Here is a 42,864-nt window from a genome sequence, read left to right as displayed (position 1 = left end):
GGACTGGGGACTGGGGGTTGGGTAAGGGAATAAAGTTACCTTTACCCAATTCGTATGAACATTTTTTACTACAAATAAGGGGATTGAGGTGGGGATAACTATTAGTGTTGGGTTGTTGTTAGTGGCTTATTTGTTGGGTTCTTTTCCCACTGGTTTTTTAGCTGCTAAATTGTTGAAAGGCATTGATATTCGGGAGCAAGGTTCCGGTTCAATTGGCGCGACAAATGTGCTGCGAACTTTGGGAAAAGGGCCTGCAATTGTTGTATTGTTAGTTGATGCGTTGAAGGGTGCTTTGGCGATCGCTCTCGCCAACTGGATTTATCCTTTTACTAATAACGAAATACCTTTACCTTGGTTAGTTATTTTAGCAGGATTATTCGCTATTATCGGGCACAGTTTACCCGTTTGGTTGAATTTTAAAGGTGGAAAATCAGTGGCTACAAGTTTAGGCATTCTGTTAGCAATGTCCTGGCAAGTAGGGTTAGCAACTTTGGGTGTTTTTGCCGTTGTGGTGGCAATTACCAGGATAGTTTCGATTAGTTCGATCGCGGGTGCGATCGCAGTTTCTCTATTCATGATTTTGTTTAAACAACCACTGCCATATTTAATATTTGCTATTGCCGCAGGTGTTTATGTAATTTGGCGACACCGCAGCAATATTCAACGGATAATTGCAGGTACAGAACCGAAAGTTGGGCAAAAATTAGCAACTGAAACTGAGCAAAGTTTAGAGGGTAGTTAAATTTAGGCGGGAATTTTTAATTAATTTTAGAACGCAGATGAATGCAGATGAACCGACCTTTTGAAAAGATATTTATTCTCTCCCTCTGCACCTCTGCGCCTCTGCTTAACCGCCTAATTCTTTCGATCTGCGATAAGCTGCTTTGACTGCTTCAATGATTGCCGATCGCAAACCTGCTTTTTCTAACTCAGCTATTCCCGCAATTGTTGTACCACCCGGACTTGTTACTCTGTCTTTTAACTCAGCTGGGTGCATTCCTGATTCTTTTAAAAGTTGGGCTGTACCAAGTACTGTTTGTAATGCTAACTGAGATGCGATCGCTCTTGGTAAACCCGCCGCTACCCCACCATCACTTAAAGCTTCAATTAATATTGCCACATAACCGGGGCCTGAACCCGAAAGTCCAGTCACCGCATCCAACATACTTTCGGGAACTTCCACCACTTCGCCCACAGCTTGAAAGATGCGTTTTGCTTGTTCGAGGTGTTCCGGTTTTACTAGCTTACCAGATGCGATCGCACTGATCCCCGCCCCCACCGTCGCTGGAGTATTCGGCATCGTGCGAATTACAGCTTGCTGAGGAAACGCCTTTTCCAACTTACTTAAAGGCACTCCAGCTAAAATCGAAATGATTAACGAAGATGCTGGAACTTCGGATAATTCGATCGCCACCGCCTCAAATACCTGCGGTTTAATTGCCAAAAATAACACCTCAGATGCGATCGCAACTTCCCGATTTTCTCCTGTTACCCCAACGCCATATTTTTGAGCCAAAAAACTGCGTCGTGAAGGTAAAGGATCGCTAACTAAAACATCCGATCCTTGATAAATTCCCAGATTAATTAAGCGGGATAAGAGAGCTTCTCCCATTACCCCGCCACCAATCACACCAAACTTAATTGTCATTTCTTATTTGTCAATAATCATGTGAAATTAAGTAGTAAGTAGTGGGTTTAAGTTTTAATTTTTCAATTAATTGAGATCTTGCACCAAGAGGCGGAGCCTCTGTTTCTCGTTCCCAGGTTCAACCTGGGAACGAGGTGAAAGGAGGTTCTACCTCCATTGCTGCAAGATCTGAGTTAAAAAACTCAAAAAAACAAATTTTCCCACTACCCACTACCTACTACCTACTACCTACTTTAAAGAGACTGAATGAAACGTTGTTCAGCGGGGTTTGTCCAATTTGGTGCTGGAGTTGTCCGAGTAGGACGGACTGGTTGGTTTTGAGGTACTTCGTGAATTACACCAGACTGGGTGCTAACTTGTACGCAGCTAGGAGTAAACAAGAAAATGCTTTCGCCAATTCTTTCTTGATGACCATCGATCGCGTAAGTACCACCTGCAATAAAGTCTACTGCCCTTTGTGCTTGGTCGGGGTCCATCATTGTCAGGTTTAATACTACTGACTTCCGTTCCCGCAAAGCTTGAATTGCTTGGGGCATTTCTTCAAAAGTGCGAGGTTCCATCACCAGTACTTCCGAAAAGCCGTTGGTAACTCCAGGCATTCCAATCACGTTGTTCATTGTTGAGCTAATATTTGTAGTTGTGGTTGCGGTTGTGGTTTCTGGTACTACACTCATACGTTCGCGTATCCGACGACGCTGGCGATTGTCTTCTTCTGTTGTAGTTGGTTGGGTATTCTGTTCTTGGTAGGTGTTTTGGTACTTACCTCTTTCGTCTACCTCATCGTATTCATCGTACTCGTAAGCCGCTGGTTCATTAAGACCAACGAAGTCCTTGAGTTTGCTAAAGATATTCACGGTTTTTACACTCCATTGAAACTAGAGTTCAGTGATGTGCCAGACTTGAAATGTGAAACAGTTTAAGACTGGCGGCTCTGCGGAAGATTTGTCTTCGAGAGCAAGAGTTTTATAGTGAAGCCTACACCCAACCCTACTAGTATAAGTATCCCTGCATTAATCAAGGCTACCCGACAATTTAGCTGAGATTCGCTTCGACGATTTAAACTAAGGTACTGAACCGAAAAAGCACCCTATTTTATTTATCACGTCTTGACGCTGGAAATATATTAGCGAATGCTTGGTTTAATTCTACAGGTGAATAAGAAGAATCAATGCTGAATTTCCAGAAATAAATTTTTCCTTTAGTTTACAGCTTTCTTAGTCTCTAACACCATTCGATATCAAGACCGCGCTCCAAATAGTGTGCGTCCTAAGCGTACCATTGTCGTACCTCCTTGGACTGCTAAATGATAATCGCCTGACATTCCCATTGACAAGTGTTGCATTTGAATATTAGACCAATTTTGCTCCTGAATTTTTGCTGCTAGGGAGCGTGTATTTTGAAACAACGTCAAAATTTCCTCTTCGTTTAAATTCAGGGGAGCAATAGTCATTAAGCCTTTTATTTGTAAGTTTTGGCACTCATTAAGTGCGGGTAACTCTGTGAAAAGTTCCTCCTCTGTCCAACCATACTTATTGGGATCGGGTAGTAGTTTTACTTGGAGCAAAACTTGAGGATTTATTGACAAAGATTTTGCCAAATGATCCAATGATTGAGCTAACTTTAAACTGTCAAGAGAATGAATCCACTGAAAATGTTCCAAGGCTTTTTTCGCCTTGTTAGTTTGTAAATGCCCAATTAAGTGCCAAGTGATATCGGGTAAATCTTGCAGTTGAGATTGTTTGGCTGCGGCTTCTTGGACACGACTTTCACCAAAGTCGCGAATGCCTGCTGTGTATGCTTCCCGCATTGCCTCTACTGATACTTGTTTGCTAACAGCAATTAAGCGAACGGTTTCTGGTAGCTGTTGGCGAACGGTGGCAATGCGATCGGTAATAGTGGTAAACAATTGAGAGGAACTCATTGAAAGGTGCGCTGGTGAATTTTCATCAGCTTATCGTATTCTTCAGTTTGACCTGCACGCCTTAACATTCTAAGACGATTTTCTACCAATAGGCGCGAGTCAGAACGGCTAATAGGTTCGCAAGTTAGTCCAGCAACGGAGGTGGTTACTAAAAAAAACAGACGCTGGGCATAGAGTGTGGTATACAACTCTTTATGTTCTTCCAACACGCAAACTCGATAAAGCAGGCCAAATGTAGGATGATTTAGGTAAGTCTCGTTACTCATTAATTCGTCAAATTGGGATAATTAATAACGGTTTCGGCTATAAAAATTGACATGGCAGGACAGTATGGATGAGTGCATCTGTTGGAGAAAATAGCAAACGCTTTGTTCTAAAGGAGTATAAACTTTTTGCTTGCATCTTTCACCAAACAAAGCACTTGTATCTTTACCCTCGCTATCCAAAGTAGTTAATTTCTATTACTCATTAATTACTCTATAGCAACTAGGGTCATTTGATGACAATAACAGATTGCTATTTTACAACGAATGATGAGCGATGATTTATGGTGTAATTTGCTACTAATGCAAGTTGCTAGTTATTAATTCTTTCCTATTCCCCCCTTGAGTAAGGGGGGTAGTGGGGGGATCTAAGGCTATGATTACTAGGTTTTGATCCCCCCAACCCCCCTTAACAAGGGGGGCTAAGAAAGAGTCAGACTTGTAAATAGCAACTTATGGTACTAAACGTTATCACATCTCTCCATTACCCCAAATTACGCGCATTCCCCAAAATATGGCTAATCCTGCCATTGCTAACCAATCGATTCTGAGAAATCGCAATTGGTGCCATTTTACTTGATGTTGATTTGGGCTAGTAAAACCCCGTACTTTCATGGCGCTAGAGATTTGTTCGGCGCGTAATAACAGGTTTTGTAGCAACCTTTCGGCAACCATTAACCAAACTTTGATACTTCTGCGAATACCTAATTTTTTCCAGTTAATTGCCCTTGTCCAGATCGATCGCACTAAGTTCTGGATCTCTTCTAATACTAAAGGAATAAACCGCAAAGATAAAGTTAATGTTAGCGCAATTTCAGTGACAGGCCAATTAAATTTTTGCAAAGGCTGCATTAAACTTTCAATTCCGGTGGTAATTTCTTCGGGTGCGGTTGTTAATAAGAACAGGTTGGTACTATAAATTAAGGTGAATAGTAAAGTACTAACGCGAATTGCTAACTCTAAAGACCTGCGAGTAACGGTAAATGGCCCACTTTTGAATAAGGTATAATTATATTCTGAAAAATCCCAAGCTTTTGACTGTGACTTTTGTGGTTGACTAATTTGCGGAGTTTGCTTGTTTGCTGTTTGAAGAGTTGTGGGAGTAACAGGAATTACGCCATTTTCGGGGAGTCTTGGTTGATAACTTACTGCTAGTCCGTCTGGTGCGATCGCGCTTAAAATAAAAACCAGAACACTTAAAATTAGCAACCAACCCATTTGTTGTTTCCAGACTCGCAAAGGAATTCTGGCTGTTAATGTAAGTAAAATTAATAATAACACTAACCCTATTCGCAAAAAAGAATTTGCTAAAATTGGCGCAAATAAAAAACTCATTAACCAGGCAAGTTTCACTCTGGGATCGAGTTTATGTAACCAAGTAATTGGTTGTTCTAAGTAAAGTCCTAATGGTAAGGTTTTTAATAAGTCCATGTTTGTCCTTCGTCATTGATAATTAGAGTTCTTGCAAAAGCCGAAATTTTTATTTTTTACCACAGATGAATACAGATGAACACAGATAAACACAGATGCTATATGGAGGTTATCTGTTTTTGTACGAGTTTTTTTTGTACTGAGATTCAAGCAGATTAACGCAGATGGTTTATAGATGTTATCTGTTTTTGCTTATGTTCTGTTTACAGATGATATTGATGGTGTATCGGCTTTTGCAAGATGTTTAGTAAGTAGTAGGTAATGATTTTATCTAGTTTACTTTACTTACTACTTTTTACCAAGAGCTATGAACAATGTTAAACACGAGTTGCGCGGTTTTTACTTCCACTTTCTACTTCTCGTGATTTTTTGCCGCGCCAAAGTAACCGTAATGGTGTACCTTTGAAGCCTAATTGTTTGCGGAATTGGCTTTGAATATAGCGGCGGTAGTTATCATTAAAACGTTCGGACTCGTTGACGAAAAGGACAATTGTTGGTGGTTCGCTGGCGACTTGTGTTCCGTAATAAAGTTTGCCTTGTTTACCCTGACGGCTAACAGGTGGACTATGCCATCTTAAGGCTTCTTCTATTACTTCATTAATTACCGCAGTGGATACTCGACGTTTATGTTCGGCGGCGGCTATTTCCACCAAATCAAGGATTTTTTCTACTCTTTGTCCGGTTTGGGCACTCACAAAAATTCCTTCAGCCCAATCCATAAAATTCAAGCGCGATTTTAGGTCTTCTTGATGATCGTAAATGGTGTAAGAATCTTTTTCTACTGCATCCCATTTATTAACAACAATTACACAGGCGCGACCTTCTTCTTCAATGCGTCCGGCTAATTTTTGGTCTTGTTCGGTAACGCCATCTAAGGCATCAATTACTAATAAGACAACATCGGCGCGACGGATGGCTTTGAAAGCGCGGTTAATGCCGAAGAATTCTGGGCCGTATTCGACGTTTTTCTTTTTGCGAATTCCGGCGGTGTCAATTAAACGAAACTGCTTGTCGTTGTGTTGAATAACGGTGTCGATCGCATCTCTAGTAGTTCCCGAAATTGGGCTAACAATTGCTCGATTTTCACCAACAAAAGCGTTTAATAAACTTGATTTACCGACATTCGGACGACCGACAATTGCTACTTTAATTTCTTCGGTGTCGTCTACTTCTTCAATTGGTGGCAAATAGGTAATTAATTGATCGAGTAATTCCCCTGTGCCGTTACCATGAATACCGGAAACAGGGTAAGGTTCGCCTAATCCTAATTCCCAAAATTGGGCAGCTTGTGTTAAACCTTGATCGGGAGATTCACATTTATTAACTGCTAAAAGAAGAGGTACAGTTTGAGCGCGTAACCATTCTGCGATTTCTTCATCTCCTGCTGTTGGCCCTGCTTGTCCATCTACTACAAATATAGCTGCACTTGCTTCAGCTAATGCTGCCATTGCCTGTTCGCGGATCAAAGGTAAAAATTCGGTGTCGTCATCAAAAACTAAACCACCAGTATCAACAACAGTAAATTCACGATCGCACCAGTAAGCACGACGATAAGTGCGATCGCGTGTTACTCCAGGTTCATCATGAACAATAGCATCTTTTCCCCCTGCCAAACGGTTGACAATGGTAGATTTGCCCACATTAGGGCGACCGATAATAGCGACTACAGGCAATGGCATGATTAAAAAACAAAAAGGCAGTAATGGTGTTGAAGGTTCAACCTTACTATTCTAGCTACTAGTTCACAGTATGTAGTTGCGCTTTTGCGCCAAAAACCCCAAAAAACAAAAAATATCTGTATTTTTGTCTTTGTATTCTACAGGAAAGCTATATCTACATCTGAACTTTTAATTTATCATAATTAGTATACGATAAATTAATTGTTCCTATCAATATGAAATTGCGACAAAACATAAATGCTTTTATCCGTCCGGGCGAACAGAAAGGCTATGTAGCTGAGTGCCTAGAAATTTCTGTAGTAACGCAGGGAGAAACATTAGATGAAGTGGCAAAAAATCTGGTTGAAGCTGTTATTCTCCATTTGGAAGATGAAGATCCTGTTGAATTTGGATTAGTTGCTAAACCGACAATTATATTAACTTTTGAATTACAGCCAGAATATGCCTAGACTTAAAAGATTATCGGGTGCAGAAGTAGTTGCTATTTTAGTTAATTTTGGCTTTCAGGTATATAGCCAAAAGGGTAGTCACATCAAACTGCGTCGCCAAGGAATTGCGGGAAAATAAACTCTCACAGTCCCTAATCATGCAGAGTTAGATACAGGAACTTGTAAAGCAATTTTTAGACAGGCAAGCAAATATATTCCTGAGTCAGAGTTATATCCTTATTTTTATAGTTTGTAATTTTCCGTAATATTGCATAATTTTAATGTTTTATTAGTTAATACTTTAAATAAAATTCTTTAATTAAAGCCACGAAATCGGCGCTGTAAGTATGTCTCGTTGTTTCTATTACTAGCGTACTTTCTTGATATTCCAATTTAGTTTTACCAAATTCTAGCAATATGCGTTTAATTGGACTTTGCAAGGTTGATTTAACGTAGAGTTTGCGCTGACAATAAAACCCAAAAGTTTCAGCTTTTTCTTGAAAGGTTTCGGCTTGTTCGGTTGGATAAATTATGGCTAATCTGCCATCTTCACAAAGTAGCTTTTCGGCAATTTGTAATAGATCAAATTGGTCAAGTGAATCAGTATGTCTGGCTAGGTTTCTGGCTTCGATCGCAGCTTTGGAAGCGTTAGTAAAAAATGGAGGATTAGAAATTAACAGATTGTAGCGTTTTGCACAATTAATTGCGTAATGTTGGATAGAATTATGATATAGTTGAATGCGATTTGACCAAGGGGAATTATTGATATTTTCTTTGGCTTGATTACAGGCATCTAAATCAATTTCTACAGCATCAATTTGAGCGGGCGAACGTTGGGCTAACATTAAGGCAATTAAACCTGTTCCGGTGCCAATATCGAGAATTTCTTGGGTGTTGGTTATGTTTGTCCAAGCACCTAATAAAACGCCATCTGTGCCGACTTTCATGGCACAACGATCGTGAAATACCGTAAACTGTTTAAAGCGAAAGTAAGGATTGGGCATGAGAAAATTATCACCAAGTACTATCGATAAAGAAACGATTACGCCCGTGTGATTTTGCTTGGTAGAGGGCGCGATCGGCTGCTTCAACTAAAGCTAAAGGAACTGTTTTGGCAGTGGGAATTATTGTAGCAATCCCAACACTGATTGTGACAAATTTTGAGACAGCAGAAGCAACATGAGGAAGATATAATTCATGGATAGCTTTATGAATTTTTTGGGCAACTTTTCCCGCACCTTTACTATCAGTATGTGGTAAAATAATGGCAAATTCCTCGCCACCATAACGGGCTACTAAATCGATCGGACGTTGCACCCCTTTTCTCAGGGCTTGGGCGACAAGTTGTAAACAAATATCGCCTGCGGTGTGACCGTAGTTATCATTGTATTGTTTAAAATAATCAATGTCACAAAGAAGTAATGATAAAGGACGTTGTTCCCGAATTAAGCGAGTCCATTCTTGAGAGAGTGCGCGATCGAAACAACGGCGATTAGCAACTTGAGTTAATTGATCGATTAATGCTAAATTTTCTAGTTGTTTGTTCGCCATTTGTAATTGTTGATGCAGTTCTGATTGTTGAATTGCGATCGCTACTTGTGTCGCCAATTGTTGCAGCAATTCGCTTTCCCAAGGATACCAATGACGGGGCGAACTACAATGATGGGCTACTAACAAACCCCAAAGATTATCGCCTTGTAAGATTGGTACAATTAACTTAGCTCTTACTTGCAATTTTTCCAAAAATTCTATATGACAATCAGCAAATCCTGCCTGATAAATATCTGAAGTTGCTCGGATTGTATTGTACTGATATGACTGTCCTTTTTTCTCAACAAAATAAGTATCTGTGATTTCCATATTCAGAATTTTTCGCCAACCTTCGGCGACTGATTCTTCAACTACTATGCCACTCCAATCGGGATTAAAACGATAGATAATTACTCGATCGGTTTGCAGAAAATGTCGCACTTCATCAACTGTGGTATTTAAAATTTGCTCTATTTCTAAGGATTGACGAATGCGTTGGGCGATCGCATAAATCATCCTTTCCCTTTGGGCTTGTTGTGTTAAAGCTTCTTCTGCTTGTTTGCGAATTGTGATATCAGCAAATGATGTCACTACAGCATAAGGTTGAGTTTGATTAGGGTGAAATAGCGGCTGGGAATTAATCGAAATCCAGCTGAGATTACCATCGGGTTTATGAACTCCCATGATAATATTAAATAGCGGTTCTCCAGTGCGTAAAGTTACCATTGCGGGATGAGTTTCTCCCGGAAAAGCTGAACTATCTTCGTGAATTGCTTGCCATCGGGGATCGATCGAACTTCGCCCCATCATTTGATCGGCAGTTAACCCTAAAATTTTTTCTGCACTGTCATTACAAGCAGTAATTGTTCCATCAGCTTGCTGTAAGACAATACCTTCTGCCATTGTTGCAATTAAAGAACGATAGCGTTGTTCACTTTCGCGCAAAGCTTCTTCCATAACTTTGCGTTCAGTGATATCAGTATTCGTCCCAATCATTCGCAAAGGTTGATTATTTTCTGTGCGCTCAATTACTTTACCACGAGCTAAAATCCATTTATAAGTTCCGTCTTTACATTGCAGTCGGTATTCCTTAATGAACTGTTCAGTTTCTTTGCGAAATTGTTTTTCAATTTCCTGATAAACTTCCTCTATATCATCAGGATGAACCAACTTTTTCCAATCATTTAAATTCTTGCCCATTTCAGATTCGGCAAATCCTAGCATTTTTTTCCAGCGCCAGGAAAGGAAAAGTTCATTTGTCTGAATATTCCAATCCCAAACACCATCTCCGTTTCCTTCTAAGGCATATTGCCAGCGGGTTTCACTTTCATTTATTGCGACTAGCATTTGGATGTGTTCGCTAATATTTTCCGCAAAGGCTAAACTATATTCTTCATCATTAAACTTGACATAGTTAGCACTAATTTCCACAGGGAAAACCTGACCATCTTTTCTTTGATGTCGTCCAATAAACGTGATATGTTGATATTGTTTGAGTGCTTGCCAAGCTTTTGACCATAACTCCTGAGAAAAATCTGGATCGAAGTCATAAACTTGCATTGACTCTAACTCGGTACGAGAATAACCGAGTGCTTGGCAAGCAGCTTGATTGACGTGCAAAACTTTGCCATTTTTGTCAAACCAAGTAGCAGCAAGAGAGACAGATTCAAAGGAAATATCGGTTAAGCGGAGAGATTTTTCTAATTGTTTGCGATCGCTAATATCTTCAAATATATATAACCTGCCAAAATAGCGATCGTAAATATCCCGAACTTGGCTAGAAAAGCGGCGAATTGTCCGCCCATCGACAAATAGAATTTCATCTTCAATTGTGCTACGGTTTTCTTCACTTTGCAACGGTTTACAACTTTCAGCAAAAGCAGGAACATCTGCAATTAATCTTACACAATCGGGAATAATATCATTATTTTTTACCTTGCCTCGCCCGATTTTTTCTGCTAAATGTTCAATACCCCAAATTTCGCAAAAGCGGTGATTAAAATATAAAATTTCATCGTTGCGGTTATTTACAACATAAAACCCCAACTGAGAACTATCAGTCATAGAACGCAAAAGAGCTTCCTGACCCCGCAGTTCTTCTTCAATGCCCTGATGTGCTTGTGAAATAACTTGTTCTGTTTCGATAAACTTGTTCTTTTGTTGTAATTGATGCTGCATTTCTAATTGTTGCAAGGCAATTCCGACTTGTGCTGCAATCAATTGTAGAAATTTAATTTCCAAAGAGTTCCATTGGCGCGGACTGCTGCACTGATGAATAATTAGTAACCCCCAAATATCAGGAGAACTAGTAGCATTACCTTGAGGTGCTTGGCGCGTCACCAGAATTGGTACAACCAATTTCGCTCGGATTTGTAAAGTAATTAATAACTGTTTGTAACAAAGTTCTAGAGGTTGAGCATCAATGTCTTCTAAAATGCCGATTCTTCCTTGCTGATACTGCGCTATCCATTTGGCATTGAAGCAAGGATCATAAATCAGTTGTCCCATAATTGGTTGCCATTCGGGACTTACTGACTCTTCTGCTACTACTCCATCTCCATCGGGTAGGAAACGATAGATGATGGCTCGATCGCTCCCCAAAACTTCGCGAACTTCCTGCACCGTGATGCTCAAAATCTCACTCAAGTCAAGGAACTGGTGAATTTGCAGGGTGAATTCTCTAACGCGATCGAATATTTGCTCTAAAGCTGTATCAGCACCAGACAGATAACGTCGGAACATCGTAAAAAAAGTACTAACTACTGTACTATTTACTACAATTATTTGCGATCAATATGTGTGATCCAAGTTTTCACAAAAAAATACTTAAAACTTACTTAGTATTGCTTGGTTTTTAGGTAATAGCTTTCACGTATCGTAATCCTACAAAGGTAAAAAATCCTGAACCGAGCAGTATTGAGAACTTACCTCAATCTCACAAGCGATCGCACGACCTATGCGATGTAAACTAATTGCTACACAATTAAGCTACAACTTGAAAAACCACGATGAATCAAAACAACCAACGTGCCTATTGGCGGGCAAATACAGCATTGATTCGCAACTTACTGATCGTTTGGGCTGTGGTTTCCTTTGGATTGAGCATATTATTGGTACAACCTCTCAACAATTTCAGAATCGGTAGTGTTCCTTTAGGTTTTTGGATCGCACAACAAGGTTCAATTTATGTGTTTGTGGGATTGATTTTTTACTACGCTTACCGAATGGAAAAACTCGATCGCAAGTATTTGAGAAAAAACGGTGATTCTCAGGGGGAATAGGGACTGGGGACAAGGGGACAAGGGGACAAGGGGACAAGGGAAGGAAGTGATAACTCAAAACACAACCAGGATTTATGGATTTACATGATGAACTGGATTGATGATTTGATTTATTGGAAGACCCTGAATTAATCTTGTTAATCCTTTCATCCTTCAATCCTGGTCAATCTTTCCCCCTAACTCAAAACGTGCTACGCACCGCTACGCTAACAAAACTCAAAACTCAAAACTCTCCCAGTTCCCAGTCTCTAGTCCCCAATACCCAACTACTAACTACCACAATCTTTGAGGTTTAATAATGTCAGCAGAAGCTTGGACGGTTGTATTAGTCATCCTTTCATTCATTGTTTACATATATATAGGATGGCACTCGCGAGTTAAGGATACGAAAGGCTTTTTTGTTGCGGATCAAGGTGTGCCGTCTTTGGCGAATGGGGCGGCGACTGCTGCTGATTGGATGTCAGCGGCTTCGTTTATTTCAATGGCAGGGATTATTTCCTTTTTAGGTTACGATGGTTCGATTTTTTTGATGGGTTGGACTGGGGGTTATGTGTTGCTGGCGCTGTTGTTGGCACCTTATCTCCGCAAGTTTGGGAAATATACTGTGCCGGATTTTGTTGGCGATCGCTATTACTCTAACGTAGCTCGTTTAGTAGCAGTAATTGCGGCAATTTTCGTGTCTTTAACTTATGTTGCTGGACAAATGCGGGGAGTTGGCATTGTTTTTAGCCGCTTTCTGCAAGTAGATATTAATACCGGAGTAATTATTGGCATGGTAATAGTTGCCTTTTTCGCCATTTTAGGTGGCATGAAAGGCATTACTTGGACTCAGGTTGCCCAGTATATTGTGTTAATTGTGGCTTATCTGATTCCCGCGATCGCAATTTCCATGTTGCTTACAGGTAATCCGATTCCGCAACTTAGTTTCACCTTCAGCGATATCATTGAAAGACTCAACACGATCCAAACTGATTTAGGTTTTCCCGCTTACACCCAACCGTTTGCTAACAAACCAATGATTGATGTGTTGTTCTTCACTATTGCTTTAATGGTGGGAACAGCTGGTTTACCGCACATCATCGTCCGATTTTACACAGTTCCTGATGTGAAAGCGGCTCGTTGGTCTGCTGGTTGGGCGTTGTTGTTCATTGCTATTCTTTATACTACCGCCCCAGCTTTGGCATCTTTTGCCCGTTACAACTTAATTGAAAGCTTGAATAACAAAACAGTTGCCGAAGTACAACAACTCGACTGGGTGAGAAAGTGGGAAAATACCGGATTATTGAAGTTTGAGGACAAAAACGGCGATGGGCGCTTTCAATTAACACCGAAAAAAGAAACCAGTGAGATTATTATCGATCGCGATATCGTGGTACTCTCAACTCCAGAAGTTGCCAAACTCGCCCCTTGGGTAATTGCCCTTGTCGCCGCAGGTGGATTAGCAGCAGCTTTATCAACAGCTTCCGGGTTATTGTTGGTAATTTCCAGTTCGATCGCTCATGATGTTTATTATCGAATGATCGATCCTGGTGCTTCGGAATCGAAACGGCTATTTGTTGGTAGAGTGATGGTGGGAATTGCGATCGTTGTTGCTGGTTATTTTGGCATCAACCCGCCCGGATTTGTTGCTGAAGTAGTCGCCCTCGCCTTCGGGTTAGCAGCAGCTAGCTTTTTCCCGATCATTGTCTTGGGTGTCTTTGACAAAAGGACTAATCGGGAAGGTGCAATTTCCGGGATGATTACAGGTTTAGTTATCACCAGTTTCTACATTTTTAGCGTCAAATTTGGCGGAATGCAACCTTGGTTCGGCATTTCCGCAGAAGGATTCGGCACTGTGGGCATGATTCTCAATTTCATCGTCACTTTGGCTGTTTCCCGCTTCACTCCCCCTCCCCCCGCAGAAGTACAAGCATTAGTAGAAGAGTTGCGAACCCCAGAACATGAACCCCCGGCATTGTCTGACATTGGCGAAGACGAATTAGATTAGAATTTGGGCACTAGGGATTGGGATTTCTGATGTAGAGACGTTATATATAACGTCTCTAGAAAGTTTTGGGTTAAGGATAATCTGGCTAATTACTAAAGTGTAAGGTTAACCTTACATCTGTGTTAATCTGTGTTCATCTGTGGATATCTGTGGTTAAGAAAAATCCTCAGTACGTAGTTGCGCTTTAGCGCTAAAAATTATGAGCATAGAACAGTTAGTAATCCAAAAGTTGCAAACCCTTTCCCCAGAAAAACAGCAAGAAGTCTTAGATTTTGTAGAATTTTTACAGTCTAAGACTTTGCCAGATGAATCTTCTAATCAACAGTTAAGCGAATCTGCTTCTTTTTTAACTCTTGCCCAAAAATGGGTGGGGTGTGTTGATGCACCAAGCGATCTTTCGACTAACAAAAAGTATCTGGATGGCTATGGCAACGAATGAGGCAGCGTGTACTTTTAGATACTGGCCCTTTGGTGGCTTCTCTCAATCGTCGAGATAATTTTCATCAATGGGTAACGGCAGAGTTAACAACAATTGAACCGCCTTTATTGACTTGTGAGGCAGTACTTTCAGAAGCTTGTTTTCTGTTGCGAAAATTTTACCCAGGACAGCAGGCGGCGATCGCTTTAGTTAACAGCGGACTCATTCAAATACCCTTCTGTTTGCAAGAAGAAGCTGAGATTATTGATGAACTAATGAGTCGTTACCAGTCTGTACCAATGTCTCTGGCTGATGCCTGTTTAGTGCGGATGGCTGAACAGTATTCTGGAAGTACTATTTTAACTTTCGATCGCGATTTTTTAATTTATCGCAAGAATAGAAATGAAGCGATTCCTTTGATTATACCAGAAAATACTTAATTACTGATGCTGCTTTAGCGCCAGATATAGCGCTAAAGCGCAACTACGTACTTTTTTTAACCCGCTTTCACTACAACAGAATTACCTTCAATTTTTGCTTGGTAAGTTGCCAAAGGTTTCTTAGCAGGGCCTTTTAAAACTTTCCCATCTGGGGCAAATTCTGAATCATGGCAAGGACAATCAAAAAGCTTTTCGTCTTTCTTCCATTTAACTGTACAGTTGTTATGAGTACAAGTAGGATTAACAGCAATTAAACCGTTAGGATCGTTGGGATTCTTAATTACCAAAACTGGGCCTACTGGAGATTTTTTATTGAGAATTTGCCCATCTTTATCTAGTGCTGCTGCTGTACCAACAGATTGAAAACCGCTAGATTGGGCGATAGTAACTGATGTATTTGTTGTGGGGGTTTCCGCGTTAGCTGAGTTGTTGGAGTTGGGTAGGCAACTGGCGATCGCCACTGGCAAAGAACTAGCGACTGCACTGACACTCACCCAACCGAAAAATTCACGACGATTCATAAGTAATGTTAGTTAATGTTGGTAAAAGCTATGCACCATTACCTATTACGGCACAACAGCCCCGGAATAAATCTAGGGAAGTTATGACTTTTCTGGTGCAAGTTCTGAGGAAAAATCAAGCATTAATGTCAATGTAATATATTGTACTATATCTTCGACAATTAATGCTTCGTTACGACTTAGACTATTTTCAGGAACAAATTCTGGGGTTCTCCGCATTCAGGACAGTTAGCAATTTGACGAATATTGAGAGAAGGTTTCATGATTTAATATCCTTAACTTAACCAAGTAGAAAAACTACTAAAAGCACAGAAAGATAAAGTAACTCTTCAGAGTTAAAAAGGCACTCTTTTAACTCTCAAAATGTAATCAGTAAATCAGTCAACCTACCACTTAAGATTCAAGATTAGTTGCTTGAATTTTCGGAAGAACGGCGTTTATTGAACAAAGTAGTCATACTCAAACCAGTTACTAGCAAGGCTATTAACGCTACACCATTTAAAATGGGGAAAAACTTGTCTAAATGGATGATTTCTAGAGTATGAAGTTTCAGCAAAAATGTGGATATTTCTTCTTGTTCAAACCATTCATCAAAAATGGTGTAGCCTACCCCTGAAATCACGGTTAAAATTAAAGGCAAGGCAGCAACGATCGCAATTTGCCGATGATACTTCCGAAAAGCACGATTCATAAATTACCTCAAAAATCAACTGTAAGACTGAATACTGATTTTATATTACTGTACTGTGCTAACGTTGCCCTTAAAGATTAGAACTAAAAGGTAAAGAAGTAGAGTAGATGGAAAAAGTTCCCTAATTGCTAATTTTTCACAATTGCCACAATTACAAAGCGATCGAAACGCTTCATAAAAAGAGTAACTGTTCCCCCTTTTGGAGTATATTGCAGTGCATTTTCGATTAAATTAGCAAATAAACGAGTGAACTTAGTTGCATCTCCTTTGACAAAAACATCTGTTAGCAAATATGACTTGAGAGTAATTCCCTTTTCTTCTGCTTGCAGTTCTAAAAAATCAACCAAAATTATCATAATATTTGGTCATTTATTATTGGTAATTAAAAAGCATTTATTTATTCATACTTTATTCTGCTACCAAGTAACGATTACTTAAAATTTGCGTTGGCGTAGCCTGCCGTTGGCATATCGCCTAATTCCCACCCTAATTTTGCTGACAGAATGCAAGTAATTCAATTTATGAAAAACTTGGCAATTTTGGGAGGATTATTAATGGTGTATTATTATGGTTCCGGGCGAGTTAGCTTGGATGAAAAAATCTGATTTAAGTACATTTACAAGCGAATCAATTTCCGTTAAACTTACAACTTCCCCGCAAATAATCAAAAATATGTAAGCAATACTTTTGCGAAAGTTCCTCACAAACTTTTACCCCCCGCACGCTGTTTCCTCGTTCGTCCAAAAGTGGAGAAAACACTGCTATTCCCATTTTATTTGGTACTACTACAATTAATCCGCCAGAAACTCCACTTTTTGCTGGAAGACCAACTTTATAAGCCCATTCACCTGCAAAGTTGTACATTCCACAAGTATACATCACGCTTAAAATATCGCGCACATAATCACTTTTTACTGCCTGTTCTCCCGTCACTGGATTAACACCATTATTCGCTAAAGTCGCTGCCATTACTGCCAAATCTTGACAGTTAACCATTAACGAACACTGTTGAAAATATAAATCTAAAACCTCTTCGATTTTTTGATCGATCATGCCAAAATTTAGCATTAAATGAGCCATTGCCCGGTTACGATGTCCGGTAGTTCTTTCTGACATGAACACAGAAATATCAATAAAAATATCATGACCAATATATCGGCGGAACATATCCAACATTCGGTTTAATCTTTCTGTAGGCCCTGAACCTTTAATTAAACTAGTAGTTGCGATCGCACCAGCATTTACCATTGGATTATATGGTCGTTTAGACATTTCATCTAACACAATGGAATTAAAAGCATCTCCGGTTGGTTCTACACCAACTTTTGTTAAAACATATTCTCGCCCATGTTCTTCTAGCGCCATTCCATAAACAAAAACTTTAGAAATTGACTGAATTGTAAATAAATGTTGGTAATCGCCCACTGCAAAAATTTGACCATCTATAGTCATGATGCAGATACTAAACAAATCTGGGTTGACTTTTGCCAATTCTGGAATATAGTTGGCTAATTTCCCTTCTTGTAATTGCTGATACTTAAGATGCAAATCCTGTAAGACAGACAGCAATGGCGATCGAATAACCTCAGATTCGTTAATCATAGTTTGGACAACTTACCCGCAAAATAACCTCAGCTATAACAATAACTCTAAATTTCTCTAAAATAGAAGAGAAAAACAACAACATAAATCTCGAAATCACAATATAAGGAAATGTCAATGAAAAAATGGTGGTTAGCGACTGTCGGATTTACGATTTGCTTAGTAATAATTTTAGGATCTTTCAACCCTCTTTCAGCAGAAATTTTTCCGCAAATTTATGTCTTTGGTGATAGTCTTTCCGATGTAGGTAATGTTTACCAAGCTACTAATGGTGATAATCCCCCAAATCCACCTTATTTTAAAGGACGTTATTCTAATGGCCCTGTTTGGGTAGAATATCTCGCTTCTCGCTTAAAATTAACTGTTAATGTGGAGAATGACTTTGCTTATGGAGGCGCTAAAACAGGCGATTCACAACAGTTACCTCCCGGAGTTTTAGCCCAAATTCAAAGATTTAAAGCTAAAAATTCCACCGCCAATACTAAAGCACTTTATATTATTTGGGCAGGTGCGAATGATTACCTTGGGGGCGCAACTGATACTACTGTACCTATTAATAATTTAGCTACGGCGGTCAAGCGTTTGGCAGAAATAGGGGCAAAAAATATTGTTTTGGTTAACTTGCCAGATTTAGGTAAACTTCCAGGTACACGCACAACTGAACGCGCCAAGATTCTCAGCAGTTTAACGCAAAATCATAACTTAGGATTAGCTACATCTGTGAAAAGTTTACGTCAGCAATTTGGCGATATTAATATTCGATATCTTGACGTTAATGCTTTATTTAATCAAGTTTATAATTACCCAGGTAAATACGGGTTGAATAATGTAACTCAACCTTGCTATCGGGGGGGAATTGTGTGCGATCGGCCCAATGAGTTTTTGTTTTGGGATGGTATTCATCCTTCAACTGCGGGACATAAATTATTAGTACAATTAGCCTCTCCTCAATTAAAAGCTACTTCCAAATCTGCGGCTAACTCATCAAATAAATTAGTGCTACCTTTAAGTATTCTGATATTTACTGTTTTGGCGATCGGTTTAATTATGTGGAACCAAAGAAACCGGATCGGAAATAGTTATTAAACACTAAAATAGAAGAGAAAACCGCTAAAACCCAGTATCAACATTGACTAACTTATCACTTGAAATTAGTATCGTTTTATTTATTGTTTCGGCTGCGGTAATTGTCGTCAGTGGTACTTTCATAGCTGGAATTGCCGATCGCCTAGCCCAAAAAACCAAACTCGGACAAGCATTAATGGGCGCTTTATTCTTAGGATTTAGTACCTCTTTACCGGGAATTGTTACCTCAGTCACCGCTGCTTTAGGCAACTATCCGGTATTAGCTTTGAGTAACGCGCTTGGCGATATTGCTGTGCAAACAGCCTTTTTAGGAATTGCCGATCTCACTTATTTAGAAGCGAATTTAGAATACGCTGCTGCTTCTGCTGCAACTTTAACTCAAGGAACTTTACTAATTGTTTTACTCACCATCCCGTTATTAGCAACTGCATATCCGCTGATTAATCTTTGGGGAATTCATCCCGCATCTTTTGGATTAGTTATTACTTATATTTTGGGCTTGCGTTTAGTATCAGTTGCTTACAGTTCGCCGATGTGGAAAACGCATGATACAGAAAATATTGAAGTATTAATCGAAGAGAAAGATGATTCGTCAACAATTAAGTTATGGGTATATTTCATATTACTTGCTGCTGTTCTAGCTGTTGCTGGGTATGTTGTCGAACAAGCTGGTGTTACTATTGCTAATTCCACAAATCTTTCCGAAAATGCTGTAGGTAGTTTGTTCACTGCAATTTCTACATCTTTGCCCGAATTAGTAACTACAATAGCAGCTGTACAACGTCGGGCATTTACTTTAGCAGTAAGTGGCGTTCTCGGTGGTAATAGCTTTGATGTATTAGTTTTAGCTTTGTGCGATCTCGCTTATCGCCAAGGTTCAATTTATCAAGCTTTAACAGAACACCAAGTATTTCTTTTAGCTTTAACTATTTTAATGACTGGGATTCTACTCTTGGGCTTGTTGCGGCGCGAAAAACATGGCATTGGCAACATTGGCTTTGAGAGTTTTCTGTTATTACTGTTGTATCTGGGCGGGTTTTTGTTAGTGTTTTTTTCCGGTTAAGAAATCTGGTAAAACCAAAATTGATTCTACCAGATTTACATCTGTATTAACCTTGTTAAAACTAGTAACTATCTTGACCAGGAACTTTCTCTGTATCTTTGTTAGACGAAGCTAAATTCAAAGCTGCGTCACGGATCGCTTGCCACTGGCAAAGGAGATCGTTATCGCTTAAGTCTTTGGATTTGTATTGTTTGATCGCTTCTTCGAGTTCTTGAATATTGTGAAGAACTGGTACTTCACAGGTAAGTTCTGACATAATTCCACCTCCATTGGCAGTGATGAGGCTGCGATGAACACCTTTATAGTTTTCTATTCTAATCAGATTCGGAAAATAAACTGTATGTGTAATAACAATCTGTAACTCTAGTTAATCTAATTGTGATTACTAATTACAATCTGTAATTAATTTTAACTTAAGTGAGTTAAATCACTCCTGAAACTGTTACAAGTCACTTAATAGGTAGAATGGCGATCGCAAATTTTCCTCTTATTTATCACAACAAATTGCTTTGTCAAGTCACCGGAAAAACTTGCTGTAGGGATGAAGATAAAAATATAAATTAATCAGGAAAGATTATGACTGTTATTACTAGCCACTATCACAAATCACCCAGTATTGTAGATTACATTTTACATCCAATTCGCCAATTTTTAGATGATATTGATGTGAGCGATCGCGAATTTGCTCAGTTAGTTTGCCGTTTAATTCCCTCACAATGTCCCTTTGCTAGAGATATTAAAGTGTTTGGGAAAACAATTTTACACATTCCCCCACTTTGTAAAATTAATCCCCTCTACGATCAACTGATGAGTTTACGCTTTCGGGCTTTATCTTACTTAGCCGATCGATGTGGAGAAGATATCACCATTTATTGCATTTAATTAGTCATTTGGTAAGTAAAAATGACTAATTAACTGCTTTTATTAACTTCTGGAAAAAGCCGTTAACTGTTTCTTTAAATTGGTAGCGACGATACCACTGCTGAAAAGCTCTTTCGTATTCTTCACCATCGGATTGAAACGTATTCCAGGCATTTAGTCCCAAACCTAAACCCCACAATAACAGAAGATAAAGCGACCAAGTTAAATGTCCAACTGCTACAAAGTTGAACAACATTAAAAATGAGTTTGTAATTGCATATTTACCAAAGTGTCTTTTAAATCTACTCCGACGATATAAGTTAAATTCTTGGCGCTTTCTTTGTTCTCCTTGTCTAGCTAACCATTCGGTTTCCGCTAATTCTAATGTTTGCGGAGCGATATCTAATTCTTCAGCTATTTCCCTCAGCTGTTCGCGGGAAAATTCTCCATCGTTAGCTTGCCGAGAAATGGCGATTTGGAGAATTTGCTGGATGTCTTCTTGTTTGTAATAGCGGGTGACTTGGTTGTTTTGGGATGTGGGTGTCATGGAATTTTTTATTTAAACTTAAATTTGTATATTTTCTAGGTTATGTCTTGTGACTCTGACTTGTGCTTTTTTTTTGAACCGCAGAGGACGCAGAGGACACAGAGAAGGAGGAGGAGAGGTTTAGAAGTTACTCTTATATTATGCCGAAATTGTTGGGTGATTTGTTTGCGATCGGCAAAACCGAACCGTAAAAGACGGAAAATACGATAATTGAAAAATGAAAACAATAGTTACATTTTGTCACAATTAAAAAGAACAGAGGATAAAATTATCTTCTAGAAGCTGAAATCAGAGGCAACCAAATGAACGGTTCTATTCGCATTGGTAATTTGTTTGGCATTCCCTTCTTCGTCCATCCCACTTGGTTTTTTATTTTGGGATTGGTGACGTTAAGCTATAGCAGCCAACTGGGTTTAGTACTGGGATTAATCGTAGCTTTATTGCTATTTGCCTCTGTCTTGGCGCATGAACTAGGACATAGTTTTGCTGCTATTCGTCAAGGAATAGAAGTCAAATCAATTACTTTGTTTTTGTTTGGTGGTTTGGCTAATTTAGCGGAAGAATCTAAAACTCCAGCGGGGGCTTTTTGGGTTGCGATCGCAGGCCCATTAGTGAGTTTTCTACTGTTTGGATTGTTCACATTTCTTAGTGTGGGCGCTGGCATTTCTGGGCCTTTGGCAGGAATGTTAGAATTGCTAGGTGCTATAAACCTTGCATTGGGTATATTTAACTTAATTCCTGGCTTACCTTTAGATGGTGGAAATGTTCTGAAAGCCCTAGTTTGGAAAATCACTGGTAATCCTTTTAAAGGTGTGATTTTCGCTGGTAGAGTTGGTCAAATTTTTGGTTTACTAGGAATTAGTTTTGGTCTAGCAATTGTTTTAGGATTATTAGGAAGTGGCTTTGCTGGTGGTTGGTGGTACGCATTAATTGGTTGGTTCTTGTTACAAAATGCTGGGCGTGCTACTCAGTATGCTAGATTGCAAGATCAACTCACCAATTTGAAAGCTGAGGAAGCAGTAAATCCTAACAGTCCAATTGTTTTAGAGTCAATGTCTTTGCGAAAGTTAGCTAATGATTATGTGATTGGTAAAGATGTTTGGCGTAAGTTTTTAGTCATCGATGAACAAGGACGGTTAGTTGGAGAAATTGCTGTTGATGACATGAGAACTGTTTCCACCGATCTTTGGCCCTTCACTCCCGTAAGAGAACTGACAAAACCTGTAGATCAAACTAGGGTAGTAAGTCCAAATCAATCATTGCTTGATGTGGCAAAGTTGATTGAACAAAATAATGTTACTGAACTACCTGTAGTTCAAGCTGATGGTGTGTTAGTGGGATTGCTGGAAAAAGATTCGATCGCCAAATTGTTGGAAGCCAAATTACAAAAACGCTAACCTTATAGAAGGCAGAAGGCAGAAGGTAAGAGGTAAAATTTAGGCTAATTTAACTTACTCGCCAACTGCTCTCAGTTCTAGTCCAGCAACCAAGTATTAGAGGCAAAATCATCTGAATTATCAGTTTTTTGTGAGGGGAAATGTAAGTGTTTCCCTTCTTTTCTTATTTGTTTAACTGCTAATGGTGCGGGATTTGTTGGTAATGATGCAGGTTTTGTTGGTAACTGTGCGGGTTTTGGTTGTAAGTCTTCCAGTTGTTTTCTTAACTGTTTTACTTCTTCTTCAATTGCAGAATTAGCATTTGCTAATTGCAGGGAAGTTTTCTTCGCTTCGTCTAACTCTTTTTTCATTTGGTTAGTTTTTTCTAACTTTTGTTCCTGCTGTTTTAGCAATTTTTTCTGATTTTCTAATTCTGAGTTATATTCAGCCAGTTTTTTTTCTAAACTTGCTTCATTTTGCTGGGATTTTATCAAGTGCGATCGCAATTCCCCAATCTCTTTTTGCAAACTTGCTTCATTTGCTTTAACTGTATCTAAAGCCGCTTGCAATTCTGCTACTTTTGTGTCTAATTCGGCTTTAGCAGAAGTGCTGCGTTTGGCAGAAGTTTTGTCATTGCTGCTAGCTTCTTCTGTTACTTCTTCTGCGGTAACTTCCACTGCTTCCACTGCTTGCACATCAATGACTCCGTTATCATTATTTTTAACAGTTTCATCTTCAGAATTTGAGCCTTTTTGTGCCTCTTGACGTAATAAGTCCGAAAGATTTTTTCTTGCCATAATTGTTACCTCCAATCTCGCTGTAATTCGTTAGCAACTCTGCGGTAGTCAGCTTCAGCCTCTCGCCCATTTTTGCCGCGCCAATGCGTAATTGGTACGCCATCTAAAGCGGCTCTTTCGTGAGCTTTATAAGCCCGAACAAAAGCATGACAAGCGGGGATTCCTAGTTCTAAAAGCGTGTTTTGCGCTTCTAGTGCTTCGCCCAAACTCCGCGAATCGACTTTTGTCAACAACACTCGATGGGCGACACCTTTCGGTGTCACTGCTTCCCTGACTGTTTCAATCAGTACGGCTAAATCCATTGGTGCTGGAGGTGTGGGCAAAACTAGATAATCTGCGATCGCTATTACGGCTGCTAATGCTTCCGAGTGCAGCGCCGGAGGAGTGTCTACCACAACTAAATCATAGCCTTCTATCTTGCGTAACCGATTCAAAAGTTTAGGATTTGTTTCTTTGGATAAGTCAAATCCCCAGGAATCCTTAGCTCGCTCATACCACCAACTGGCGGAACCTTGAATATCTGCATCAACTAAAAGAACTTCTGATTTCTCCGAGAGGGTTGCAGCTAAATTAATAGCTGTAGTAGTTTTTCCTACGCCTCCCTTACCGTTTAGAATTGCGATGATTTTAGGCACTGCTTACTTCCGACGCTCACTTTCCAGAATATACCGCTTTCTTCGACTTTTTTCTTAATTTTTTTATATTAAGTAAATAGGTTTTGCTCATCAGTTAACGCTGATAATCGATATGTTAAGTCGGTGGGAAGATTTTTTTGTCTTTGTTCTATGGCATTAGATAGACTGAGATCTTGCACCTCCGCTTTTAGCCCGCCCAGAAATCAATTTCTGGGCTAAGAGCTTTGAGTGCATTTTAATGGACTGAAAGTTTTTCAATTCTAAGTATTTAGTCCTCTTTAGAGGAGTTTAGCTATAAGCCTGCCAATTGATTCGCAGGCGGATTTCGGAACTGGTGCAAGATCTAATTATAACCAAATTTATCAATTGTTAAAAATATTTAAAAAAATACTGTACAGCCAGGTTTGACTAACATATTTTTACTACTAAAAAGATAGGCTCTGGCATCGGAATGGGGCTATCGATTAGCTACCAAATTATAGTAGAATCTCATGGCGGCGAGCTTTCTTGTGAGAGTACGTCAGGACAAGGAGCTACTTTTACTATTCTTTTACCAGTGGAACGATCGAAAATTATTTAGTTTTGGTTTTATGGGAGTTCGTTAGTCATTTTTTAATTTCTCCAGAAGTTCAATGATTTTGTCAAATCGCAACTGTTTGAGCAGAATTGCCAAATTGTTATATAAGATAGGATGAGATTCGCGGATTTGTTCGGTTAGTTGTCCCAGTTTTTCATCATCTAATCCCTGAGCAGCTTGATAAAGTTGGGCGTTCAATTCCAGCGAGATTTTTGGTAATGATTCTGAGGTTAAGCGAGAAATTATAGTTTCTATTTTTGGTTTTTCTTGTTTCTGGGTGAGCAGTTTCTCGTAGACATAACGGACACCTAAATAGTGAGTCATTTTTTCAAAAATAACCGCTTCTCGAAACGGTTTGCTGACAAAATCATCACAGCCAGTCGCTAAAATATTCGCCTTGTCTTCGGCAAAGGCGTTAGCCGTTAAAGCGATAATAATAGGATGCAACTTTGGTAGAGAGCGGATACGTTTGGTGGCTTCATATCCATTCATGATTGGCATTTGTATATCCATCCAAATCAAATGAGGTTGCCAGCTTTCTGTCAAAGTAACTGCTTCTTGACTGTTAACTGCTTGACGAACTTCAAATCCAACTTGTGAGAGTAAGTTAACAAGCAGTAAACGATTGTCCGGCTGATCTTCGACTACTAAGATGCGATAGTTAGGTTGATTTGGTTCTAAGGCGATCGCTCTTTGAGTTAAAGTTAATTTAGGAAATTCAGTGTCTTTTGGCAGACTAATCTGAATATTGAATTTAAAAATGCTGCCCTGATTTAAAATGCTGCTGACAGTAATTTCTCCTCCCATTAATTGTACGAACTGGCGACTAATTGGTAAACCTAAACCTGTTCCCGACTGAGATTGTTTACCTGCTGCTGTTTGAACAAATGCTTCAAATAAACTATCAATTTCTTCGGGTGCAATACCGGGGCCTGTATCTTCAATTTCAAAATATAGCTGGGAATTGAAAATTGGAAATAGGGGATTAGAAGCATTTGAATTATTAGCGATCGCAGCTTTGATTCGCAAAGTTACATTTCCGGTTTTGGTGAATTTGATGGCATTACCGATCAGATTAATTAAAACTTGCCGCAGTTTACTTTCATCAGTTTTAATATATTGGGGAATGTCCTGAGAAATGTTAAAGATAAGTTGTAAACCTTTGGAAGAAGCTTTAAGTTGAAACATTTCTTCTAAAGAGTTCAGCAAATTGTACAGATCGAAAGTTTGTTCGTGTAGTTCAATCCGACCCGCCTCAATTTTGGACATTTCAAGTACGTCATTAATTAACGTGAGCAAATGTTCACCCGCCCGATTAATAATTCCCAGATATTCTTGTTGCTGGGCACTCAAAGAAACATCCCGATTGAGGATTTGGCTAAAGCCGAGAATCGCATTCAGGGGAGTCCGCAATTCGTGGCTCATTTTGGAGAGAAATTCGCCTTTGGCACGGCTGGCAGCATCGGCGGCTGCGAGGGCTTCTTGTAAAGCAGCTTCGGCAAGTTTGCGATCGCTAATATCAGTAATAAATCCTTCTAAGGCGATCGGTTCTCCCTCTAAGGAAAAAATTCCTTGACCTTTCTCCCATACCCACTTTGGTTTTCCTGCTGCTGTGATAATTCGATAAACTATTTCAAAGGGTTGGTGTAATGCAATAGCAGTTTCAATCTTCCAACGCACGGAAATTCTATCTTCTGGATGGGTCATTTCTTTGTAAGAAAGAGTGTGGTTCTCAATTAAATCTTCTGGATGATAACCTGTTAATTCAAAGCAGCCTTCGCTGACAAATTCCATTGTCCAATTTTTGTCATAACGGTTACGATAGGCAATTCCTGGTAAATTTTTGATTAGGGTAGATAAAGCTCGCTGACTTTCCTGCAAGGCGGCTTCTGTTTGTTGGCGTTCGACAATTTCTTGCTGGAGTTGTTCCAATGTTTGTTGCAATTCCGCTGTTCGTTCTTGGACACGAAACTCTAACTCTTCGTTGGCTTTTTGCAAATCAATTTCTGCTTGTTTGCGATCGTGAATGTCAGCGCAAATTCCTACCCATTCCCTAATACTGCCGTCTTCTGCCAAAATTGGCACTCCACGCGCAGAAAAGTAGCGATAGCTGCCATCAGCAGCGCGGAGGCGATATTCAGTTTCGTAGAGGCTTTTGGTTGCGATCGCCTGCATCCATACTTGGGCACTGCGATCGCGATCGTCTGAATGCAAAGCTTCTAACCAACCCCAATTGCTGACTTCTTCAATAGTTTGACCTGTATATTCCCGCAAAGCCGGGATATCATAAGCTCGTCCTTGAGCATCAGTCATCCAAATCCAAGCCATTTTTGAGGTGGCAATGACAAGCGATCGATACCGTTCTTCGCTCTGGCGTAGTTCTGTTTCTGTCTTTTGTAACTCTTGGACTTTATGTTCTAGGGTTTGTGCATAGTCTTTTTGTGCTTCATAAAGTTGAGCATTTTCTAAGGAGATAGCAGCTTGAGAACACAATAGTTTAAGAAGTTGTGTTTGCTTGGAAGTAAACGCTGCTGCAATTACATTGTTTTCTAAGTAAAGAATCCCAATCAGTTTACCTTGACCCAAAATCGGAGTACACAAAATTGATTTATTTTGATGGTTAATAATGTAGGGATCGTTGATAAAATTTCCCTGCTTACTAGCATGGGTTAAAATCACGTCTTCATGAGTTCGAGAGACATAGTTAACGATCGAGAGCGGGATGCGATCGCTCCCATCCACAGGAATAGATTGCCGCAAAAATATTTGCTGTGCATCCACACTTCCAGTCGCTTCAATAAACAATTGAGCATCTCGATTCAGGATTAAAACACTCGATTGTGCTCCAGCATTTTCTAAGACAATTTGCATCAATTTTGCTAAGACGCGATCGAGCTCAACTTCACCCTTAATAGCTTGAGAAGCTTTCATAACCGTCATTAAGTCTAGAGCAATTGAAGTTTCTAAACTCGTGGAAGCGAAAGTTCTGGCGGTCATTGATGTAATAGAATTACTGGGAATTAAAGTCTTTTGTTCGCGGTTAAAAATGGGAGCCAGAAGTTGGGTATAGCGTTTTTCTAAATCTTGCACTTTCGCTTTAGCACCCCATTGAGCATAAGCATAATAGGCATCAACCAGATAAGGTTGAGCAATTTTTTCTTTGTTCCAAGACAGGTAAAATTTAGCAGCTAATTCGTTGGCGATCGCTTTTTCATTCAAATAATTATTTTCATGAGCACCATTAATAGCCAGGTCATAAGTCTCAATTGCTGCTACAGTTTCCCCTAACACTCGATACCGTTCAGCTTCTACAAGATAAAATTTATGCAAGAAATTCATCGGCGCAGAATTCGCCCATTTTTTTAGCTTTTCTTGGTTACTTTGTACTTTAAGAAGATGCTGTTGTTGTTCTGACTCAGCTTCATTAAAATATATCGCCAACCGAATTAGAGAATCATAAAAATAAAATATCGGCCCATTAACCATCCCCGTTACTGCATCTAAATATTGTTCCGCTTGAGTAGCATTTTCCCAAGCTTGCTGAACTTCTCCAAATACATAACAAACAATGAGTTTATGGAAGTAAAAATAGTGGAGTCCATTTCTATCTTTAGCCTCGATATGAAATGGTAGCATTTTTTCTTCATGATAAACTTGACCCCCGAAATAACAGGGATTCTCCGACTGACCTAATAAATTCAGAACAGCCTGATGAACAATTTGGTTGTAATTTAAAGCCGCTTCTTGTCTGAGGTGAATTAAAGCTTGACTACCCGCCGCAATTTTCGGTTCAACTTCGGTTAATATGCCACCCATTAAATAAGAAAGCTGAGAAATTTCTTTGGCTGAATATCCGGTTTCTAATTCTCCGGTTTCCAATCCCTTAACATAAGCTTCTTCCAGCAAGCTCACCGCTTCTTTAAAATGTTGTTTTCCATGAATTAAGTGCGCTCCAACTGTATAAAATATTTTAGTTTTTAGATAATTCGCCTGTAATTTATCAACAATATTCAGCGCCAGTTGCCCAAATTCATAACCCCTTTGAATCTCTTGAATAACTCCACTTAAAATCAATCCATACAACCCATAAGCAAAAGCAGATAAAGGAGCATTGCCATAATAAACTGATAACTGTACCATCTCTAAAATAATCAATGGTAAGAGCGCAGGCGCACTCATATAAGCAGGAGAAACTAAACTGGATAAAATTCGTAATGCTACCTGCTTATCTGGTTCTACCATTTCTGGTAAATTAACGAAATCTGCAATTTTTTGATCTATAAAAAGAGACGCAGTAGCTTCTAATTTATGCTGAATATCCCCAGGACTTGGTTGTGTAGGAAAACTAACACCCAAAAGTTTCAGAACTTCCAGTCCCATTTCCAGTGCTTCTTTTAGTTTAACCTGGGCTGTACAAGCGGAAAGTTGTACTTCATAAACCTTGACTTTATCTAATAAAGTTCTGGCATGATCTAGCACAAGTTTTGCTAATTCTTCCATTTGTTCAAAATCAGTATTGAGGTAAGCTGCTTCCACCGATTCAGCATATAAATTAAGCGTTGTTTCATAGTGATTTTGCCAGCTATCCCCATTGATAAGTTTCCTTCCTACTGTTAAGTAATCGACAGCAGTGGTATATGCAGTCGCCGTTTTTGCTTTACGTCCTGCGATTAAATTTAACTGCGCTAATTCGTAACGATCGCTTGGGTTTAAAATCAGGTCTAACCCATAATTTAATTGGTTAACAATTTCAAAAATCTTTTCTTCTTGTTCTGGTTTTGCAGTATTATTTAACAATAACTGACCGATTTTGAGGTGAGTTGCTTGTTTTTGTTCATCTGGAATCAAAGAATAAGCAGCCTGTTGGACGCGGTCGTGAAGAAATTTATAACGGGGTGATGGGTAATTACTAACTGTTAATGGGGGATACTCTGACCTATCTTGAAAAAATTTGTAAACATCATTGATGGGTAAAATGACCCCTTCCTGTAAGGCAAACCACAAATTACAAGCAGTTGCTTCTAGGGAATTTTCCGCAACAATAGATAGGGTATTTAAATCAAAAGAATTGCCAATACAAGCTGCTATTTTTAGAAGTTGTTGAGTCAATTCTGGCAAATTTTGTAACTTAAATGCCATAAACTCTACTACATCATCGGTAATCGAAAGCGTCCGCACTTGAGCTAAGTCGCATTGCCAACAGTTCCGCTCAAAGTCAAAGGTAATCATTCCCTCTTCATGCAGATATTTGAGAAATTGATTAGTAAAGAAAGGATTACCTTTAGTTTTTTGATAAACCCATTCCGTTAAAGGTGAAGCAAGTTCTGTCGGGCAATTTAAGGCATCGGCAATTAAATGATTAATTGATGAGTGCGAAAGGGGAGTCAGGGTTAGCGTTTGTAAAGTTATACCCGTTTTTTTGATAGCTTCTAAATTTAATGGCAATGGATGAGCGGGATTAACTTCGTTATCTCGATAAGCACCCATTAACAGCAAATAGCGAGTCTCACTTTCACTTCCCAATATTTGTAACAGGTTTAAGGAAGCAGAATCTGCCCATTGTAAGTCATCTAAGAAAATTACTAGAGGATGTTCTTGAGTGGCAAACACAAAAACAAATTTACAAAACAATAAATTAAAGCGATTTTGGGCTGCATTTCCTGACAGTTCAGCAACAGCAGGTTGAGAACCAATAATTTGTTCGAGTTCAGGAATAACTTCGATAATCACTTGGGCGTTTTCTCCCAATGCTGCGATAATTTTGGTTTTCCAAAGTTGCAATTTTTCGCTACTTTCAATGAGCAGTTGTTTCGTTAATTCTCGAAAAACTTCTACCCAACCAGACAAAGGAATATTACGATTAAATTGGTCGAATTTTCCTTTAATAAAGTATCCCTTAGAACGGACAATAGGTTTGTGAATTTCGTTAACAACTGCTGTTTTTCCAATCCCCGAAAAACCTGCTACTAACAGAATTTCTGGATTACCTTGAGCAACGCGATTCTCGAACGCTTGTAGCAAAGTCTGGACTTCTCGTTCTCGACCATAAAGTTTTTCCGGGATGAGAAAGCGATCGCAAATATCTCGCTTTCCAATGGGAAATGGCACAATTTTACCCTGACTTTGCCATTGCTGCTGACAAATTTCTAAGTCATATCTAATCCCGTAAGCATTTTGATAGCGGTCTTCAGCATTTTTTGCCATCAATTTCAAAATAATATCATTGACAACTTCAGGCAGGGTTGGATTAATTGCGATCGGAGAAAGTGGCGTTTTAGCAATATGGCAATGAACAATCTCCATTGGGTCAGTTGCCAGACAAGGAAGTTGTCCAGTTAATAATTCATAGAAAGTAACACCAAGGGAATAGAAATCGGTACGATAATCAATCCCTCGATTCATGCGTCCCGTTTGTTCGGGTGCGATATAAGCGAGAGTGCCTTCTAGTAGGATGTTCAATGTTTGAATTTCTTGAGTTTCTCTGGGTAAAAGAGAAGAAATACTAAAGTCAATTAATTTAACTTCTTGCGTTTGAGGATTGATTAATAAGTTTTGGGGCTTAATATCTTTGTGAATAATACAGTTGTGGTGCAATCCTTCGATAATTTTGACGATTTGTAGGGCAATAGAGAGAAATTCATCAATCGGCAAAGGTTGATTATTAGTATATTTTGACAAGGAAATCCCGCCAAAGTCTTCCATGATTAAGGCAAAACTGTTGCCGTAAGTTTCTAGACTGTAGGGTTTGATGATACCGGGAATGTTGAGATTTTTAGCCAGGGTATATTGATGACGAAACTGTGCTAAATCCCGATAGCTGGGATAGTCACTTTTATGCAGTTTAATAGCAACAGGTTGTCCGTCGGACTGACGAATACCTCGATAAACTTGAGTGCGGCAATTGTCGTGAATTTGTTCGAGAATTTGGTATCCAGTTAAACTTAACATAATTAAATTGAATTGAAGGATAAGGATAGATTATTGAAATTTTTTCTAATGATATTTTTTGGGATGGGGAATGCGCTCAGTATTTACACCCATACGCTAAAGCGATCGCGTCCCTGTCTTTTAGCTTTATAAAGCGCCTCATCAGCTTGGTGAATTAAATTTTCTACTGATAAATCTAGGGTCGGAATTATCGTCGATACTCCTAAACTTAAGGTGATGTATTGACTGACTTCTGATTGAGCGTGAGGAATTTTCAGCTGTTGGATTTCTTGTTGGATTAATTGAGCAACAGCGATCGCTCCTTCGGCAAAAGTATTGGGTAGAATAATAACAAACTCTTCACCACCATAACGCGCTACTAAATCTGCCGGACGCTTGACAGCACGGTTAATCGCTTGAGCTACCTGCTGTAAACAATTATCTCCCCCTTGATGTCCGTAGCAATCGTTATAATTTTTAAAGTAATCGATATCACATAAAATTAAAGATAAGGGTTGTTTCTCTCTAACTAATCGTTTCCATTCTTGAGATAAATATTCGTCAAAGCGACGACGATTAGCCACTTGCGTTAACCCGTCTAAATTAGCAAGGCTTTGTAACTCTTCATTTACTTTCGCTAGTTCAATTTGAGCCATTTGTAGTTGCTTTAGTGCTAGTTCTAGTTGCTTAGATTTTTCCCTTGCCTCGGCTTCTGATTTTTGTAATCTTTCGTTCTGTTTGTTGAGTCTTTTTTGTAAAAGTTGAATGGTAAAATGAGTGTCAATTCGTGCTAAAACCTCATCAATTTGAAATGGTTTAGTTACATAATCTACCCCCCCAACTCTAAAAGCTTCAACCTTATCTATAACCTCATCTAAGGCACTCAAGAAAATAACTGGAATAGAGCGAGTCCGCCGATCTTTTTTCAGATGTTCGCATACCTCATATCCCCTCATATCTGGCATCAAAATATCGAGTAAAATTACATCGGGTAAATTGGCTTTTATACCCATGAGTGCAATTTTTCCATTCACTGCTTTGCGAACTTTATATCCCGCTTCAATTAGCAGAGTTGATAAAAGATTAATTTCTTCGAGATTGTCATCCACGATTAAAATTTCTCCTTTCAACGTGGAAATGCGATCGGCTCTGCCGTTCTGGAGGAAATCGCTTATCATTTGGCAGCTACTCCAATACCTTAATAATTTGGTCAAATCGTAATTTTTTAGTGAACTCTAACGAGGCATCTGTATATCCATCCAGATTAGATGCGCTTGCCAACTTTCGGCAAGAGTAACTGCTTGTTCAGATGGAAACGTAATGGGTAATGAGTAGTAGAAATCACATTACTCACTACCGATTATCAATTATTGGCTAAACCCGCCCCTACCTCTTATATATTAATCATTTTTGTAAACGATATAACGAGATTTGAGAGGTTCTACTTCCACTGCTGCAAGATCTGAAAATTCCTCTACCATCATCATGTTTTCAAAAAGGGCTTTCCTGTACTCATGTTGATAACACAAGTGTTGGAGAACTTTCCTGTTTATTTACGGTTGCTCAATAGTAAAGTTCCTGGTACTGCTTTTTTAATCCAATTTGTCACTAGAATTTGCTCAGATGTAAAAGTTTTTAATTGCTCGCCATTTAAGTTACGAAAGGCAATTTCAGGCGGAATTTTAATCTCTTCGCCTGTGGGCATAATCATGCTTTGAATTTGGGAAACCTCGAAAGGTCGAAAGGTTTGGAAAACTACATATTTTCCGCTTTCTCCAGTTAAGACTTCCGCTAAACAATTTTGATTTCGGTAATCTGCTACTTTCGATTTCATTCTGGAAAAAACCGATGTAGTACGATTTGCTTTAAAAAATGGGGCGCGAGTTTCTCTAAACCAATTTAATCGTAAAGTTGCCGGATCTTCGAGAATTTGGCGGCAAATATTATCAATATCAACTGCGACATCGCCATTTTTTTCTAAATGTCGCAAGTCTAATCTTACTGTATGTAATCGGGCCGATCGCAAACCGTCCAATTTATCCAAAATAAACTGGTCTTTGTCCAAAAACATGAATGTTCCATGTATAGTTTCGAGAGTGGGAAAATGCCGATTCGGTGCATCTTCAAAAGCAGCAGTAGTTTCTAAATAAAGTGCTGAATTAGGGTTAAACTCATATAAATTGTTTTCTTCCTTCTGCCTTTCCCAAAGTAGCGATCGCGGCGAGTAAAATAGTAAAATTTGTCCCACACCGAGTAGTTCGCAAGCGACGGGAAGTTTTTGGCAATATTCAATTAGCTTTTCTTCGGGGAGTTCGATCGACAATATCAAACGTTCCAAAGTTTCGCTAAAAATTTCGCACCACCCAAGCAAAGATTCAAGATTATGATTCCCCGTTTCTACAATTAACTGTATTGGCATTTTTGGGAAGTGAATTTTCAACCAATAAGCAACACCCGGATCGCAAACGCGAATTGCTGCAAATTGACTCAAATTCCAACTTTTTAACCTTTCACAAACATCGTTCATTACCCGTTCTGGCATCAGAATATCCCAAACTAAAACCGGGCGCAATTCTCGTTTTAAAGCTTCCCCAGCTAAAGTTTGTATCTGATTTTCTGTGAGTTTTCCCTGACGTGCTAATAATATCGGTTCTAATAACACTTCCTCTAAATTAGGAGCATTAACGCACCGTTCTAAATCGGGAATTGATGAAATAAAAGTGTTAAATTGCATGAGTTACTTCTTTAACTGCTGATTTGAATCGAACTACATTGAATTTAGCAATATTTCCTGCTTTTGTTGCTGCTGGAAATTTCGGAATTCGTGCAATACTATCTTGGCGCATAAATTCTACGCTTTCACCTGTAGCGGAAAATAGGCGATCGACTTTCCCCCGAATCGCCTCCCCTTCAAATGGGATAATTTCAATCTCTTCTCCTAATGCAAAAGGTTCCACAAGTCGCAACACAATTTCTTCAGGAGTGGTATCAACAACCAAACCTAAATATTCGTAAGTTCCTGTATTTATCCCAGACAATTGTCCGAACACAGAATCTCTACCTGCTGGTGTTTCTAAAGAACCAGAAAAATAGTCTCGGTTAGGTACAGATTGCAGTTCTCGCGCCGCAACTTGTAGCATTTCTGCATTCAATGTTCCGGCTGCATAAGCATCAATTAATTGACGATAAACCTTACAAGTCAAGCCAACATAGAAGGAAGATTTCATTCGCCCTTCAATTTTCAAAGAGCAAATTTGATGTTGAAAAAACTCTCCGATTTGATAAATTCCCCACAAATCCCTAGAAGACATGAAAGTTACTAAATCATCAGATTTCTTCTCTTCAGTTTCTAAATGATAAGGTAATCTGCAAGATTGAATACAACCGCCACGATTAGAATCTCGACCTGCGGTAAAATTAGAAATAGTGCAATGTCCAGAATAAGCCATACACATCGCGCCGTGAGTAAACATTTCCACTTCAATGCCTGACTTTTCTCGGATTGCGCCAGCTTCAGCAATAGTCAATTCTCGCCCGACAATTAACCGCTTCACTCCCATTTCTTTCCACAACAGTCCAGCATAAGAATTGAGGCAAGAAGCTTGCGTCGATAAGTGAATATTCAGATTTGAACTGTTACGAATAGCCCGAATTACACCGAGATCGGAAACAATAACAGCATCTACGCCAATAGATTCTAAAAAATGACAATATTCAGCTAATCCAACAAAATCTGTATCGTGAAGAAAGGCGTTTAGAGTAACATAAATTTTCGCATTATGCTGATGGGCAAATACCACAGCTTGCTCTAATTCATAATCGGTAAAATTATCAGCACGCGCCCGTAATCCATAATTTTGCCCACCTAAATATATCGCATCAGCACCATAAGCAATGGCAACTTTGAGGCGTTCTAAGTTTTTCGCTGGGGCTAGGAGTTCCGGTTTCCACATGGTATTATTTGGGGCTAAGCTTATGTTATCTTGATTTTAATTGGTTATTTACAGAAATTGAGCAATCTTCAATGGTTCTTGAGAAGAATTTTTTTGAACCGCAAAGACACGAAGAGCGCGAAGAGAAGAGGAAGAAAGAGGAGAAGGAGGGGTTTTTACAATTGATTTAGGCTTGGGATATTTGCTACAAATTGTAGAGATGGGCGGTTTTTGCCGGAATTTCTATCGCTGGGTATTCAAATTCGTTGGCAAAAATCTTGTAACATGAAAACTCCTTCTTTAGCAATAAAACTCAGGAACTAAGAAAGTAACGAAATGACTACAACTTTAACTAGCCAACCTTTATCCTTTGAACAAAGGCTGGATGCTGCACCAGTAACTCGTGTAATGTGGTTACTTTGGGTGCTATCTGCGGGATTAATTGCCTTAGATGGTTTCGATTTTTTTATTATTGGTATCGCTTTACCATTTCTTAAGCAAGACTTTAATTTAAGTTCGACGCAAGTTGGCGCTGTGGCGGTAGCTGCGATCGCGGGATCGCTAGTAGGCGCACTAACTTTAGGCCCAATTACTGATAAAATTGGCAGACATTTAATGCTAATTATTGATATTGCCATTTTTGTAATTGCTACTGCTGGAACAGCATTTGCTTGGGATGCCACTTCACTAATTATATTTCGTTTTTTGGTAGGCATTGGCATCGGTGCAGATTATCCAATTAGTGTTGCCTATATTACGGAAAACGTTCCTTCTCGACTGCGGGGAAGAATGGTAATTGGTGCTTTTACTTTTCAAGCAGTTGGGCAACTTTTGGGTGCTTTAACTGGATTAATTACAATTCACTTGTTTCAAGTCATTTATCCAAATTCAATATTACCAACTATTCAATATTCCTGGCGTTGGATGTTAGGAGTGGGGTTATTATTAGCAATTATTGTTGCCATTTTGCGGTTTAGTTTCTTGTTAGAAAGTCCCCGTTATTACATTGCTAGGGGTGAATATAAGGAAGCTTCTGAGGCGGCAACTACTTTATTAAATGAACCGATCGCCATTACCAAAGAAACCGATCCGCCAACACAGCAATCAAGTCTTTCTTACAGTTCTTTATTTTCTCCTCAATTCCTTCGCAGTACATTTTTAGCTTCGGTTCCTTGGTTTTTACAAGATATTGCTACTTATGGAATTGGCATTTTTACCCCAACAATTATTGGGGTTTTAGCTTTTGAAAATGCTAGCAGTTTTCTTGAGCGAGAAATCGCTTCTGCCAGAGGTTCTGCTTTTGTCGATCTGTTTTTAATTGCAGGGTTTTTGATTGCGGTATTTTTGGTTGAAAAAGTAGGACGAATTCGCTTACAAATTATCGGCTTTTGTGGTATGGCTGTGGGGCTTTTGGTGTTAGCTGCTTCTAATTTTCTCAACTCAGATAGTTTTTTGGATATAGCGATCGTCTTTATCGGTTTTCTAATCTTTAATCTAACCATGAATGCTGGGCCAAATTCCACAACTTTTCTACTATCAGGAGAAGTTTTTCCCACTTCAATTCGCGCCAGTGGTGCTGGTTTTGCTGCCGCTTTCGCCAAAGCTGGAGCCGTGTTAGGCACTTTTGCTTTACCAATTTTACAAAAATCAGTGGGAATTTCAATCTTGCTGTTTTTGTTGGCTATATTTTGCGTATTAGCAGCAGTAATTACCTATATGTTTCAAGTTGAAACTACAGGAAAATCACTGGAAGCAGTGAATCGATTTTAGATATTAAATTTTAGATTTTGGATTACTTAATCTAAAATCTAAAATCCGTTTGTTGTGAGGGCTTTAGTCCTAATTCTGGATATACTTGAAATATGCAAGTAATTCAGCGAACTTTTACCTTATTAACTCTGCGGGAACGTCCCATTGGCATCTGGGTTTTGAGCAGTTTTACCGCAACAATTGGACTGCTAATTTTTATATCTTCTCTACCTCCTCTTGATTGGTTTGGATTCTTTTGCATTATTTGTGCGAATTTTATGATGTTTGGTAGCCCGGAAAAGATTTGTTTATTTGATAAATCGGTAAATCGGGTTACTTTTAAACAAAAAGGATGGCTAGGAAATCAATACAGTCATTTTCCCATTACCAAAATTTCTTTAGTTGAAGTTGAACCCTTTAAATTATTTGGGATTCAATTTTATAGATTAAGTCTAAAGTTATTATCAGGAGAAATCTTCTATTTAACTCCTATTCCCAGTACTGACGATCGACTATTACACAATTTAGCTGGCTCGATTCAAGAATTTATCAGGTATTAAGCTATCAAACTTGCATACTGAGTTGCACCAAGAGGCAGAACCTCCCCTGCTGCAACATCTGAGCAACCGGAGAGGCGAAAAAAATTAGGTTTTAGTTTTAGCCTTAGTCTTTGTCTTAATTCCTCTGATCGCATCAATACTATTTTTAATCGGCTTAAATCGATAAATTGGTAATAACCAACGTCCTACTAAACTCATGCCTATAAAACCTGGGGAACGGGTAGAGAGATAAGCTGGTTTTTCCAGGGAACAGGGTTGCGGGGAGTAAGTTTGTGTACCCAAAGGTGCATATTCTGGATCGTGCCAATAATTAATTTTCCGAACCGGATCGAGTTTATGATTACGTACTCCTGGCACTTGATGTAAATGTCGGGGGCGGATGGTGAAACAGGGATTTAATACTTTGAAACCCGCCTCTATTGCCCGTTGAGCTATAAATAAATCGCAACCTTGAATACCGAGTTGGTAATTATTTTTAAACGCGCGTAATGGGGTGCGAAAAATCCAACAGTCATGTGCTCCCGCCGTCGCAATATGAAAAAGTTTCCAGCCACCATCCTTGGTAGGTTCATATCGAGATACTGTCCAAAATTCACTATTAGTAATCTCTGATGCTCTTTCTAATTGACTATTTTCGTCGAAGTAAATATCGCCGTTGACAATAATTGCTACCTGCTCATTTCCCCACTGATTTGCTACTTCTATCAAATCAGCATAAGTGGAACGGTGATTTACAGGAATAATTTCTAATTTTTCATGGGAAAATCCTTCTAAGTAGCCATAGCCTGTATCTGGATCTTTGATTTCAAAAAAAACTTTAACAGCTTCAATATAAGGATGTGCCAGATTTCTTTCTAAACAAGTGATAAATTCTTGGGCACGTTCAGGCTTGCAAGGGGCAAAAAGTGTAGTTAGCAAAATAGCCATAAAATTTCTCGTTGCAATTATTGACAGAATTTAAGTAATATCGGCTGCACCTCTCACACAAACAGATAAACTCTTAACGGAGTTGCTACTGAAATGAAGAGTTTAATATTTTATCTCTCATCATTAATATTGCAGTATATCATAACAATGCTTATATATGTAAAATATGTAAATAATTGGTAAATTACGCGGAACTAAGCATTAGTAATGGCTGAAATTTTTTTCCTTTCATTAATTGGGGCGCTGTTGTTTTTCAGGCCAGCACTAGGAGCGATCGCTATTCGGCGCTCTCTATCAATTCCTTGACAATTAGTTCTGCTGGTAATTTGCATTTTGTACGCAACTTTTCCCTTGGAATCAATCTCATGAAAGACCCTGAAATTTATCCTACCGAACTTTATCTTAGCCCTGAAAAAGATGAGCTGTTTGAAAAAGGCCCTTGGCCTAAACCTTTTGTTTTTAACGAGGATGTGGTCAATGTTTTTGATAACATGATCTCGCGCTCAGTTCCTCTTTATCGGGAAGTTTTAGCCTGTGCTGCTCATTGGACTAAAGCTTACTACCAAACAGGAACTAAAATTATTGATATTGGCTGTTCTACGGGAACATTTTTAGAATTAATCGGGCGATTTTTACAGCAACCAGCTACAATAGTTGGGATTGATAATTCTCAACCTATGTTAGAAAAAGCTAGGGAAAAGTTGTTACCAATTCAGCAAATTCATCAAGTAGAGTTAATTTGTGCTGGTGCCGAAAGTTGTTCTTTTGAAAATAGCAGCGTGGTAATTATTAATTACACTTTACAGTTTTTGCCCTTACAAGTGCGGCAAAAGTTACTAAAGTCGATATACGAAGGTTTAGTTCCCGGTGGTTTGTTATTTTTGAGTGAAAAGGTGAAATCACCTTACCCCCTATTTCAAGAAACAATTACTCGACATTATGAAGCTTTTAAGGCTTATAATGGATATGCTCATACGGAAATTGAACGCAAAAAGGAAGCACTAGAAAATGTTTTAGTACCTTTAACTGAAACTGAGCAATTGCAAATGTTAAAAGATAGTGGTTTTCAGCAGGTTGATTCTTTAATTAAACTGCATAATTTTCTTTCTTTGGTAGCACTGAAATAGGATTATTTTGATGTTTGATGAGTTTATTGGTTATCTAGCACCTGATTATTGCGATCGCTATTCCACCCACTTAGAACGAGAAGCAATTTTAACTCTACGTCAGGAACGACAAGCTAAATTATTCACACAGCAAAATCGTCAATATCAAGAAGCAGTTGCCGCTATTCAAGACATTGAAAGCAATTGGTTTGACTTTTCTGATTCAGTTGTTAAAATCGGGCGAAAAGATGAACTTATCGCAGAACAACAGCAGCGTTTTTTACAAACAGTAAAAGCTTTTTGTCCTTGGAAAAAAGGGCCTTTTGAACTGTTTGGGATTAATATAGATGCTGAGTGGCGTTCTGATTGGAAATGGGCAAGGATTTTACCTTATATTCAATCTTTAGAAAATCGTAAAGTTGCGGATATTGGTTGCCACAATGGTTATTTTATGTTTCGCATGACAGAACAAAAACCTGATTGTGTAATTGGGTTTGAACCTGTGGCAAAGCACTTTTGGAACTTTCAATTAATGCAGAATATTGTTCAGCAAGAAAACCTATTTTTTGAGTTACTTGGAGTGGAACATATTCACTTTTTCCCCAACTTTTTTGATACAATCTTTTGCTTGGGTATTTTATATCATCATCCCGATCCGATCGGGCTTTTAGGTAAAATGAAACAAGCTCTAGCACCCAAGGGAGAAATTATTATAGATTGTCAAGGAATACCCGGAGAATTACCAGTTTCCTTGACTCCCCGAAAGCGTTACGCACAGGCGCGAGGGATTTGGTTTTTACCCACTCAAAGTTGTTTAGAAAATTGGTTGGCGCGTGCAGGTTTTACTCAGATTAACTGTTTTTTTGCTGCACCTTTGTCAGTTGAAGAACAGCGTCGTACTGCTTGGGCAGATATTGATAGTTTACCAGAATTCCTCAATTCTGATGATGATTCTTTAACAGTGGAAGGTTATCCAGCACCTTGGCGTTATTATGTTATTGCCAGGAAGGACTAATCTGATAAAATTTGTCCTAACTTCCTCTTAACTTTTGCTGCTTTTGCTGATAGTCATTCCAAATTAAATGCAAATTTTTTTTGGTGACTTTTTCGCCTAATGCTTGTGAAAGATCTTGCCACAATTGAGAGCCAACACTTTTAATATAAGCACTACAATAAGAAGATTCCTCTGCCATTTGAGTATAAGCTTTACCTAACCATGACTGATGCAAAATGAATCGCTCTATTGCAGTGAGTTGCCGGGATAATAGCACCCTTTCTACGGTTTCTAGAACTTCCTCAAAATTCATTGATTAATTGGTTCTCAATCAACTGGACGGTGTTAAGTGATTTGTCAATCGTTCTGATTAACAAAACGGCTCATATAATTTTCATTATCGTTATTATTGTACTTTCCTTCTTATGACTGATGGCAAGAAAGAATTTGTAAAATTTCTAACTTTAAGAATAGCTAAAGCTGTATTTAATATCATGTCCGATCGATCGGCCATAATATACTTAATCCAAAACCCTGTAGAGACGTTATGTATAACGTCTCTACATTATAGGTAATTAACCGGACATGATATAAGTAGCCCTTATCAATTGTGTATACCAAAACCCGTGAAAAAGCAAAGTAGAGACATTTAATACAACATCTCTATTTTGCAGAATGTTCATTTTTAGGATAAATTTAGTCTGAATTTAACGTAGATAAGCGATCGTCACTCCTGCACCACCTTCTTTAGAATCAGCTAACTCGAAACGATCAACTTGTGGGTGCTCTTGCAAAAATTCATGCACACCTTGGCGCAGTTTTCCCGTACCTTTACCATGCACGATCCACAACACGCCAGCATTAGTCGCTGCATTAATTCCCCGTTCTAACTCACTTTCGGCATCTGCGACTCGATAGCCGCGAATATCAACGGTATTTTGCGAGGTGCGAATAGCGGGTGCGGGTGGTGGCGCTTGAGTTCCGCCTTTGTTTGGCGAAGTTCGAGGTGTTTCTTTTTCAGCTGGTTTTTGTTTAACTGGAAGTTCTGCTTTTTCCCCGCTTAAAGATTCAACATCTGCCAAAGAAAGGGTCATTTTCATGCTGCCAAATCGCACGCTTAAGTTACCGTTTTCATCAGCAGCGGTTAAAACTTCCGCAGTTTGATTAAATTTGGGAATGCGAATTCGATCGCCAACTTGCGGTTTAAATCCAGGTTTTGGTTTTGCTGGCGGTGGCAAATGTTTCTCTTTAATTTGATTAATTGCCTCTGTCGCTGCTTGTGCATCTTTTCCCGTCACATTTCCCTGTTGTAAACGGCGAATTACTTGAGCAATTTCGCCTTTTGCTTGTGCGATCGCAGCTTGAACAGCTTGTTCTTGTTGTAGCCGTAATTGCTGTTCTCTTTCTTTTAAATTAGCCGCTTTTCTTGCTACTTCTTCATGTAATTTTTCCGCTTGTTTTAACAGTTCCGCTGCTTCTTCCGCTTTAGTTTCTTGCCGTTTTCTTTGCGCTTCCAAACCTGCAATTACTTGGTTAACATCTTCCGATGCACCACCAACATAATTTTGCGCTTGTTCCACAATTTCGGCATTCAATCCTAATCTTTTCGCAATTGTTAAAGCATTAGAACGTCCGGGAATTCCCCACAATAATCGATAGGTTGGCGAAAGGGTAACATCATTAAATTCTACTGAGGCATTTTCAAATCTTTCATCTTCATATTTGAGAGCTTTTAATTCGCCAAAGTGAGTCGTCGCCATTGTTAATAAACTGGTGTTGGCGAGATGTTGTAAAAGTGCGATCGCCAAAGCACTTCCCTCCGCTGGATCTGTTCCCGCACCCACTTCATCAAGTAATACAAGGGACTGGGGGGAAGAGGTGGGGGGG

Annotated in this window: 41 protein-coding genes; 17 read left to right on the top strand and 24 right to left on the bottom strand. The window is 39.1% G+C overall.

Annotated elements, in window-relative coordinates; all coding sequences use genetic code 11:
* Window positions 1–82: 82 nt before the first annotated feature.
* A complete protein-coding gene (plsY, locus tag IQ264_RS15690; protein ID WP_193981733.1) occupies window positions 83–742 on the top strand; it encodes a glycerol-3-phosphate 1-O-acyltransferase PlsY in 660 nt (219 codons plus the stop codon).
* Between the two features lie 105 nt (window positions 743–847).
* Here plsY and proC read toward each other — a convergent pair whose 3' ends face one another.
* The 6 genes from proC to der all read right to left on the bottom strand — a co-directional run bounded on the left by proC (window position 848) and on the right by der (window position 6,942).
* Window positions 848–1,648 carry a pyrroline-5-carboxylate reductase gene (gene proC / locus IQ264_RS15685; RefSeq protein WP_193981731.1) on the bottom strand — a complete coding sequence of 267 codons (801 nt, stop codon included), beginning with the start codon at window positions 1,646–1,648 and terminating at the stop codon, window positions 848–850.
* 233 nt (window positions 1,649–1,881) lie between these two features.
* Window positions 1,882–2,502 (bottom strand): cell division protein SepF, encoded by a 621-nt coding sequence (locus tag IQ264_RS15680; RefSeq protein ID WP_193981730.1) that lies wholly within the window; start codon window positions 2,500–2,502, stop codon window positions 1,882–1,884.
* A gap of 383 nt (window positions 2,503–2,885) precedes the next feature.
* A complete protein-coding gene (locus tag IQ264_RS15675; RefSeq protein ID WP_322744702.1) occupies window positions 2,886–3,569 on the bottom strand; it encodes a YggS family pyridoxal phosphate-dependent enzyme in 684 nt (227 codons plus the stop codon).
* A complete protein-coding gene (gene pipX, locus IQ264_RS15670) occupies window positions 3,566–3,835 on the bottom strand; it encodes a transcriptional coactivator PipX (protein WP_193981729.1) in 270 nt (89 codons plus the stop codon). Before pipX ends, IQ264_RS15675 begins: the two co-directional genes overlap by 4 nt.
* A gap of 468 nt (window positions 3,836–4,303) precedes the next feature.
* Window positions 4,304–5,263 carry an energy-coupling factor transporter transmembrane component T family protein gene (locus IQ264_RS15665; RefSeq protein ID WP_193981728.1) on the bottom strand — a complete coding sequence of 320 codons (960 nt, stop codon included), beginning with the start codon at window positions 5,261–5,263 and terminating at the stop codon, window positions 4,304–4,306.
* A 317-nt stretch (window positions 5,264–5,580) separates the two neighbouring features.
* Window positions 5,581–6,942, bottom strand: a complete 1,362-nt coding sequence (gene der, locus IQ264_RS15660) for a ribosome biogenesis GTPase Der (RefSeq protein WP_193981727.1) — start codon at window positions 6,940–6,942, stop codon at window positions 5,581–5,583.
* 215 nt (window positions 6,943–7,157) lie between these two features.
* On the opposite strand from der, the gene IQ264_RS15655 reads away from it, so the two are divergent.
* Window positions 7,158–7,391 carry a type II toxin-antitoxin system HicB family antitoxin gene (locus IQ264_RS15655; RefSeq protein WP_193981726.1) on the top strand — a complete coding sequence of 78 codons (234 nt, stop codon included), beginning with the start codon at window positions 7,158–7,160 and terminating at the stop codon, window positions 7,389–7,391.
* A complete protein-coding gene (locus IQ264_RS32985; protein ID WP_228061572.1) occupies window positions 7,384–7,509 on the top strand; it encodes a type II toxin-antitoxin system HicA family toxin in 126 nt (41 codons plus the stop codon). Before IQ264_RS15655 ends, IQ264_RS32985 begins: the two co-directional genes overlap by 8 nt.
* 154 nt (window positions 7,510–7,663) lie before the next feature.
* Here IQ264_RS32985 and IQ264_RS15645 read toward each other — a convergent pair whose 3' ends face one another.
* Both IQ264_RS15645 and IQ264_RS15640 read right to left on the bottom strand, forming a co-directional pair.
* Complete coding sequence (locus tag IQ264_RS15645) at window positions 7,664–8,374, bottom strand: tRNA1(Val) (adenine(37)-N6)-methyltransferase (RefSeq protein ID WP_193981725.1); 711 nt, start codon at window positions 8,372–8,374, stop codon at window positions 7,664–7,666.
* Between the two features lie 10 nt (window positions 8,375–8,384).
* Window positions 8,385–11,642, bottom strand: a complete 3,258-nt coding sequence (locus IQ264_RS15640) for a PAS domain S-box protein (RefSeq protein WP_193981724.1) — start codon at window positions 11,640–11,642, stop codon at window positions 8,385–8,387.
* 266 nt (window positions 11,643–11,908) lie between these two features.
* Between IQ264_RS15640 and IQ264_RS15635 the strand changes: the two genes are divergently transcribed.
* From IQ264_RS15635 to IQ264_RS15620, 4 genes are all read left to right on the top strand, one after another.
* On the top strand, window positions 11,909–12,181 hold the full coding sequence (locus IQ264_RS15635; protein WP_193981723.1) for a DUF4212 domain-containing protein: 273 nt from the start codon (window positions 11,909–11,911) through the stop codon (window positions 12,179–12,181).
* Between the two features lie 298 nt (window positions 12,182–12,479).
* Entirely contained in the window at window positions 12,480–14,168 is a 1,689-nt protein-coding gene (locus IQ264_RS15630) for a sodium:solute symporter family protein (protein WP_193981722.1), read from the top strand.
* A gap of 199 nt (window positions 14,169–14,367) precedes the next feature.
* On the top strand, window positions 14,368–14,607 hold the full coding sequence (locus tag IQ264_RS15625; RefSeq protein ID WP_193981721.1) for a DUF2281 domain-containing protein: 240 nt from the start codon (window positions 14,368–14,370) through the stop codon (window positions 14,605–14,607).
* Window positions 14,604–15,026: a type II toxin-antitoxin system VapC family toxin gene (locus IQ264_RS15620; protein ID WP_193981720.1), complete on the top strand. Its 423-nt coding sequence runs from the start codon at window positions 14,604–14,606 to the stop codon at window positions 15,024–15,026. The genes IQ264_RS15625 and IQ264_RS15620 overlap by 4 nt, the downstream gene beginning before the upstream one ends.
* Before the next feature lie 56 nt (window positions 15,027–15,082).
* On the opposite strand, the gene IQ264_RS15615 is transcribed toward IQ264_RS15620, so the two are convergent.
* Window positions 15,083–15,547 (bottom strand): ubiquinol-cytochrome c reductase iron-sulfur subunit, encoded by a 465-nt coding sequence (locus tag IQ264_RS15615; RefSeq protein WP_193981719.1) that lies wholly within the window; start codon window positions 15,545–15,547, stop codon window positions 15,083–15,085.
* A 5-nt stretch (window positions 15,548–15,552) separates the two neighbouring features.
* Here IQ264_RS15615 and IQ264_RS33450 point away from each other — a divergent pair, with 5 nt between their 5' ends.
* On the top strand, window positions 15,553–15,684 hold the full coding sequence (locus tag IQ264_RS33450; RefSeq protein WP_265583051.1) for a hypothetical protein: 132 nt from the start codon (window positions 15,553–15,555) through the stop codon (window positions 15,682–15,684).
* Window positions 15,685–15,953: 269 nt separating this feature from the next.
* On the opposite strand, the gene IQ264_RS15610 is transcribed toward IQ264_RS33450, so the two are convergent.
* The 3 genes from IQ264_RS15610 to glsA form a co-directional block, all read right to left on the bottom strand.
* Window positions 15,954–16,238, bottom strand: a complete 285-nt coding sequence (locus IQ264_RS15610) for a peptidase (protein WP_193981718.1) — start codon at window positions 16,236–16,238, stop codon at window positions 15,954–15,956.
* 128 nt (window positions 16,239–16,366) lie between these two features.
* Entirely contained in the window at window positions 16,367–16,594 is a 228-nt protein-coding gene (locus IQ264_RS15605) for a hypothetical protein (protein WP_193981717.1), read from the bottom strand.
* Between the two features lie 271 nt (window positions 16,595–16,865).
* The gene (gene glsA, locus IQ264_RS15595; RefSeq protein WP_193981715.1) at window positions 16,866–17,840 is read right to left on the bottom strand and encodes a glutaminase A; all 975 of its coding nucleotides are present in this window, start codon (window positions 17,838–17,840) and stop codon (window positions 16,866–16,868) included.
* Window positions 17,841–17,957: 117 nt separating this feature from the next.
* Between glsA and IQ264_RS15590 the strand changes: the two genes are divergently transcribed.
* Together IQ264_RS15590 and IQ264_RS15585 are read left to right on the top strand one after the other, a co-directional pair.
* Window positions 17,958–18,926, top strand: coding sequence for an SGNH/GDSL hydrolase family protein (locus IQ264_RS15590; protein ID WP_228061571.1), 969 nt, complete (start codon window positions 17,958–17,960; stop codon window positions 18,924–18,926).
* 43 nt (window positions 18,927–18,969) lie between these two features.
* Window positions 18,970–19,989: a sodium:calcium antiporter gene (locus IQ264_RS15585; RefSeq protein ID WP_193981713.1), complete on the top strand. Its 1,020-nt coding sequence runs from the start codon at window positions 18,970–18,972 to the stop codon at window positions 19,987–19,989.
* A gap of 61 nt (window positions 19,990–20,050) precedes the next feature.
* Here IQ264_RS15585 and IQ264_RS15580 read toward each other — a convergent pair whose 3' ends face one another.
* Window positions 20,051–20,245 (bottom strand): hypothetical protein, encoded by a 195-nt coding sequence (locus IQ264_RS15580; RefSeq protein ID WP_193981712.1) that lies wholly within the window; start codon window positions 20,243–20,245, stop codon window positions 20,051–20,053.
* Between the two features lie 320 nt (window positions 20,246–20,565).
* Here IQ264_RS15580 and IQ264_RS15575 point away from each other — a divergent pair, with 320 nt between their 5' ends.
* Window positions 20,566–20,871 (top strand): Mo-dependent nitrogenase C-terminal domain-containing protein, encoded by a 306-nt coding sequence (locus IQ264_RS15575; RefSeq protein ID WP_193981711.1) that lies wholly within the window; start codon window positions 20,566–20,568, stop codon window positions 20,869–20,871.
* A gap of 25 nt (window positions 20,872–20,896) precedes the next feature.
* Here IQ264_RS15575 and IQ264_RS15570 read toward each other — a convergent pair whose 3' ends face one another.
* A complete protein-coding gene (locus IQ264_RS15570) occupies window positions 20,897–21,397 on the bottom strand; it encodes a 2TM domain-containing protein (protein ID WP_193981710.1) in 501 nt (166 codons plus the stop codon).
* A gap of 302 nt (window positions 21,398–21,699) precedes the next feature.
* Between IQ264_RS15570 and IQ264_RS15565 the strand changes: the two genes are divergently transcribed.
* Entirely contained in the window at window positions 21,700–22,794 is a 1,095-nt protein-coding gene (locus tag IQ264_RS15565; RefSeq protein ID WP_193981709.1) for a site-2 protease family protein, read from the top strand.
* Between the two features lie 77 nt (window positions 22,795–22,871).
* On the opposite strand, the gene IQ264_RS15560 is transcribed toward IQ264_RS15565, so the two are convergent.
* Window positions 22,872–23,570 (bottom strand): hypothetical protein, encoded by a 699-nt coding sequence (locus IQ264_RS15560; RefSeq protein WP_193981708.1) that lies wholly within the window; start codon window positions 23,568–23,570, stop codon window positions 22,872–22,874.
* Between the two features lie 5 nt (window positions 23,571–23,575).
* Window positions 23,576–24,205, bottom strand: a complete 630-nt coding sequence (locus tag IQ264_RS15555; protein WP_193981707.1) for an AAA family ATPase — start codon at window positions 24,203–24,205, stop codon at window positions 23,576–23,578.
* 415 nt (window positions 24,206–24,620) lie between these two features.
* Here IQ264_RS15555 and IQ264_RS15550 point away from each other — a divergent pair, with 415 nt between their 5' ends.
* The gene (locus IQ264_RS15550; protein WP_322744703.1) at window positions 24,621–24,785 is read left to right on the top strand and encodes an ATP-binding protein; all 165 of its coding nucleotides are present in this window, start codon (window positions 24,621–24,623) and stop codon (window positions 24,783–24,785) included.
* Between the two features lie 21 nt (window positions 24,786–24,806).
* Here the strand turns inward: IQ264_RS15550 and IQ264_RS15545 are convergent, their stop codons facing one another.
* From IQ264_RS15545 to IQ264_RS15530, 4 genes are all read right to left on the bottom strand, one after another.
* Window positions 24,807–31,730 carry an AAA family ATPase gene (locus IQ264_RS15545; protein ID WP_193981705.1) on the bottom strand — a complete coding sequence of 2,308 codons (6,924 nt, stop codon included), beginning with the start codon at window positions 31,728–31,730 and terminating at the stop codon, window positions 24,807–24,809.
* An 83-nt stretch (window positions 31,731–31,813) separates the two neighbouring features.
* On the bottom strand, window positions 31,814–32,887 hold the full coding sequence (locus IQ264_RS15540; protein ID WP_193981704.1) for a diguanylate cyclase domain-containing protein: 1,074 nt from the start codon (window positions 32,885–32,887) through the stop codon (window positions 31,814–31,816).
* Window positions 32,888–33,258: 371 nt separating this feature from the next.
* Window positions 33,259–34,443 carry a U32 family peptidase gene (locus tag IQ264_RS15535; RefSeq protein ID WP_193981703.1) on the bottom strand — a complete coding sequence of 395 codons (1,185 nt, stop codon included), beginning with the start codon at window positions 34,441–34,443 and terminating at the stop codon, window positions 33,259–33,261.
* Window positions 34,433–35,662 carry a peptidase U32 family protein gene (locus tag IQ264_RS15530; RefSeq protein WP_193981702.1) on the bottom strand — a complete coding sequence of 410 codons (1,230 nt, stop codon included), beginning with the start codon at window positions 35,660–35,662 and terminating at the stop codon, window positions 34,433–34,435. The genes IQ264_RS15535 and IQ264_RS15530 overlap by 11 nt, the downstream gene beginning before the upstream one ends.
* A gap of 315 nt (window positions 35,663–35,977) precedes the next feature.
* Here IQ264_RS15530 and IQ264_RS15525 point away from each other — a divergent pair, with 315 nt between their 5' ends.
* Both IQ264_RS15525 and IQ264_RS15520 read left to right on the top strand, forming a co-directional pair.
* Window positions 35,978–37,411 carry an MFS transporter gene (locus tag IQ264_RS15525; protein WP_193981701.1) on the top strand — a complete coding sequence of 478 codons (1,434 nt, stop codon included), beginning with the start codon at window positions 35,978–35,980 and terminating at the stop codon, window positions 37,409–37,411.
* 92 nt (window positions 37,412–37,503) lie between these two features.
* Window positions 37,504–37,950, top strand: coding sequence for a hypothetical protein (locus IQ264_RS15520; protein WP_193981700.1), 447 nt, complete (start codon window positions 37,504–37,506; stop codon window positions 37,948–37,950).
* Between the two features lie 84 nt (window positions 37,951–38,034).
* Here IQ264_RS15520 and IQ264_RS15515 read toward each other — a convergent pair whose 3' ends face one another.
* A complete protein-coding gene (locus IQ264_RS15515; protein WP_193981699.1) occupies window positions 38,035–38,877 on the bottom strand; it encodes a hypothetical protein in 843 nt (280 codons plus the stop codon).
* A gap of 194 nt (window positions 38,878–39,071) precedes the next feature.
* Window positions 39,072–39,209 carry a hypothetical protein gene (locus IQ264_RS15510; RefSeq protein WP_193981698.1) on the bottom strand — a complete coding sequence of 46 codons (138 nt, stop codon included), beginning with the start codon at window positions 39,207–39,209 and terminating at the stop codon, window positions 39,072–39,074.
* Between the two features lie 33 nt (window positions 39,210–39,242).
* On the opposite strand from IQ264_RS15510, the gene cmoA reads away from it, so the two are divergent.
* Window positions 39,243–40,004: a carboxy-S-adenosyl-L-methionine synthase CmoA gene (gene cmoA / locus IQ264_RS15505; RefSeq protein ID WP_193981697.1), complete on the top strand. Its 762-nt coding sequence runs from the start codon at window positions 39,243–39,245 to the stop codon at window positions 40,002–40,004.
* A 10-nt stretch (window positions 40,005–40,014) separates the two neighbouring features.
* The gene (gene cmoB / locus IQ264_RS15500; protein WP_193981696.1) at window positions 40,015–40,998 is read left to right on the top strand and encodes a tRNA 5-methoxyuridine(34)/uridine 5-oxyacetic acid(34) synthase CmoB; all 984 of its coding nucleotides are present in this window, start codon (window positions 40,015–40,017) and stop codon (window positions 40,996–40,998) included.
* 16 nt (window positions 40,999–41,014) lie between these two features.
* Here cmoB and IQ264_RS15495 read toward each other — a convergent pair whose 3' ends face one another.
* The gene (locus tag IQ264_RS15495) at window positions 41,015–41,290 is read right to left on the bottom strand and encodes a hypothetical protein (RefSeq protein WP_193981695.1); all 276 of its coding nucleotides are present in this window, start codon (window positions 41,288–41,290) and stop codon (window positions 41,015–41,017) included.
* 394 nt (window positions 41,291–41,684) lie between these two features.
* A partial coding sequence (locus IQ264_RS15490) for an endonuclease MutS2 (protein WP_193981694.1) occupies window positions 41,685–42,864 on the bottom strand: 1,180 nt, incomplete at its 5' end.

Origin of the sequence: [Phormidium] sp. LEGE 05292 (assembly GCF_015207735.1) — a bacterium.
In the GTDB taxonomy this organism is placed as follows: Bacteria; Cyanobacteriota; Cyanobacteriia; order Cyanobacteriales; family Aerosakkonemataceae; genus Floridanema.
Note: the sequence above shows the minus strand (reverse complement) of the source record. Positions and strands in the feature narration are given on the sequence as shown.

Excerpts from the sequence above, each read along its gene's own strand:
- proC (WP_193981731.1), bottom strand. The coding sequence starts at position 1,648 with ATGACAATTAAGTTTGGTGTGATTGGTGGCGGGGTAATGGGAGAAGCT.
- IQ264_RS15675 (WP_322744702.1), bottom strand. The coding sequence starts at position 3,569 with ATGAGTTCCTCTCAATTGTTTACCACTATTACCGATCGCATTGCCACC.
- pipX (WP_193981729.1), bottom strand. The coding sequence starts at position 3,835 with ATGAGTAACGAGACTTACCTAAATCATCCTACATTTGGCCTGCTTTAT.
- IQ264_RS15665 (WP_193981728.1), bottom strand. The coding sequence starts at position 5,263 with ATGGACTTATTAAAAACCTTACCATTAGGACTTTACTTAGAACAACCA.
- der (WP_193981727.1), bottom strand. The coding sequence starts at position 6,942 with ATGCCATTGCCTGTAGTCGCTATTATCGGTCGCCCTAATGTGGGCAAA.
- IQ264_RS15655 (WP_193981726.1), top strand. The coding sequence starts at position 7,158 with ATGAAATTGCGACAAAACATAAATGCTTTTATCCGTCCGGGCGAACAG.
- IQ264_RS32985 (WP_228061572.1), top strand. The coding sequence starts at position 7,384 with ATGCCTAGACTTAAAAGATTATCGGGTGCAGAAGTAGTTGCTATTTTA.
- IQ264_RS15645 (WP_193981725.1), bottom strand. The coding sequence starts at position 8,374 with ATGCCCAATCCTTACTTTCGCTTTAAACAGTTTACGGTATTTCACGAT.
- IQ264_RS15640 (WP_193981724.1), bottom strand. The coding sequence starts at position 11,642 with ATGTTCCGACGTTATCTGTCTGGTGCTGATACAGCTTTAGAGCAAATA.
- IQ264_RS15635 (WP_193981723.1), top strand. The coding sequence starts at position 11,909 with ATGAATCAAAACAACCAACGTGCCTATTGGCGGGCAAATACAGCATTG.
- IQ264_RS15630 (WP_193981722.1), top strand. The coding sequence starts at position 12,480 with ATGTCAGCAGAAGCTTGGACGGTTGTATTAGTCATCCTTTCATTCATT.
- IQ264_RS15625 (WP_193981721.1), top strand. The coding sequence starts at position 14,368 with ATGAGCATAGAACAGTTAGTAATCCAAAAGTTGCAAACCCTTTCCCCA.
- IQ264_RS15620 (WP_193981720.1), top strand. The coding sequence starts at position 14,604 with ATGAGGCAGCGTGTACTTTTAGATACTGGCCCTTTGGTGGCTTCTCTC.
- IQ264_RS15615 (WP_193981719.1), bottom strand. The coding sequence starts at position 15,547 with ATGAATCGTCGTGAATTTTTCGGTTGGGTGAGTGTCAGTGCAGTCGCT.
- IQ264_RS33450 (WP_265583051.1), top strand. The coding sequence starts at position 15,553 with ATGTTAGTTAATGTTGGTAAAAGCTATGCACCATTACCTATTACGGCA.
- IQ264_RS15610 (WP_193981718.1), bottom strand. The coding sequence starts at position 16,238 with ATGAATCGTGCTTTTCGGAAGTATCATCGGCAAATTGCGATCGTTGCT.
- IQ264_RS15605 (WP_193981717.1), bottom strand. The coding sequence starts at position 16,594 with ATGATAATTTTGGTTGATTTTTTAGAACTGCAAGCAGAAGAAAAGGGA.
- glsA (WP_193981715.1), bottom strand. The coding sequence starts at position 17,840 with ATGATTAACGAATCTGAGGTTATTCGATCGCCATTGCTGTCTGTCTTA.
- IQ264_RS15590 (WP_228061571.1), top strand. The coding sequence starts at position 17,958 with ATGAAAAAATGGTGGTTAGCGACTGTCGGATTTACGATTTGCTTAGTA.
- IQ264_RS15580 (WP_193981712.1), bottom strand. The coding sequence starts at position 20,245 with ATGTCAGAACTTACCTGTGAAGTACCAGTTCTTCACAATATTCAAGAA.
- IQ264_RS15575 (WP_193981711.1), top strand. The coding sequence starts at position 20,566 with ATGACTGTTATTACTAGCCACTATCACAAATCACCCAGTATTGTAGAT.
- IQ264_RS15570 (WP_193981710.1), bottom strand. The coding sequence starts at position 21,397 with ATGACACCCACATCCCAAAACAACCAAGTCACCCGCTATTACAAACAA.
- IQ264_RS15565 (WP_193981709.1), top strand. The coding sequence starts at position 21,700 with ATGAACGGTTCTATTCGCATTGGTAATTTGTTTGGCATTCCCTTCTTC.
- IQ264_RS15560 (WP_193981708.1), bottom strand. The coding sequence starts at position 23,570 with ATGGCAAGAAAAAATCTTTCGGACTTATTACGTCAAGAGGCACAAAAA.
- IQ264_RS15545 (WP_193981705.1), bottom strand. The coding sequence starts at position 31,730 with ATGTTAAGTTTAACTGGATACCAAATTCTCGAACAAATTCACGACAAT.
- IQ264_RS15540 (WP_193981704.1), bottom strand. The coding sequence starts at position 32,887 with ATGATAAGCGATTTCCTCCAGAACGGCAGAGCCGATCGCATTTCCACG.
- IQ264_RS15535 (WP_193981703.1), bottom strand. The coding sequence starts at position 34,443 with ATGCAATTTAACACTTTTATTTCATCAATTCCCGATTTAGAACGGTGC.
- IQ264_RS15530 (WP_193981702.1), bottom strand. The coding sequence starts at position 35,662 with ATGTGGAAACCGGAACTCCTAGCCCCAGCGAAAAACTTAGAACGCCTC.
- IQ264_RS15525 (WP_193981701.1), top strand. The coding sequence starts at position 35,978 with ATGACTACAACTTTAACTAGCCAACCTTTATCCTTTGAACAAAGGCTG.
- IQ264_RS15520 (WP_193981700.1), top strand. The coding sequence starts at position 37,504 with ATGCAAGTAATTCAGCGAACTTTTACCTTATTAACTCTGCGGGAACGT.
- IQ264_RS15515 (WP_193981699.1), bottom strand. The coding sequence starts at position 38,877 with ATGGCTATTTTGCTAACTACACTTTTTGCCCCTTGCAAGCCTGAACGT.
- IQ264_RS15510 (WP_193981698.1), bottom strand. The coding sequence starts at position 39,209 with ATGCAAATTACCAGCAGAACTAATTGTCAAGGAATTGATAGAGAGCGC.
- cmoA (WP_193981697.1), top strand. The coding sequence starts at position 39,243 with ATGAAAGACCCTGAAATTTATCCTACCGAACTTTATCTTAGCCCTGAA.
- cmoB (WP_193981696.1), top strand. The coding sequence starts at position 40,015 with ATGTTTGATGAGTTTATTGGTTATCTAGCACCTGATTATTGCGATCGC.
- IQ264_RS15495 (WP_193981695.1), bottom strand. The coding sequence starts at position 41,290 with ATGAATTTTGAGGAAGTTCTAGAAACCGTAGAAAGGGTGCTATTATCC.